This is a genomic window from Halomonas sp. A020, assembly GCF_027943625.1.
Classification (GTDB): Bacteria; Pseudomonadota; Gammaproteobacteria; order Pseudomonadales; family Halomonadaceae; genus Vreelandella; species Vreelandella piezotolerans.
Genome location: NZ_AP022850.1, coordinates 1,889,930 through 1,947,600, shown reverse-complemented (window position 1 = coordinate 1,947,600; position 57,671 = coordinate 1,889,930). Strand labels below are relative to the sequence as shown.

50 protein-coding genes, 1 tRNA gene and 1 pseudogene (2 of these 52 running past the window's edge) are annotated in these 57,671 nt (G+C 51.0%); 23 read left to right on the top strand and 29 right to left on the bottom strand.

All coding sequences use genetic code 11. From position 1 onward, the window contains the following. Positions 1-943 carry the 5' end (the start) of a diguanylate cyclase gene (locus tag FRH_RS09125; protein WP_281998128.1) on the bottom strand. 1,370 nt of this gene lie to the left of the window's left edge, so only the first 943 of its 2,313 coding nucleotides appear in the window; its start codon is at positions 941-943; its stop codon lies beyond the left edge, outside the window. A gap of 480 nt (positions 944-1,423) precedes the next feature. Between FRH_RS09125 and FRH_RS09120 the strand changes: the two genes are divergently transcribed. Continuing rightward, on the top strand, positions 1,424-2,011 hold the full coding sequence (locus FRH_RS09120; RefSeq protein WP_281998127.1) for a DUF6436 domain-containing protein: 588 nt from the start codon (positions 1,424-1,426) through the stop codon (positions 2,009-2,011). A gap of 47 nt (positions 2,012-2,058) precedes the next feature. Further along, positions 2,059-3,360 (top strand): methyl-accepting chemotaxis protein, encoded by a 1,302-nt coding sequence (locus FRH_RS09115; protein WP_281998126.1) that lies wholly within the window; start codon positions 2,059-2,061, stop codon positions 3,358-3,360. Positions 3,361-3,421: 61 nt separating this feature from the next. Here the strand turns inward: FRH_RS09115 and FRH_RS09110 are convergent, their stop codons facing one another. After that, positions 3,422-4,600, bottom strand: coding sequence for a globin domain-containing protein (locus FRH_RS09110; protein ID WP_281998156.1), 1,179 nt, complete (start codon positions 4,598-4,600; stop codon positions 3,422-3,424). A 723-nt stretch (positions 4,601-5,323) separates the two neighbouring features. Further along, the gene (locus FRH_RS09105) at positions 5,324-5,770 is read right to left on the bottom strand and encodes an Rrf2 family transcriptional regulator (RefSeq protein WP_281998125.1); all 447 of its coding nucleotides are present in this window, start codon (positions 5,768-5,770) and stop codon (positions 5,324-5,326) included. A gap of 443 nt (positions 5,771-6,213) precedes the next feature. On the opposite strand from FRH_RS09105, the gene nadS reads away from it, so the two are divergent. Continuing rightward, entirely contained in the window at positions 6,214-6,429 is a 216-nt protein-coding gene (nadS, locus tag FRH_RS09100; RefSeq protein WP_281998124.1) for a NadS family protein, read from the top strand. Positions 6,430-7,108: 679 nt separating this feature from the next. On the opposite strand, the gene FRH_RS09095 is transcribed toward nadS, so the two are convergent. From FRH_RS09095 to FRH_RS09085, 3 genes are all read right to left on the bottom strand, one after another. After that, the gene (locus tag FRH_RS09095) at positions 7,109-7,852 is read right to left on the bottom strand and encodes a ZIP family metal transporter (RefSeq protein ID WP_281998123.1); all 744 of its coding nucleotides are present in this window, start codon (positions 7,850-7,852) and stop codon (positions 7,109-7,111) included. A gap of 736 nt (positions 7,853-8,588) precedes the next feature. Then, positions 8,589-9,605 (bottom strand): sensor domain-containing diguanylate cyclase, encoded by a 1,017-nt coding sequence (locus tag FRH_RS09090; protein ID WP_281998122.1) that lies wholly within the window; start codon positions 9,603-9,605, stop codon positions 8,589-8,591. A gap of 60 nt (positions 9,606-9,665) precedes the next feature. After that, complete coding sequence (locus FRH_RS09085) at positions 9,666-12,470, bottom strand: EAL domain-containing protein (RefSeq protein WP_281998121.1); 2,805 nt, start codon at positions 12,468-12,470, stop codon at positions 9,666-9,668. A 285-nt stretch (positions 12,471-12,755) separates the two neighbouring features. On the opposite strand from FRH_RS09085, the gene FRH_RS09080 reads away from it, so the two are divergent. The 4 genes from FRH_RS09080 (at position 12,756) to FRH_RS09065 (ending at position 16,744) form a co-directional block, all read left to right on the top strand. Next, positions 12,756-13,556 carry an alpha/beta hydrolase gene (locus FRH_RS09080; RefSeq protein WP_281998120.1) on the top strand — a complete coding sequence of 267 codons (801 nt, stop codon included), beginning with the start codon at positions 12,756-12,758 and terminating at the stop codon, positions 13,554-13,556. A 15-nt stretch (positions 13,557-13,571) separates the two neighbouring features. After that, positions 13,572-14,564 (top strand): sensor domain-containing diguanylate cyclase, encoded by a 993-nt coding sequence (locus FRH_RS09075; protein WP_281998119.1) that lies wholly within the window; start codon positions 13,572-13,574, stop codon positions 14,562-14,564. A 540-nt stretch (positions 14,565-15,104) separates the two neighbouring features. After that, the gene (locus FRH_RS09070; protein WP_281998118.1) at positions 15,105-15,611 is read left to right on the top strand and encodes a hypothetical protein; all 507 of its coding nucleotides are present in this window, start codon (positions 15,105-15,107) and stop codon (positions 15,609-15,611) included. Then, the gene (locus FRH_RS09065; protein ID WP_281998117.1) at positions 15,611-16,744 is read left to right on the top strand and encodes a GGDEF domain-containing protein; all 1,134 of its coding nucleotides are present in this window, start codon (positions 15,611-15,613) and stop codon (positions 16,742-16,744) included. The genes FRH_RS09070 and FRH_RS09065 overlap by 1 nt, the downstream gene beginning before the upstream one ends. A 281-nt stretch (positions 16,745-17,025) precedes the next feature. Here the strand turns inward: FRH_RS09065 and FRH_RS09060 are convergent, their stop codons facing one another. The 12 genes from FRH_RS09060 to FRH_RS09005 form a co-directional block, all read right to left on the bottom strand. Then, entirely contained in the window at positions 17,026-18,222 is a 1,197-nt protein-coding gene (locus tag FRH_RS09060) for a GIY-YIG nuclease family protein (RefSeq protein WP_281998116.1), read from the bottom strand. Beyond that, entirely contained in the window at positions 18,215-20,278 is a 2,064-nt protein-coding gene (locus tag FRH_RS09055) for a DEAD/DEAH box helicase family protein (protein WP_348773460.1), read from the bottom strand. Before FRH_RS09055 ends, FRH_RS09060 begins: the two co-directional genes overlap by 8 nt. Before the next feature lie 13 nt (positions 20,279-20,291). Continuing rightward, on the bottom strand, positions 20,292-21,293 hold the full coding sequence (locus tag FRH_RS09050) for a virulence RhuM family protein (protein ID WP_281998114.1): 1,002 nt from the start codon (positions 21,291-21,293) through the stop codon (positions 20,292-20,294). After that, complete coding sequence (locus FRH_RS09045; RefSeq protein WP_281998113.1) at positions 21,290-24,085, bottom strand: DNA methyltransferase; 2,796 nt, start codon at positions 24,083-24,085, stop codon at positions 21,290-21,292. Before FRH_RS09045 ends, FRH_RS09050 begins: the two co-directional genes overlap by 4 nt. Before the next feature lie 611 nt (positions 24,086-24,696). Continuing rightward, positions 24,697-24,996 carry a hypothetical protein gene (locus FRH_RS09040; RefSeq protein ID WP_281998112.1) on the bottom strand — a complete coding sequence of 100 codons (300 nt, stop codon included), beginning with the start codon at positions 24,994-24,996 and terminating at the stop codon, positions 24,697-24,699. 25 nt (positions 24,997-25,021) lie between these two features. Then, positions 25,022-25,789 carry an ABC transporter ATP-binding protein gene (locus FRH_RS09035; protein WP_281998111.1) on the bottom strand — a complete coding sequence of 256 codons (768 nt, stop codon included), beginning with the start codon at positions 25,787-25,789 and terminating at the stop codon, positions 25,022-25,024. Then, positions 25,786-26,538 carry an ABC transporter permease gene (locus tag FRH_RS09030; protein ID WP_083025698.1) on the bottom strand — a complete coding sequence of 251 codons (753 nt, stop codon included), beginning with the start codon at positions 26,536-26,538 and terminating at the stop codon, positions 25,786-25,788. The genes FRH_RS09035 and FRH_RS09030 overlap by 4 nt, the downstream gene beginning before the upstream one ends. 8 nt (positions 26,539-26,546) lie before the next feature. Beyond that, the gene (locus FRH_RS09025; protein WP_281998110.1) at positions 26,547-27,578 is read right to left on the bottom strand and encodes an ABC transporter substrate-binding protein; all 1,032 of its coding nucleotides are present in this window, start codon (positions 27,576-27,578) and stop codon (positions 26,547-26,549) included. Between the two features lie 306 nt (positions 27,579-27,884). Next, complete coding sequence (locus tag FRH_RS09020) at positions 27,885-28,526, bottom strand: TetR/AcrR family transcriptional regulator (RefSeq protein ID WP_281998109.1); 642 nt, start codon at positions 28,524-28,526, stop codon at positions 27,885-27,887. Next, positions 28,495-29,637: an NADH:flavin oxidoreductase gene (locus FRH_RS09015; RefSeq protein WP_281998108.1), complete on the bottom strand. Its 1,143-nt coding sequence runs from the start codon at positions 29,635-29,637 to the stop codon at positions 28,495-28,497. Before FRH_RS09015 ends, FRH_RS09020 begins: the two co-directional genes overlap by 32 nt. Before the next feature lie 309 nt (positions 29,638-29,946). Beyond that, complete coding sequence (locus tag FRH_RS09010; RefSeq protein ID WP_281998107.1) at positions 29,947-31,347, bottom strand: ATP-binding protein; 1,401 nt, start codon at positions 31,345-31,347, stop codon at positions 29,947-29,949. Then, positions 31,344-32,006, bottom strand: a complete 663-nt coding sequence (locus tag FRH_RS09005; protein WP_058579755.1) for a response regulator transcription factor — start codon at positions 32,004-32,006, stop codon at positions 31,344-31,346. Before FRH_RS09005 ends, FRH_RS09010 begins: the two co-directional genes overlap by 4 nt. A gap of 292 nt (positions 32,007-32,298) precedes the next feature. On the opposite strand from FRH_RS09005, the gene FRH_RS09000 reads away from it, so the two are divergent. From FRH_RS09000 to FRH_RS08980, 5 genes are all read left to right on the top strand, one after another. Then, the gene (locus FRH_RS09000) at positions 32,299-33,438 is read left to right on the top strand and encodes a glycosyltransferase family 9 protein (protein WP_281998106.1); all 1,140 of its coding nucleotides are present in this window, start codon (positions 32,299-32,301) and stop codon (positions 33,436-33,438) included. A gap of 308 nt (positions 33,439-33,746) precedes the next feature. Beyond that, entirely contained in the window at positions 33,747-34,124 is a 378-nt protein-coding gene (locus FRH_RS08995) for a diacylglycerol kinase (RefSeq protein WP_281998105.1), read from the top strand. After that, complete coding sequence (locus tag FRH_RS08990; protein ID WP_281997897.1) at positions 34,106-34,792, top strand: phosphatase PAP2 family protein; 687 nt, start codon at positions 34,106-34,108, stop codon at positions 34,790-34,792. The genes FRH_RS08995 and FRH_RS08990 overlap by 19 nt, the downstream gene beginning before the upstream one ends. 22 nt (positions 34,793-34,814) lie before the next feature. Continuing rightward, complete coding sequence (locus tag FRH_RS08985) at positions 34,815-36,488, top strand: phosphoethanolamine--lipid A transferase (protein WP_281998104.1); 1,674 nt, start codon at positions 34,815-34,817, stop codon at positions 36,486-36,488. Between the two features lie 75 nt (positions 36,489-36,563). Continuing rightward, complete coding sequence (locus FRH_RS08980) at positions 36,564-36,932, top strand: hypothetical protein (RefSeq protein ID WP_239286532.1); 369 nt, start codon at positions 36,564-36,566, stop codon at positions 36,930-36,932. A gap of 174 nt (positions 36,933-37,106) precedes the next feature. Here the strand turns inward: FRH_RS08980 and radC are convergent, their stop codons facing one another. From radC to FRH_RS08950, 6 genes are all read right to left on the bottom strand, one after another. Next, positions 37,107-37,604 (bottom strand): DNA repair protein RadC, encoded by a 498-nt coding sequence (gene radC / locus FRH_RS08975; RefSeq protein WP_281998103.1) that lies wholly within the window; start codon positions 37,602-37,604, stop codon positions 37,107-37,109. A gap of 88 nt (positions 37,605-37,692) precedes the next feature. Continuing rightward, entirely contained in the window at positions 37,693-38,304 is a 612-nt protein-coding gene (locus tag FRH_RS08970) for a lambda exonuclease family protein (RefSeq protein WP_281998102.1), read from the bottom strand. A 39-nt stretch (positions 38,305-38,343) separates the two neighbouring features. Beyond that, positions 38,344-39,135 carry an ERF family protein gene (locus FRH_RS08965; protein WP_281998101.1) on the bottom strand — a complete coding sequence of 264 codons (792 nt, stop codon included), beginning with the start codon at positions 39,133-39,135 and terminating at the stop codon, positions 38,344-38,346. 62 nt (positions 39,136-39,197) lie between these two features. After that, complete coding sequence (locus FRH_RS08960) at positions 39,198-39,392, bottom strand: hypothetical protein (RefSeq protein WP_281998100.1); 195 nt, start codon at positions 39,390-39,392, stop codon at positions 39,198-39,200. Between the two features lie 124 nt (positions 39,393-39,516). Then, a complete protein-coding gene (locus tag FRH_RS08955; RefSeq protein WP_281998099.1) occupies positions 39,517-40,485 on the bottom strand; it encodes a DUF932 domain-containing protein in 969 nt (322 codons plus the stop codon). Between the two features lie 116 nt (positions 40,486-40,601). Continuing rightward, the gene (locus FRH_RS08950) at positions 40,602-40,958 is read right to left on the bottom strand and encodes a hypothetical protein (RefSeq protein WP_281998098.1); all 357 of its coding nucleotides are present in this window, start codon (positions 40,956-40,958) and stop codon (positions 40,602-40,604) included. A 618-nt stretch (positions 40,959-41,576) separates the two neighbouring features. On the opposite strand from FRH_RS08950, the gene FRH_RS08945 reads away from it, so the two are divergent. From FRH_RS08945 to FRH_RS08930, 4 genes and pseudogenes are all read left to right on the top strand, one after another. Then, positions 41,577-42,719 (top strand): inovirus-type Gp2 protein, encoded by a 1,143-nt coding sequence (locus FRH_RS08945; RefSeq protein WP_281998097.1) that lies wholly within the window; start codon positions 41,577-41,579, stop codon positions 42,717-42,719. 565 nt (positions 42,720-43,284) lie between these two features. Then, positions 43,285-43,425, top strand: a pseudogene (locus tag FRH_RS08940) (helix-turn-helix domain-containing protein); the annotation flags it as partial. 252 nt (positions 43,426-43,677) lie between these two features. Next, complete coding sequence (locus FRH_RS08935) at positions 43,678-45,534, top strand: YfjI family protein (protein WP_281998096.1); 1,857 nt, start codon at positions 43,678-43,680, stop codon at positions 45,532-45,534. A gap of 124 nt (positions 45,535-45,658) precedes the next feature. Next, positions 45,659-46,033, top strand: coding sequence for an H-NS family nucleoid-associated regulatory protein (locus FRH_RS08930; protein WP_281998095.1), 375 nt, complete (start codon positions 45,659-45,661; stop codon positions 46,031-46,033). Positions 46,034-46,132: 99 nt separating this feature from the next. Here the strand turns inward: FRH_RS08930 and FRH_RS08925 are convergent. The 3 genes from FRH_RS08925 to FRH_RS08915 form a co-directional block, all read right to left on the bottom strand. Beyond that, positions 46,133-46,977, bottom strand: a protein-coding gene (locus FRH_RS08925) for an IS5 family transposase (RefSeq protein WP_281998094.1) whose coding sequence is annotated in 2 segments (ribosomal slippage) — positions 46,133-46,644 and positions 46,644-46,977 — 846 coding nt in all. Because the reading frame shifts where the segments join, the coding sequence is not laid out codon by codon here. 91 nt (positions 46,978-47,068) lie between these two features. Then, positions 47,069-48,229, bottom strand: coding sequence for a hypothetical protein (locus tag FRH_RS08920; protein ID WP_281998093.1), 1,161 nt, complete (start codon positions 48,227-48,229; stop codon positions 47,069-47,071). Positions 48,230-48,311: 82 nt separating this feature from the next. Continuing rightward, on the bottom strand, positions 48,312-49,082 hold the full coding sequence (locus tag FRH_RS08915; RefSeq protein WP_281998092.1) for a hypothetical protein: 771 nt from the start codon (positions 49,080-49,082) through the stop codon (positions 48,312-48,314). Positions 49,083-49,615: 533 nt separating this feature from the next. Here FRH_RS08915 and FRH_RS08910 point away from each other — a divergent pair. Next, complete coding sequence (locus FRH_RS08910) at positions 49,616-50,632, top strand: tyrosine-type recombinase/integrase (protein ID WP_253502227.1); 1,017 nt, start codon at positions 49,616-49,618, stop codon at positions 50,630-50,632. Positions 50,633-50,696: 64 nt separating this feature from the next. Here the strand turns inward: FRH_RS08910 and FRH_RS08905 are convergent. Beyond that, positions 50,697-50,783, bottom strand: a tRNA-Leu gene (locus FRH_RS08905). A 113-nt stretch (positions 50,784-50,896) separates the two neighbouring features. Here FRH_RS08905 and queA point away from each other — a divergent pair. The 5 genes from queA (at position 50,897) to secF (ending at position 56,479) form a co-directional block, all read left to right on the top strand. Further along, positions 50,897-51,928, top strand: coding sequence for a tRNA preQ1(34) S-adenosylmethionine ribosyltransferase-isomerase QueA (gene queA, locus FRH_RS08900; RefSeq protein WP_281998091.1), 1,032 nt, complete (start codon positions 50,897-50,899; stop codon positions 51,926-51,928). 36 nt (positions 51,929-51,964) lie between these two features. Beyond that, on the top strand, positions 51,965-53,110 hold the full coding sequence (gene tgt, locus FRH_RS08895; RefSeq protein WP_044628914.1) for a tRNA guanosine(34) transglycosylase Tgt: 1,146 nt from the start codon (positions 51,965-51,967) through the stop codon (positions 53,108-53,110). Between the two features lie 78 nt (positions 53,111-53,188). Further along, a complete protein-coding gene (gene yajC / locus FRH_RS08890; RefSeq protein WP_044628915.1) occupies positions 53,189-53,515 on the top strand; it encodes a preprotein translocase subunit YajC in 327 nt (108 codons plus the stop codon). A 134-nt stretch (positions 53,516-53,649) separates the two neighbouring features. Further along, on the top strand, positions 53,650-55,503 hold the full coding sequence (secD, locus tag FRH_RS08885; RefSeq protein WP_281998090.1) for a protein translocase subunit SecD: 1,854 nt from the start codon (positions 53,650-53,652) through the stop codon (positions 55,501-55,503). A gap of 49 nt (positions 55,504-55,552) precedes the next feature. Next, on the top strand, positions 55,553-56,479 hold the full coding sequence (secF, locus tag FRH_RS08880) for a protein translocase subunit SecF (protein ID WP_139525062.1): 927 nt from the start codon (positions 55,553-55,555) through the stop codon (positions 56,477-56,479). A gap of 121 nt (positions 56,480-56,600) precedes the next feature. Here the strand turns inward: secF and FRH_RS08875 are convergent, their stop codons facing one another. Continuing rightward, a complete protein-coding gene (locus FRH_RS08875) occupies positions 56,601-57,395 on the bottom strand; it encodes an inositol monophosphatase family protein (RefSeq protein WP_139525061.1) in 795 nt (264 codons plus the stop codon). A gap of 140 nt (positions 57,396-57,535) precedes the next feature. On the opposite strand from FRH_RS08875, the gene FRH_RS08870 reads away from it, so the two are divergent. Then, positions 57,536-57,671 carry the start of an RNA methyltransferase gene (locus FRH_RS08870; protein ID WP_139525060.1) on the top strand. The gene runs 611 nt beyond the window's last position, so only the first 136 of its 747 coding nucleotides appear in the window; the start codon lies at positions 57,536-57,538; the stop codon falls past the right edge of the window.

Sequence of the window (57,671 nt, the reverse complement as noted above, 5' to 3'; positions counted from 1 at the left end):
CGCTGCTCGCCAGTAGGCCCATGGGAATGATGGTGGCACGGTAACGCTCCCAGACATCAGACCACGCAAAGGCCGGGGCCTCGTCGAAGGGTGGCATACGCAGGTTAACCATTAGCTCCTCGACGGGCGCGTAATCGGCAGGAATAGTGAAGCCGTGGATACCTGCAGCGCGAGCTGCCGGATGTTCAGAGGAAAGATCAAACAGTAATGCGGCGATACGCTTGCTAATATCGTGTGAAAGTGATCGACGGGCGACAAAGGCCCACTCTGGATAAAGAGAAGTGGTTACCGCAAACGAGAAGTCAGCCTGGGCCTTTGGGGAGACGACCTTTAGCTCATCGGGCATAAGCGTGCCATCACGCAGCTTGGCTTCCAGCACTCCCGTTCGAATGAAGCCAGCATCGGCTACCTCCGCCCGAACCGCATCGATCACGGCATCGTGATTATCACCAACTTCCAAGATATTCAGTTCATCTAGGCTGATACCCAGGCTCTGAAGTTCGCCAGCTTGAACGGCAAAGCCACCCAAAAACTGCCGACCAACCACGGCAATAGAGGTACCAGGGAGTTCTTCGAGGCTATTGGGGCCATCCGCATTTCCGCGTCTGATTACGACGCCCCCCAGCTCGGCGCTGGGCTGGCCGCTCTGTAGCGTCACTAGGGTTGCTAGAGCGCCGGTGAACTCGTTATGGGTGCGAAGATCAATATAGTGGGCGGGGTTGGTGAAGATCAGGTCCAACTCGCCAGCGGCAAGGGCAGCCTGCATCTCGGGCTGCGGCAGCACCCGCAGCGTGACGTCAAGTCCGTCCAAGTGCTCGCTTAAGTAATTGGCGAGAGGCTGCCATGCCGCCTCCATGACGGCATTAGGACGGTAAGCGAATACTCCCAGTGTCAACTGCTGGGACTGTGCAGCTCCATAAGCATTGCGAATAGGGCTAAACATAAACAGCGCCACTATAAGTAAACCAAGCAACTGGTTAACAGCGCGATGTTTGAACCTAGGACGGTTTGCTGAATAGCCTTCCATGCTTTGCACCCCGGACCACAGTAGAAAAAAATAAATGTATCAGCTTTTGCAGCTCGGTAGCATTTGTAACCTTGTTATCAGAACCACACAAAATCATGAGAAATAAAGGCGCAATCAAGTCTTTCGACAAAGGTCACTAGGCCGGATTCTTTGTGACTTTTGTGTACCACATTGTCCTCCCAATGACGATATGGCGCAGCTTTTCCACTTCAGCGGGGCGTTTTTCAATCTCCACTCGGTGTGAAATCTTACCCAGCATGTTGGCCAACTGACCCTGTTAGCGCCGTTGGTGTTCAAGAGCATTGCCTCTATTACTGCGCACGCGGCATAGCGCTTCCCAGTAATTTTTTTTAGTTTTATATTTAGCATAATTTGAGATATGAAACGGAGACTTTAATGCGGCCTCAAACAGTAGGCAAGAGTTTAGTGGTGTGCTGGGGCGTATTGATCGCAATCGCTTTCTGGCTATTTGCCTATCAAGACCTCCGTATATTTGCCGATGATGAGGTGTTGGCTCGCTTTCCAGAAGAAGTGGCCAGCGCTGGGATCAGCATATCTCCCCTGCCGAAAAATGCCACAGGGCGGCTTGTGAACTTCTGGAATCCTGACTGTCGCTGCAGTCGCTTTAGCCAAGCGCACATTGAAGACATCATGCAGGCTTACGCAGGGCAAGGTATTGAGTTTGTCGTAGCAGTGCCCAAGAAAAGCTTAGTTAATCAAGCGTTAGCCACGTTTCCTGAGGCATCAAGTGCCGTGGTGGTTGAGCAGCTAGAAGGACTAAGCACGCCGTCGGCGGCTGTCTTTGACGCTCGAAGCACGCTGGTTTACTTCGGGCCATATAGCGATGGTGCATTTTGTGCCAGCGGTGACAGCACACCTGTTGAGCTTATTCTTAATGACGTAGTCGCGCCTGGCGAAGTAGCGCCGTGGCTGAATTTGTCTGCCTTTGGCTGCTACTGTGACTGGCCGGCACCACGCTCCTAATGACCGCACCGATAACAACGCTATCTTTCGATAGAAATGAGGAAGCAATGCAGCTGAACACGCTTGAGCAAGACATTTTTCACGACCAGTGGGACGATGCCAGCCGGTTGATGTTTAAGATACTCATCACCCAGGGCCTGCTCGCGTTTGCGCTTGCAGGCTGGTATGGCACATGGCTCGAAGCCGCCATCATCAGCCTGCCCACGGTACTGTTGGGCGGTTACTTGACCTATACCCAGGGAGCAGCGCTGCTCACGCGATTGTATATGGGTGCTGCCTTTATGGTGATGACGGGGCTGCATATTCATCAGACTCATGGCCTCGTTGAAGCGCACTTTGGCCTGTTTGTACTGCTTGCCATCCTGCTCTACTACAGAGATTGGCGCGTTATCGTGGTGGCCGCAGCAATTGCAGTAGTGCACCACCTTGGGTTTCACGTGCTCCAGACCATGAATACAGGCGTTTACTTAATGCCTGAAGCCAGCCTCACTATGGTGCTCGTGCACGGCGGATACCTGGCCTTTGAAGCGGCTGTGCTTGTTGTGTTGGCCAACCTAATGGCTGGCGAGTATATCCGCTCGCAGGAGGCCTTAGCACAGAGCGACCAAATGGCGTTCGAATTAAAGCATCAGCGCGCAGCGCTGTTGGGCGAAGTGGAACACGCTATCGAGAGTATTGCGGGCCTATCAGGCCGGGTGTCGTCAGCTTCGGAAAAACTGTCTTCCTCTACAGCGCAACAAGCCACAAACATTGAGCAAACCACGTCTTCGCTTGAAGAACTAAGCACGACAGTATCTCAAAATGCAGAGAATGCACGTGAAACAGAGCGCGTTGCTAATCAGGCAGTGGAGGGAGCCAACCAAGGCAGCGCGGCCGTCACGCAAACGTTACAGGCAATGCGAGATATCGCGGATAAAGTCAAAATCATTGATAACATCGCCTTTCAAACTAATCTACTGGCGCTTAACGCTTCTGTAGAAGCGGCCAGAGCCGGTGAGCATGGCCGCGGCTTTGCGGTGGTCGCTGCAGAGGTTCGTAAATTAGCTGAAGGCAGCCGTCTAGCTGCTCAAGAGATTGGCGATACATCGTCCCAATCTCTCACAACGGCTGAACAGGCTGGCGAGCGTATTCAAGAGCTAGTTCCCGCGATTGAGCGCACGGCTCAGCTGGTGCGAAATATTGCTGCCAGCAGCCAAGAGCAATCACAGGGTATTGAGCAAATCAATAAAGCAACTTACGAATTACACCAGGGCGCTCAAGACATCAACCTGCTGGCAGAGCAGCTTGCTGGCACATCGTCTGAAATGGAAGAAACAGCCGTTGCCCTACAAAGAGAAACCGCCATGTAGGTGTTCATCAAATCCTAAACAGGTATAAATCTCACCGCCTTGAGGCGGCACTTTGACACCGCTACGGCTGAGCGACACCCAGCGGGCGAGAAGGACCGAAATGTTCAAAATGTCGGCGATCTGACTCTACACCTAGTTCAGCCAAAGCGATATCGAGTGACGTCATAAACCCTTGCGGTCCGACGAAATAACAGCGTGGACTACGTTTCGGCAAATAGTGGGCCAGCAATGCTCGATCAATACGGCCAATATGATCAGCTGCATTTCCACGTTCATGAATTCGAATAGCTTTAAACCGCTGTGGGTATTTTGCTTTCAGGATCTCTATTTCGTTCTTAAAAGCTTCGTGATCTGCATCCAGAGCCGCGTGCAGATAGATGACTTCGCGTCCCAGTGCCAATGCATGGCTTGCCATCGGCAGCAGAGGTGTTTGGCCGACGCCACCACTGGCAAACAGTAGAGGCTCTTCACCTTCAACCAGGGTGAGATCCCCTGCCGGAGGTAACAACTCGACGATGTCGCCTTGTTGCATGACATCATGGAAATGACGGCTGACGTGCCCCTGCTCTTCGCGCTTAATCGAAATTCTATAGCTGCAGTTATTAGGAAGATCAGAAAGGCTGTAATGTCGGTAAACGCTTTCCCCGTTGATGGTTAGGTGCACACCGATGTACTGGCCGGGTTCATAGTCGGCAACAGGCTGACCATCTTCAGGTGCTAGTACAAAAGAACGGATAAGAGCACTTTCTTGTTTGACACTTGCAATCTTGAAGCGACGAGTCCCACTCCATCCACCTGGACGCTGCTGAAATTCAAGATAACGCTTGTGCTCAAGGTTAATCAAAAGAGCCGCTAATTCGTTATAAAGCGCCTTCCATGCATCGGCGACGGCGGGCGTGACCGCGTCACCTAACACCTCACCAATGGCTGCCATTAAACACTCGCCAACAATGGGGTACTGATCTGGCTGGATTCCTAACGAAACATGTTTACTTACAACAACGCCAAGTGTCGCGCGAGCTTTGGCTGGCTCATGACGCAACTGAACATACGCCAGCACTGCGCTGGCTAACGCACGAGGTTGTCCGCCACTTTGTTGGTGTACCTCGTTGAAAAGCGGTTTGACTTCCGGATAGCGGGAGAACATCAGCGGATAAAAACGCTGAGTGATAGCATCTAGATGTTGAGCGACAACGGGAGCGGTTGCCTCAATCATTTGTTCTTGCGCATAAGTTAGCACGGATAAAACCTCATTTTTAGGACGCCCTTTAAGATTCATTTAAAATGCATCTTAATACCCAGCCATGGAAAAACCAACCCTTCATCGCGATTGATCCTCTGCTCAAGCACCATGAGCGAATTCCATCGCCGACGCCGTCAGCAGAGACCAGCCAGCCAACGCCAGCCTTGACTGATAACAAAATCAGGCTCATAACGCCAACATCGTGGGTCATGATCAACCCAATAAGTGAAGCCGCTCAGTTAGCTCAAAAGCGTAGATGATGAAGTGCTAAGCATAGCTGGAAAGCTCTGTTTCTAGGCTTTCGCCCACCAACGTGACCACCGTATGAAGGAGCTGATTCGAGTTGGCAAGGCCACCTGGGGGTGCCCTACTTAAGCTAAACCACATTTGATTGAGATGGTCTCGGGTACGGTCATCGCGTCGTGTTCTGTTTCGTGCAGTAGATGCTACGACATGCCGAGCAAATCTATAGAACACCTAATGAATGAGCGCTGCTTGAGTGCCATCCCGTTGGCAAGCCAGTGATTCAACGCCCTGTAATAGCCTGGTGTTAGAGGTGGGATATGCCGAAATCGTCAGTTAAGACCGAATTGGAAGACCAGAAGCTCGCCTTTGCGGTACCGGCGTACAAAAAAGACATAGAAGCACCCACTCATGGTGGCATGCACCGACGGTAGGAATAAGTGAGACGCATTAAAAACGCTACTACTGGAGGTAGCGTTAAGCGCTAATCGCAGGAATACGCATTAATTTTGCTAATTGGGGGTGCCGGTCGCCGAGTAAATCCGCCAATGTGTAGCAATTAAGAACATCAAAAAAAGCGGACAACGCTTCGTTTAAAATCGGTTTCAGTCGGCAGGCAGGCGTGATGATACAGCCGTTTTCTTCCTGAAAGCACTCGACTAAGGCTGTGTCGTGCTCCATCTCGCGCACTAGCTCACCTAGCTTAATAGTGGCAGGGTCACGGGTTAGTATAATGCCGCCATGCTTGCCTCGAATAGCAGTCACATAGTGCTTTTGGCTAAGTTCCTGTACAACTTTCATCAAGTGATTGCGTGAAATGTTGAAGGTATCAGAGATTTCATGGATGGTAGAGCGTTCCTCACCTTTCGCGGCAAGATAAAGCAACACACGTATAGAGTAGTCTGTAAACCGGGTGAGACGCATGGCGCTTGCCCTGAATGTTGAGTTTAAATGGCAACCCATATTCAACGAGCGGTTGCTAAGATGCAACAGAGGCACGCGCTACAGCCATCAAGAAGGCACGTGCCGCTTACTCTGTCGTTGGTGAGCCAGATCGAATTCCAGCCGCAGGCTCAGCCTTCAGTATCATTGCTAAATACAACAGCTTACACACGCTACAATGCTCAGTTGTTGCCTAGCCTCTATTGAGGTGAGTCGATTCAGAGCATTGGAGGGCTTCGTCAAATACACATGGCGCTGGGCAACCAAGGTAAGAACGGCGGTGCTAGGGTTATCAACTTTTTGGCAACAGCAGAGAGAATCTACCTGATACTGGCCTACCCCAAGAGCGTGAGGGACAGCTTAACGCCCGCTGAAAAGGCCGCACTGAAAACACTGACCTAGCAATTGAAAGGGGAGGTTTCCAAATGAGCATTTTTGACGAGCTGCAATCGTCTCTGCAGGAAGCCGTTGAGATTAAACAAGGTAAAGCGCAGGCCAGCCGCATAACACGTCATGACGTGGCCGATGTGAAGGCCATCCGCACCAAGCTAAACGTCTATTTGCCGAAGCGATGGGAACCAGTGTGGACACCATCAAAAGCTGGGAAACCAAGCGACGTAATCAACTGGACTAGCAGCTAAGGTACTGGCGACGATTCAAGACAACCCAGACTTTTTCAACGAACTTGCTTCGCATTAGGACTTTTTACAGGACGAATGTAGCGTCAATATCTATTTGATATTTATGAAAAATATTGCTCGATACTCAGCTTGCCATAGGCAATCTGTCGATTAAATGGACCTTAAACTTTAACCATCACCCGCGCCGGAATTTGTGTGCGGCCAGACTGATATGCTTTTTCTGCACTGGCTGACCCCCATTGCACTCCCAATCGACTCAATGCCTCTTTAGCGACTTAGTCAGGGCACAGCAATCATTGGCTTGCCCGTAAGCAAGCATAATCAATAATAAGGGCCGTTTTCATTCCCGACTGCGTGCGTTATCTTTTTCTCGGCGGCGATCAAAACTCATACGGTTAACCAAATTGCAAGGATCTCTGTGTTGGCAACTAATTTGAGTTCCTGCTTCTGCTGAGCGCAACGAGTAATGTCCCTACCCCGCTGCAACATACCGGACGATATGGCCCTGACCACCCCTAACCAGCACGAAGGTTTGCACAATATAAAAGCTCTTACCATCATAGTACTGTTCAATCAATGTATCTCAAAATGTCTCGCCACAAATCAAAGTGTTCTATTTGTACTCAAGTACGCTTACCGGCAAGCAGACCGCTAACCACGGAAAACCAACAATAGCCTTTTAATGTATAGTGTACTGGAAGGCATACATGCAAAAAAAAGCAAGCACAACGGTGGTAGCAACGGCTTCAGGCGAGGCATCTTTAAGTGCATCGGGGAGCAATTCAGCAAACACCATCCACATCATAGCACCAGCGGCAATACCCAGGCCTACAGGCAAAAAAGGCGCAAACCAAGTAACAAACAAAAACGAGGGAACTGCCATCAGCGGCTGTGGAAGGCTAGTGAAAATACTCCAACCTCCTGCTTTTAAAACCGACATGCCGCGTGGAATTAAAACAAGGCTGATGGCTAACCCCTCCGGGATATTGTGAATGGCAATCGCGGCGCTAATGAACATACCGAGCGATTCCCCGCCGCCGTAAGAGACCCCCACGCCAATCCCTTCGGCGAAAGAATGAATAGTCATAATCCCAAGAATGAGAAGAGCTTTGCGTGCATTCACACCGCTCAATTCGCTGACATCAGGCGCGCCTCGGCGGGAAATAACTTTATCCGAGACCACAACGAGCAATAGCCCTAGCGCCATGCCCAGTAAAGTTAACCAAGGGGCATCTCCGCTACCCTCACTGACGAGGCTGTGACTGGCAGCCAGCATTAGCCCGGCGGCAAGCGCGTTAAAAAGGCTAAGCCAGCGAGGACTGAACTGCCTCACAAAAAGAAACGGCAGTGCACCTAAGCCGGTTGCAAGAGCAGTAATCATCGCGGCAATAAACACGATCCAAATAGTCACCTCAACAGACATAATCCACCTCAATCCTATAAAAGAATTACGTTATTCAATTTAGCATCCTATCAAAAAAGGCGATATATTTAGAATAAAATGGAATATGTGTTTCGGCACTTTCACACCTTAGCTGGAGGATCGCTATATGAAAGAAGTGCGTAAAACTACGCTGCCCATTGTGAAGATAGCCAAGGAAAACTAAGAGTTTAGTCACGTTATCTGGACTGGCGACAACACCCAGCTAGCATTGATGGCAATTCCCGTCAACGGTGAAATCGGTGGGGAAGTTCACCAAGGCCATGGTCAACTGCTTTATTTTGGCGAAGGTGAAGGTAATGCAACAATCGGTGAGACCACGGTGCCTGTGCATGCCGGGAAGTCAGTATCGTGCCTTCGGGTGTGTTTCATAACTTCCGCAATTCTGGCAATCTTAAACTCAAACTCTGCACAACATATTGTCCTCCAGAGCACGCGCCCGGCACTGAACACTAAACGAAAGATCAGGCTGACGCCGACAAATGCCCCTGCATCGCAGTGGGTGTCTTAATATGATGACTGCTTGTGGAAAAAATCGACTTCGACTGCCCTGTCCATCGGGTTCAAGCTCGTGCTCAATCTAGCTTTTGACGTCGCTGCGGTAACACCTCCTACTAGCTGCTTGTGGATGTTTTATGGGGTAGAGATGTGTGCGGGGATATACCGTTTCAAAAAGAAAAAACGGAGCAACGCCTAATTACAGCAAGCCATAATAAAACTAAATTTTTTGCTTCTTTCTCACATACATATCCGCATCAGCCAAATGAAGCACTTCATCAACATTCAACTGCCCAGGCTCGGTTGTAATCATACCAACACTCGCACCAGCATATTCAATAAAACAACCGCATATTTCGTATTTTCCACTTATTAAATTTTCTAACTCTCTTCGAAACGCTTCAGCAGAAATAGACAGTGAACTACTACTAGCAGCACGCAAAACAACAAACTCATCCCCACCATAACGAGCAATGACATCAGTAGGTAAACAGAAATTTACGAGTTTGCTTGCCACCTGTATAAGAAAACGATCACCAGCATCATGCCCATACTTATCGTTAATTTCCTTAAAGCCATCCAAATCAATAAATGCCACATGCAACCCGAGACAAGTAGCATTTACCCTGTAGAGATTTTCATCCAATGCTTTGATAAGTGCTCTACGATTTAGAATTCCAGTCAATGGATCTGTATAAGCATGTTGCTTAAGTAATTTATTTTCATTCACTAGAATATCTAGTAGCATTTCGCTTTCAATATAACGAGCTATCAAAGACGAGAAAAGAGACAAATATCGCTGAACATGGGGAGGCACTTCGATTTTACTGTTACTCGCAGCGCACAAGGTTCCATATAAAGTATTATTGACAAGCCTTATAGGCTCACTTAAATAAGTACATATGCCAAGCTCTTGAGCAGCGAGCGAGTCTCCCCACACTTCAGAAACATTTTGTGTATAGTTGCATCCATCACGTAAAGCTCTCTGACAAAGAGTGTCTCCCCAAGGAACGACTAACCCTTCTGGTATGTCAAGCTCACGAGTATTTTTAGCGTAAAGAACTGTCTGCACCCCCTTCACTTCATCAATAACCGTAAAATAAGTTGATTCAAGGCCTGTAACTTCTTCCATTAAATCTAAAAGGGGGCGCGCCACTTCTTCTAGTCGATTCGTATCTGAAAATGCTTCGGACAATTTAGCAAGAACCGAAGCAGGAATATTTGAAATACGAGTCATATTAAGCCCCTCCATTATCAACCACTCAAATTGAGTAATGATGCGTTTTAAAAGACACTATTAAGCTGATAAAGACATATCCCTTCCCCACATTTCAAGAAAATTGCTGGCTGGTAATGGTGGACTATAAAAATAACCTTGACCCTGTCGACACCCCATACTTGCTAACAGTTCAGCTTGATCTTTCGTCTCAACGCCCTCAGCGATAGTCGACATACCAAGCGAGTCAGCCATAGCAATAATAGTCTGAACAATCACCCTGTCATGGTGATTCGACAGTATTTCCTTAACAAACGAAATATCAATTTTTAATGTATCAGCAGAAAAGCGTCTTAAGTAAGATAGTGACGAATAACCTGTACCAAAGTCATCAATAGAGCACGAATAGCCCATTGCACGAAGTGCTTGTGTCATCAATACCGTTTGCTCTGGATCGCGCATAAAGTCGCTTTCAGTAAGCTCCAAACCAATAGCCTCAGGACGCACGCCCTGAAGAAGATGCTTTATGTGATTAAGCAGCTCAGTATCTGTAAATTGTTGCGCCGAGATATTGATTGACAGACGACCTGGCAACGCATAGCCACTATTTAACCATTCCGTTAATTGATGACCTGCCTCCTTCAATACCCAAGCACCAAGGTGAAGAATTAAGCCTCTTTTCTCTGCAAGAGGTATAAACTCTGAAGGGCTAACCCACCCCCACTCTTGATCAAACCAACGACACAGTGCTTCTGCGCCTGTCAAACGGCCCGTTTTTAAATCAACTTGTGGCTGATAATATAATTCAAGATTATTATTTTCAATGGCTTCATTAAGACGCTCAATCATTTCTTGCTGACGCTTTAGCACTAATGTCATCACTGGGTCATAAATAGAAACAGTTTTTTCTTGCTGTTTCGCATGATAAAGAGCAATACTAGCATCTTGAAACAACTCACCAGAATCGACAGCATCATGAGGATAGCAGGCGGTTCCAACACTAACATTTAATGTAAAACTGCGATGCTCAATGTGTATCGGAGCAGAAATAGCATCACAGAAACGTTCAATAGCAAGTGTGATAACTTGAGCTTCAGTGAAAGGAAGCAGAACAGCAAACTCGTCTCCAGAGAGCCTTGCGACGACTTCTCCTTGTTCAACAACATAACGTAATCGGTTGGCAACTGATTGCAAAATCTGGTCACCTATGAAATGACCGTGATTATCATTAATTTCTTTAAACCTGCGGATATCAAGCAAAATCAACGCTAACATCGCTTCTTTTTCCGCTGCCTCTGAAAGCAAAAGAGAAAGCTTTTCTATAAAGTGTACGCGATTAGGCAGGCCTGTTACTGTATCCTCATACGCTAATTGGTGAATATACTTATGATTACGGCGACGCAACAATTCAGCAGCTGCACCAGAAGAAAGAATTCTTAAAACGGATGTTGCCAATGAATTAGTTTCTAACGGCTGATAGTAAAGTAATACTATTATGCCAATAGGTTGTCCCTCCGCGTTATCCAATCTTCTGCCGATCCATGCATCCACTTTTCTATCTATTCCTAAAAACTTTACATTAGCTCCAGCATTAACAACTCCTTCCCTGGCATGTAATATTTTTTCAAAAAAACTTCCTTCTATAACAGCACTCCGACTTAAAAGAGGTTCCCCTTCCGCCACTACACTTATAGTGTTCATTACTCTAGCATTTGACTCAAACAACTCATCACCAACACCTATCAGACCATCAGCATCTTCAAACTCGCCAATAAACCCTACATCAGCATCTAACAGCTGTGTTAAGTTTTTTAATAATTGATGAAAATATCCATCTCCTTGACGAGTGGTCACGGTTGAGGCAATTTTAAAAACTACATCTTTGACTCGCTGAGCCTCATGCTGCTCAGTGATGTCCGTAATAAAGCCTTCTAAAAAAATGCCGTTCTGGTCATTATCACATACGACTTGCCCTGCATCTTGGACCCAACGTATTTTATTCTTTTCCGTTACAATTCTGTAGACAAGCGTGTATGAATTGTTTTGAAAAATGGACTTTTGAATTTCATTTAATACGTATAAACGGTCACTCTCATGAATAATGTGACGAAGAAAAAAAGAAGGTTGATCAATTAACTTATCAGGTGTGTAACCAGTTAATGCTAACGCACCGTTACTCGCCACTTTCATAGACCAGTGAGTATTGTTTAAACGCTGATATGCCATACCAGGCAAATGATCAAGCAGTGTAAGCAGCCGCTTCTCGCTAGCTTTAGCTGCTTGTTCAGCATCAATTCGTGCAATTTCTGATTCGATTTGAAGAGCAGCAATGCGCAGAACTTCCTCTTCAAATTTTTCGAACTGCATAGGTATGTCTTTCATAACGGCTAATAAGCCTAGTGAACGTCCCGTAGCGTCTTGCAAGGGAAGTCCTAAGTAGCTATCTACGCCCATCTTTTGCAAAAGCAAATCTTTGGGAAACAGTTCCTGAACATTGGAAGGATAAATGCAGGCTTTGTAGCCAATGACCGTTTCACAGGGAGTACCCAACAGCGGGTACTGAATATTGCCCACCAACTGACCTTCCGACCAAACCGCCAAGGTCTCTGCCTGCCCTGGCTCTTTCACTCTAGCGATGAGCACGTGATCTACTTCCAAGATCGTCGCTAAGCGCTCTACGAAGCGGGGGAAAAAATCAGTTGCTCGACTTTGCACCAGGCCCTCCGCCAGCTTCTGGAAGGCGAATTCAGCTCTATTGACTCTCATACTGCCCCCGTTATTTTGTTGATGTTTGACCATAGAACGAGGATCACATACGTACCAAAATTGCATGAGATGCTTATTAGGTAAACCTTCTGAGATCACGCCATCAGCTATTGCATTCAACTATCACAGGCCTTGAACTTTCACGATCAAAGCAACACTTTGATCAGCTAGATGCTGATATTAAAAAACGCCCCGCATGCCTCGCAAGCTATTGAAATAAGACAATTTTTATTTCCATGAACCATCTGCCGAACCAAGACTAAGAGACTGCATACGTATCGATTTGCTCCTAACGATCATTGTTCATGGGTAACTTTCTCCACCTATGCAACCAGAGGTGCCAAAAATTGACCATGCATGCTACCGTTATAGCACTAGAAAAAATAATACACATGGGCCTTTTTTATGATGTCACGTCGCTGCTTACACAATGTCAATGAACTCGGACATGGCACCACCCCCTTACTACTTATTCATGGTTTTGGGTGCGACCAAACGGTCTGGCATCGTCTTATACCTTCACTTGAAAATGATTATCGATTAGTTTTTGTCGACCTGGCCGGCTTTGGTGGTGCCGACCCTGAGCTTTACGATGATCAACGACATACCACGCCCGCAGGTCATGCTGAAGATATCGCCGCCCTATGTGATGAATTGCAGCTGGAAAACGCCATGATGCTGGGGCACTCCATTGGCGGTACTATTGGACTCCTCGCATCTATTTTACGCCCTCAGGCTTTCAGCCGACTGGGGCTGATTTGCAGTTCGGCGCGCTACTTGGATGATCCACCTGACTATCGCGGTGGTTATACCTACGATCAGCTTGATAGCTTAATGCAACTAATGGAGCAGAATTACCTTGACTGGGCAGGGACCATTTCCAAAGTCGCGCTAGGTGATGCGATTACAGATGATAACCAACGTAACTTACAGCAACGCTTTCTTGATGTGTCACCCGACGTATTGCGTCCGCTCGCAAGAAGTATTTTTCTGGGCGATAATCGTCACCACCTACCTCAAGTCACGGTACCGAGTCTCATCATACAAACGGCGCGTGATGCCATCGTTCCTGTTGAAGCCGCGCAGTATCTACAAAAACACCTGCCCGAAAGCGAGTTAATCATCCTTGATGCAGGCGGTCACTACCCCCAGATGACAGCACCAGACACCCTAGCTCGCGTACTTCAGTCACGTTTTGCAGCTTAAGGGAAATAACAATAGATGACGATCAAGACCATGGATTTTGAACGCTGGTGGCAACTCGCCCCTTCAGGTCTAGTCGTGTTAGATGAGCGTGGGACTATATTACAAATAAACCAAACGCTAGTAGATTGGCTTGGCTGCTCGCGAAAAAGGCTGATCCATCAATCGGCTAGTGCTCTGTTTACTACTGAGTCGCACTTACTATACCAAGGGGTACTTGCCTTTCGCCTAAGCGCAATAGGTGTAGTCGATGAAGTACACCTTCACCTACAAGGTACGAATGGCAATGCGTTCCCTGTGCTTTGTAGTGCGCGCCGTCTAGATGCACCAGACCCACCCTTAACATTACTCGCCATGGTGCCCATTGTCCGTAAAGACCAGCTAGAACAGGAACTGTTAGAGGCTCGGCAAGCGGCACAGAATGCCTTAAAAGAAAACAAGCTCGTCATTAACGAGTTAGAGGCAATGCGTGTCAAACTAGAATCTCATAACCAAGAGCTTCAACGACTCACGATGCAGCTAAGTCAAGAAGCCAGAAGTGACCCACTAACAGACTTGCCCAACCGTCGCCACTTTGAGCTTGCTCTGGAAGAACGCTTTGCACGTGCATCCATTAACCGCCATTCCGATGTATTTAGTGTCGCCATCTTAGACATTGACCACTTCAAGCCTATCAACGATACCTATGGGCATGCCGTAGGAGATGAAGTATTACAACAGCTTGCCTTGCTGCTCTCCTCTCAGATGCGTGGGAGTGATCTTGCCGCCCGCATAGGCGGCGAAGAGTTTGCCTTGCTCATGCCAGAAACATCACTTGAAGAGGCTTCCCATGCGCTAGAGCGCTTGCGGCTTGCTATTGAAGCGCACTCTTGGCAACCAGTACCTATCACGGCCAGCATAGGGGTTGCAGGCTACCAAGCAGGAGATACGAAAGAAAATCTGATGGCCCGAGCAGACCGTGCCCTTTACAAAGCCAAACACCTCGGACGAAATCATGTCGCGAAGAGCTAATTGGAATTTTTATGCACCGACAGAGATCGAGTGTAGACGCTCATAACCGTGCTAAAACGCCTTATCGCGTGCGGGATATTGCCATAGACGTTGGCCTAATGATGACGGCTTTCACGTTTATCCTTTTGGGCGGCACAGGGCTCGTTGGACGTTTGGCAGGCATTAATTATCCGCTTAGTGGCCTGATGGTCACCGATGCTGCCTTGACAGGTTTACTGGCAGGTTGCTGCTTGCTGGGATGGTTAACTTATACTCGTCCGCTCAGCATTGCGGCGGCTTTACCGTTAGCAGCAATTACGCTGTATACCTTATTGCACAACAGCTGGGGTGGTAGGCCTTGGGCATCTAGTTCTTGGGTATCGGGCGGACTACGAATCCTTTCAGTAGCCGCTCTACTTTTGTTTTTGGTTTGCTTTTTGCACCTTACTAAAAAATTGACTTAGCACACACCTCTGACGCATGATGCTTTCAGTAAAATATCACTTGCAGCAGTCCATAGCACGCTAACCCTTTCAAATAGGTATCAGTATGCTAGTCTTCATGCGCCATGCAATTAAGGCAATGATATTTGCAGTTTATACTTTTGTAGGAATATCACAAGCCGCTGACATAACCTTGAGCACGTTGACACCGTCAACAGATGCATCTCATATATTGACTCTGCATGGTCCAGAGGGCAGAAACTCTATTAGTCGCTTAGATATTGAGCAGTCTCGACTTTATGAACTGTCACTACAACATTTCGAAGGTTTACAAGGGAGGTTCGCAGGTGTATGGCTGGAAGACTTCCTAAATGCTCAAGGTATAGGACAAGTCGAAACGCTGCGATTTATTGCGCACGATGACTATACTATTTTTCTGACTTCAGAAGATCGCTTAAGAAAACGCTATTTCTTGGCGACTAGATTTGATGATAAGCCCCTGACTCGTAAAGAATTTGGCCCTACAATGTTGCTTATTCCTGAAGACTCTGAAGCCGTTAGAGCAGGCACGGAAAGCATGACCACATGGATATGGTCTATTAAAGACATCTACCTTCAACCATAATGAAAAATTATAACCAAAAATTGCAGCGGCGTTTATGGCTAGGCCTTACACTATTGGCTGGTTTTTTTGCTATTACTGCTGGCCTTTATCTTTATCACGCACGCCAACATTTAGGATCTAATTACACGGCACTGGTGGCAGATGTCATACGTCCACAACTACATACTGCTATTATGCACACTACCTTAAATGATTTATCAGAACGCCCACAAGACGCTCAACTAATCGATCGCCTTGATAATCTTTTCTGGCGCATTCCACAACATATACATGGCGTTGAGTTTGGCTTAAGAAAGGCTAAATTCCTACCCACTGATTACCATGTCCCTTTAGATCAGTTGCTTCGCATAGAAGAAGAGCTGCCTATATTACGTCAATCTCTTGAAGACATTTTAGCAGGCGCATCTCCTAATAATTTCATCCAACAAGCACTTGCCGTTGAAAATGACTTAGCACAAGCATACAGCAGTTTAAGTGAACTACTTCATTCAGAAGCCGCCAAACAACGTCTTGTATTAGACCGTCTTGCTGCAGGCACTGCAATTTTAGTCCTTTTTACTCTTTTACTTTCAGGAGGTCTAATATTTTCTTTAATACGTCTCAACCATCAACACAATCGTGTTATCAAGCTAAGTTTGACAGATGAATTAACAGGTCTCTACAACCGTCGGTATATGCTAAATACTACTGAGAATTTATTTAAAGAAAATAACCATTGCAAATCATTATTAAGCATGGCGTTGCTAGACCTCGATTACTTCAAGCGAATCAATGACCAGTTTGGACATCCAATCGGAGACAGAGTACTCAAGGGATGTGCTGACATTCTTCGGAGGGAAGTACGTGGATCTGATATCGTGGCGCGCTTAGGTGGAGAAGAGTTCTGCATTCTCATGCCTAATACGGATACACATAGCGCATTAGAAGTAACAGAGCGAGTACGCTCACGAATTGCATCTATGACCCAGCATGAACTCGGCGTACCAATATCCATAACGGTTAGCCTAGGCTTGGCAACGGCTCTTTATCATCAAACTTCTTTTGACGAACTTTACTCTCTAGCCGACAAGGCTCTTTATCAAGCCAAATCTCATGGCAGAAACTGTATAAAGCTCGCCAATAAAAGCTTTTAATTGTCATAAGGCAACACACTACTTCTCAAGACCTATACATAACAATTCACTCATCCATTAGTTAATAAAAACACCGCTTTTCCTTATTCTTGATCCTTAATAAATCTTAATCTTCTTTCCCCTAAACTATCCAAACCCCTAAAATAAAATCCACGAACATTCTTTCTTACACGAAACCCAAGCATACAACATGTTTACAATCTGCCCCAGTCCTAGTGTAGCAGATCAACTTTCTAAATCGGCTGGGGATGGTACAAATCATTTCTTACACAGTGAGCCTTCTATAAAAGCTTGGCTGAAGATGGCTCATAAACCCTCCCCATAATCGACCCATCCCGAATCCGCTCCACCGCTTCATCAATCACATGCAATGGCACCAAAAACCACTCGCGTGGTTTGACCGGGTGGCCAAAGCGATCTTGAATAGTCAGCTCAAGCTGTGCGGGGGCGAAGATGCGGTGAAAAAGTGCTTCCAGTTTGCGGCGGTTGATACCGGCCAGCTTGTAGGTGGCGACCACCTCAACATCCGCTAATAAGTAGGTGGCATCATGAGCGGCATTGGCGATGCGCGCTTCGACCTTGCCACCGGTTACGCCGATTTTGTGGATCAGCTCCCGGTGCTCAGCCACAAACGGATGTTCTGACAGGCTACGCAGCACGTAGATAGTGCCGCTTTCTATGTCATCGTCTTCCCAGGTTTCGCTGAAACGGTTTTCAGTGGGCGGTTGCTCAGCAAACAAAGGTCCGGCATCGGGTTCGGTAATACGGCGGCTGGCCTCGTCTTTGTAGAGCGCTCTTACCAACGATAAGCGCAGTAGATTGCTTTCCGTGCCGTTGGAGAAAATCACTCGCAGGCGGGCATCTTTCTTGCCTTGGGGTGAATCAAACTCTTCCCCCTCCTCGGCCACATAAGCTGTTTGCCCATCCACGATGAACCACTGCCCCACCTCGATAGTAGCGTTCTTACCGAAGCGACGCGTGGTTCTTAGCCCACTTTTTAGCTCGCTTTCTATTTGCTCAAACAGCGGCTGGTAGGTCGCAAAGTCGTCGCACTTCTCTCTGTTGGCAACCTCTTCAGCGGCACGTTTCTCGGCGCTTGAACGCACATGCTTTAGCTCAGTCAGCTCAGACGCCCCAGAAATACCTGAAAGCTCAGTCAGCAAGGCGTCATCGTCCAGCGTATCTGTTGCGTCTAAATCGCTGGTACTGTTGCCATCTAACAAGCCTTGATGGTCAAGGGGCTCCACTAAGGTTCGGCACTCTTCAAGCGAACGAATGCGATCAAGGCGAACGGCATAGAGCCGTTCAAAAATATCGTTGTCTTCACCGTGCTGCGGGGCACGGCCATGCTGCTCAACAAAGCGCTGAATCTCTTCAAAACCAGCAATGATGCGCTCTTCACGTGCCGAAAGGCCTTTCTTTTTCTCGGGTTGAGCTAACTCATCTAGCTCGGCGCGCAAGTCGTCCAGATCAGTCATAACGCCCCTCATCTTTAAAGCGTACAAATGCAGAAGCGCCTTCGGCCATGCGTTTCTCCCAGGCATCTTGGGAACTGATAGAAGGCAAACGCCCACGCTCTTTCTTGAATTTGACCGCTCTCATCGCCAGCTCTTTGGCTTCATCAGGCGTCAGATTGGTACGTTTGCCAGAGATAACGGCAGCCACTTGCTTCAAGCTGTCTTCGCTCATGCTCTTGGCCAGAATCGCGTACGCCTCGCTGAAAGGGTTGATGCGATCAATCAAATCAATATCGAGCTCCCGCACGTCCATGGCAAACTTGCGCACCCCTGCTATTAACGCGGTGTTCGGCTTTGGCTCATTGCTACCAATGTCGACAGCCTCACTACCCGCTAGCAGCTGCTTGGCCTGCTGGGTGAGATTTAGCGCAGCGATGGCATGCTGGCGAACGGCTTCTTGGTCTTGCTCATCCAGATTGGGGTAGCGCTCTTTGATGATCTTGCCCATGCGTACCTGGGTGAGCTCTTCAGGCACCAGTTCTTCATCAAACAAACCACGCTCAATGGTGGTCTTGTCCTGCACAAAGCCGGTAATCACTTCATTCAGGTCTTCTTGGCAAATTCGAGTCGCTTCTTCACTTTTGGGTTCTGCCAGCCCCTTGATTTCGATGTGATATTTACCGGTTTCTTCGTTAATGCCTACGTTGCATTTGCCGGGGTTGTAGCCTTCATCACCGTAGTCGAACCCTTCTTGCGGGCCGCTGGTGGGGTGCTTTGGCTTGAACTCAAAGCGTGGTGCTAGCACTTGCTCCATCAATAAGCTGGCAGCGATGGCTTTTAGAGTATCGTTAATGGCTTCGGTGACGGCCTGTTCAGCCGCATCCGGCTCAGCGATCAAATTCGTGAAGCGTGCCCGTGTCTTGCCTGGTGCATCGCGCGTGGCGCGACCAATGATTTGCACAATCTCCGTTAGGCTGGAACGGTAGCCCACCGTCAACGCATGCTCACACCAAATCCAGTCAAAGCCCTCTTTCGCCATACCCAGGGCAATGATGATGTCGACATGATCACGGTTATTTTTCTGCGCAGGGTCTTTCAATGCGCTCGATACACGCTCACGCTTGGTTGAATCATCATCTACCAAATCGGCAATTTTAAGCAGCCGCCCTTCTGGCGTTTTCACCAGTTGAAAACCGGTGGTCGGGTCAGCACCCTGCCACTCCCCCAACGCTTCGATGATATGTTCAACCTCACGCACCTTATCTTTAGAGCTCTCGCGAGAGTTGACGTTGGGAATATGGAGTATGGTCTTCTCAGCAGGATCAAGCACCTTGAGGATGTCATCAGCGTACGAGCCAGAATAAAAGTAGTAGCCGATATCGAGCTGCTTGAGGTACTCGTAACCGTTAAGCTGCTCGTAATAGGTGTACGTCACCGTATCAAAGCGCGACTCATCCTGCGGAGCCAACACCGCTTCGGTGTCGCCTCGGAAGTAGGAGCCGGTCATCGCGACGATGTGGACCTTATCGCGGTGGATAAAGCCGCCCAAATGAGCACCAAGTTTGTTATCCGGGTTGGCTGAAACGTGGTGGAACTCATCTACGGCGATTAATCGGTCATCAAAGGCCGCTAACCCAAACTGATCAATCGCAAAGCGGAACGTGGCGTGGGTACACACCAGCACTTTGTCGCTGCTTTCGAGGAAAGCACCTAACGATTTGACCTTGCCGCCATTGTCCGTGCCCGGCGCGTTGCACAGGTTCCATTTAGGTTCTACATGCCAATCAGCCCAGAAGCCGTAATGACTGAGCGGCTCGTCGTTAAAGCTAGAGCCGATAGATTTTTCCGGCACCACGATAATGGCCTGTTTCAGCCCCTGGTTGTGCAGCTTATCCAGCGCAATAAACATCAGCGCGCGGCTTTTGCCGGATGCAGGGGGAGATTTGATCAGCAGGTATTGCTCGCCTCGGCGTTCGTAGGCACGCTCTTGCATGGGCCGCATGCCCAGTTCATTGGACGTAGTAGAGCTGCCATTGCTAGCGTACGAAACGGAAACTGAAGGTACTCTCTTCGTCATAATGCAATCCCTGTCAGGGCTTCTTGCCCTTGTATTTGAGGTCTTGTTCCAGCTGTTCGATTTCTTTTAGGTCAGCGGCATCGGCTGCTTTTGCTTCCGCCGTACGCCGTTGCTGGTCGAACACCTCATAACGCTCACGGGCAATCTTTTCCATGTTTTCACGGCTAACCGAGCCTGCGCCTTCGAGGATGGGCTGGTCATTAAACGCCAGCATCTTATCGACGTTGTTACGCCAGAAATCCAGTGTAAGTTCTTTCTGGTTCTTGACCCTGAGCTCTGCCTGTTCGAGGAAGATCACCACCAAACGGTTCAGCGTGTCGATTTCGTCAGCCGTTAGGTAGTTTTTGGCCACGATGACATCCTGCTTGCGAACCCGTGAGCCACTCCAGTTAGTCAACGCCATATTGGGCATAGCTGGGTCTGAGCGTTTTAAGATCAGCTCAGCAGCAGTGTGGCTTGTGGCCGCATACAGTAGCTTGTTTTGCACTTCGGCAAAAAACTGTGCCGTCTCGCGCTCGCGAGCCTGATAATCGGAGCTAAGCGCAAAGAGATCGCGGACTTTCTGGTAGAAGCGCTTTTCCGAGGCGCGTATGTCACGGATGCGCTCCAAAAGCTCATCGAAGAAATCCCATCCACCTGGATTTTTAAGGCGCTCGTCGTCCATCACGAAGCCCTTAAGCAGAAACTCTTTCAGGTGGGTGCTGGCCCACTGGCGGAACTGCACGCCACGAAACGAACGGACGCGATAGCCGATGGCCAGGATCAAGTCGAGGTTGTAAAGCTTAGTACGGTAGTTCTTGCCGTCTGCGGCAGTTGTCAAGGATTCCTTGACAACTGAATCCTGCCGTAACTCGCCATCTTCAAAGATATTTTTGGCGTGCAGGGAGACGTTCTGCTTGGTAGTTTGGAACAGCTCGGCAATTTCCAGCTGGCTTAGCCAGATACTGTCGCCTTCTACACGCAGGTGCAGTTGGGTGCGCCCATCGTCCGTAGTGTAGAGAATGAGATCACTCATGCCTTCCTCCGCGCTGTCTTATTGGTAGACGCTTGACTAGGATCCTCTGCGATCATCTTGGTATACAACTCAAACAGCTTTTCCAGGCGCTCCGTATCGTTCTTGAAGCGCCGCCCGATGTAGATCCGCTCCAACACTTCATCATTGCGCTCATGGGCTTCACGCAGATTGTCGGGCATTTTTTCAGGGTCGTAGAGTTCAGCAATGGTGGCCGGAAAGTGCGTTTCACGAGCCAACAGGATATTTTCGGCACAGCGGGTCAGGTCGATTTTGTTTTTTTCGGTCAGGGTTGGGACTGGGAAGGTGTTCCAGCCGAGCTCGTTTGAGTAGCGAAAATCAGTTTTTAGCTGCCCACAGACTGTTGCAATCCAAGATAAGTGCAGCTTTGATACCAAAATAGCAAGTTGCCAAAGTGGAGAATCAAAGATAGCGAATGCCTCACTGGAAACTGTGCTATCTGATCCAATCAATCCAGCGGGCAAGTAATGGCGCGATTCTGACGATGTTCTTGGCATAACTACTGTGTGAACGCGGGCACTACGCATTTCTCTCAGTTGATGTGCCCGCGTTGCCATTGTTCTTCCTCCGGCATCGGTACTGCTCAAACGCATTTTCTTAACAGCATCCACACGGCGTTTAATGCCAGGTACTAGCAACGCCTCTGTTAAATTTTTGTCTTCAATCCAAAGGCAGTATCTACTTAACCCATTTGTAAACTCCCTCGACCCATAAACTCTCCGCACCAATTCATGGCGGCGAGCTTCATTCAGATTTAGATCAGAGAGCTCATCGCGAGAAAGCAAAAGATTGCCGCCGTCATAAGGCATGTTTCCCAAATCCATGCATGATAAGCCGTTTCTGGGTTTCGAACTCTTTTTAACGAGCACATTGTCGCCGCCAACTAGATAGGGGTTTATGAGCGGAACAACTTTGACAAGTAGCTCATTATCGTCTGTTGACGAATAGATTTTTCGAGCAGTCTTCGCCTCTCTCGAAAGTCCTATGATCGCAACTATCACACCTGCATTGTGAGCAGCCAAGTTTTTCCATTTGAAAGAGGTATGAGCAAAAGCTATCTCATACTGATTTGATAAGATCAGCGGCCACAACAATGGAACCTGATGCCCGCGGCATATTGAATTTGTCGAAACAAATGCGCAAGCTGCGTTAGTGTGCTTGCCATAGTCAACCGCTTTAACAAACCAGCATCCAACATAATCAATATATCCATGCTTGACTCCGCGCGGGCCAAAAATATTCTCCATATCGAAAATCTGTTGCGCCGACTTTTTACCTTTTCCTGCATATGGCGGGTTTCCACAAATATATGTTTCGCCGCCCTCATTCTCAAAGTCGATCTGCGCCTGATCCAATGGTGACTCAAACAGATCATCTGCATGGTGTTTTACCGCCGTGCCTGTGGGAGGACAAATGCTCAACCAATCTAGGCGCAGGGCATTACCGCAGGTAATCCAATTATCGGAGCTGAGAGGTAAAAACTCGGCCAGTGCCAGCTTCTTGCCGCGGTAATGCAAGTCACACTGGTACTCGGCAATAATCAACGCTAGACGAGCAACCTCAGCTGAGAAATCTCGCAGTTCAATGCCTCGGAAATTGGTCAGCGGTATATCGGTTGGCCGGTTTGGCTCTTTACGACGCTGGTTTATTTCAGCTTCAATTTCACGCATCTGCTTGTAGGCGATGACCAAGAAATTACCCGAGCCGCAGGCGGGATCAAATACGCGAATTTTGGCCATGCGGTTGCGCAGATTTAGCAGCTTGCGGGCGTTGTCGCCTGCTTCCTCTAGCTTTTCGCGCAAGTCATCCAGAAACAGTGGATTCAGTACTTTCAAAATGTTCGGCACGCTGGTGTAGTGCATGCCCAATGCACCGCGCTCTTCATCGTCGGCCACCGCCTGAATCATCGAGCCGAAAATATCAGGGTTGATCTGTGTCCAGTCCAGGCTGCCGATGTGGAGTAGATAAGAGCGTGCAATTTTGCTGAAACGCGGTACGTCGACACTGCCGGAAAACAGACCGCCGTTTACATAGGGAAACTTCCCCGCCCAGCGGGGGATATTTGCCGCAGCATGCGCTTCTTGCCGCGTGTTCATGGCGCGGAAGATTTCGCTAATCACTTCATGGGTATTGGCAGAGTCTCTGGCGCTCATGTCTGACACGGTATCGGTAAACAGCCCGCTACCGGCGAAGATGTCCGTATCTTCGGCAAAAAAACAAAAGATCAGCCTAGCCATGAAGTGGTTCATTTCATGGCGCTGCTCTTCTGTGCCCCAGCTTGGGTTATCTTTCAGTAGCTCCACATACAGCCGGTTCAGGCGGCTGGTGGCACGAATATCAAACGAGCTTTCACGCACCTGTTTAACAGTGGTGATACCCGCCAGGGGCAAAAAGAAACCGAAGTGATCCGGAAATTCTTCATATTTGCAGGCAACCGTCTCGCCGCTTTCCAGCTCCTCGGCCTCTAGCATCTCACCATCGGTGGCAAGCACGAACTTCGCCTTGGCACGCGTAGTCGCGGGGCTAGCCTTCAACGCAGCTAGGGTTTCGTTAACGGCACCAGCCTCCGCCACCGCAATATGGATATTGTTGGTCTGTAATACACCGCCCCAGGCACCAGAAAAGTCCGACTTATTAGACGTACCCGAACGCAACCGCTTGATGGTGGTCGCCTTGTTGCCAAAAGCTTCTAGAAAGGCATAAGGGAACTCAGCCGGATCAAAGGGCTGTTGTGCCAAGTCAGAAATGGCGGATTCAATTTCAACTGCGTTCATGGAGTGCCGTTTTTCCTATTCAACTGCTGGCAGGTGCTACTTGCTCGACAAGCGGTGGGGTAACATCGGTCAAATCGCAGGATAATTAACGCTTTACCGGCTAGCTAGAGCGGAAAACACTACCCACTGCCCGCGTCATTGATTGACCAACGCCACGCAAACCCGGCGTTATCATGACGGAGTAGCAGAAGGTTTCCAAGGACTGGGTATTCATTTCATGAAAGCTATCATCTACGCCTGATTCTACCTATTGAGCAGGTACAGCGGAGCAACACAGATGCAAACGCCTTATAGCTCAATCGCTTTACGTCATGGCCTATTCACTTGGCAAAACATCTATGTTGCATAGGTGGCAGCAACGCTGTCCAGTCTCGAAAACACAGTAAACATTGATGCCGTTCCCAGGCATTGTTCAAGGCATTCATGCGATATCGATACTTAAAGCCATCGGTACCTACTACCACGTGGTTTGTGGGTACCGATAGTATTGGCAATGCGGCCTAAGCGGTCAATTTACAGACGAGGCGCCCCACTTCAGGGAATATCACAGCCGTTGCTCAGCACATGGGGACGCTTTATTTGGCTCTTCACTCATTTAAAGCGCTAAGGTTTTATGCGCGGATATAGGCCCAGCCTTTTGCTTGGAGTTCAGCAAGTGTAACTACTGCCGCATCTACCTCAGTGAGGGCACGGGTATTGTCGAGCCCTTGGGCCACAAGGGAATTACGGCATAACCGCAGCATTGAGTCGGTTTCGTCAGGAGTGGTTAGGGCGGCGGCCACGGCGCTGGCATTAGCGACTATCAGTACCTCGGCATCTGGCCGGGCCTTTTGCAAGTTGGCGGCATTACGGCGGGCACGAATCAAAGCCTCAGCCGTGGGCGCGTGAAGCAGCACGTGAAGGGGCGGCATGGTTATCTCCGAGAAAGTTGCTTGATCAGTGGTTGCCGATGATTTTCTCGACACGCTGCACAAGAGGTGCGAATTCGGGTTGGTCACGGCGATCATCAAGAGGCATGTCGACTTCAAGAGTCTCAACCACCCGTGCTGGCTGATCCATCTCGCCATTACCTAGTACCATCACCCGGTCGGCAAGCAGGACGGCTTCCTCTATATCGTGAGTGATAAAGACAATGGCGGCTTCGGTACGTCGACGTAGCTCAACCAACTCCTGTTGAAGTCGGCGCCGAGTGATGGCGTCAAGCGCAGAGAAGGGCTCGTCCATGAACAGCACCCTGGGCTGAACAGCAAGCGCCCGGGCAATGCCGACCCGCTGTTGCTGGCCACCCGAGAGCGTATGGGGCCAGCGTTCAGCGAATTCATCAAGCCCCACTAGCGCCAGAGGCTCCAAAGCGCGGCGGCGGCGCTCGGCTTTAGAAAGCGAAAGGCCCTCCAAGCCTAATTCCACGTTACCCCGTACTCTGCGCCAAGGAAAAAGCCTTGGTGCCTGAAAAACCATTGACCAGGCGCGAGTGTCTGGTGTGATGGCGGCGGGTATCTCTACTCGTCCCGATTGTAGGGCAAGCAAGCCAGCCAATGCTCGTAGTAGGGTCGACTTTCCAACCCCTGAAGCACCCACAACGGCCACGAACTCCTGAGGGTGAAGTGTCAGATCAACACCGGCCAAGATGGTGGTGCCGTCAAAACCTAGGCTGACGTTCCGCGCGCTGAGCACCGGGTGCATCGTCATGCTAGTGTCGGTCATGATTGCCACCTTAGTAATCTGCGCTGCACTACCATGAACAGGAAGTCGAAGGTTGCGTAGAGGGCGGCGATGGTCAGCATGTAAACCACCACGATATCAGTCGCCAGCAGGCTAGAAGCCTCCATCATACGCTGGCCAATACCAGGGATGCCGAACAGCTCAGCGGCTACCACGGTCATCCAGCCCTGACCGAGTCCGGCACGCAGACCGCTGAGAATACCTGGGGCCGCCGCAGGCAAGCTGACCTTGGTCAGCCGAGCCAGAAAACGCTGCTGACCAAAGGCGCGTGCCACTTCGTCATAGCCAGGATCAATCGAGTGCACAGCGCTGTAGCTGGCGAAGTAATTGATCCAGAAAACGCCAATGCTGATGATGAAGGCGGCTGCAGAAGGATTTATGCCGAACCAAATGATGGCGAAAGGAATCCATGCCAGCGGCGGAATGGGTCGTAGCAATCTAGCAAGCCAGGCATGCGCAGCATTAAACCTGGGCAGCAGCGCAGCCGATATGCCCACGGCAATGCCTAAAGTCGAACCAAGTAGCACGCCCACACTGTAGTGGCTAAGGCTTGAGCGCACTACGTCAAACCAGATGCCATCGAGCAGTTCAAGCCACAGTACGCCGGGAATGGATGACGGCAAGGGCACCAAGCTGCCGGGCAACAGCCCACTGCGCAGCGAAAGTTCCCAGAAAAGCAGAAATCCGATGAGCCCCAGTACACTATAGAGAGTGCGTTGGGCGCGAGTCATAACTACCATCATTTGCTGTCACGTTCCGCGATGACGGCGTCATACAAGGACGTATCAAACAGGGCGTCGAGGTCCACAGACTCATTTAAAGAGCCTTGTTCGATCTGAAAGTCATGCATCCGCCGAGTGCCCTCGCGAATGGCGTGAGGATCACTACCGTAATTAGATGAGGGAGAGGCGAGCGCCATTTCTACAGTTTCCAGAGGAATCAATCGCTTGCCGACGAATTCGCGGACATGGGGTGCTGCACTGTTGGGATTTTCAACGAGCATCTCGGTGGCTCGTACATGCAGTGCCATTAACGCCTGCATAGCCTCAGGATGGTCCGCCAGCGCGGCTTCACGAGCAGCCAATACCGCCCCCGGCTGGCCTGGAAGCATGGCATCGGCGCGGGCCACCACGCGGGCCTGATTGTCACGCTGCTGCACGGTGGTGAGAATTGGCTCCAAAATAGAGGCGGCATCTACGGCACCCGCGAGCAGTGCCTGTTGGACACGATCGGCACCCATGGCGACGATCTCAACGGCTTCCAAACCCACACCTAACTGTTCGATCAACCAATAGCGCAGCACGGTATCCGGCACCGAGCCTTGAGGGAACGTGGCGATCTTGGGCTTGCGGCCCTCTGCGGCGGTGAAGCTGGCAATAGCCTGCGCACCATCATCGCCAGCGCGTTCGAAATGGCCCGCCAGTTCGCCACGCGCCACCAGACCGACCTGCTCCTGAATGCTAGAGGCGAGAACCTTGATGGGTACGCCGTTAGCCCGGGCTACCATCGCCGGGCCGATACCGAAATACATAACGTCAAGCTCGCCAGAGGCTAACGCTTGTACCATGGCTGGGCCGCTCGAAAAGCGGGTTAGCTCCAATTCCAGGCCCGCTTCCTCGGTCCAACCCTCTCCTTCCATCACAAACAATTGGGCGACCGGTAATATCGGCATGTAGCCAACTTCCAGGGTAATGAGGTGATCATCAGCCTGGCTGGTGGTGCCAACAAATATCGCCGTTAGCATTGCCAAAGGGCGAAGGAAACGGGGCATGGCGATCTCTCCATTGGAAAATGAGTGACCATGTATCCTATACGATTGCTGCATATAACCAAAACGGTTGTATACGACAAATTCATATACTCATATATTCTTTAAATCCAAGTACGGGATGGTGTCTGTAAGACAATGAATCTGCGGCTTCTCAGAACATTCCTGCTCGTGCTCATGTTCCAGCGAGGTCATGGAGCGATGCCGACGTGGATTTAAACGTACAAGGTATCAGCCGGATAGTGGGCTCTTAGATAACGTCGTTGCTGACAGTGATGGCGTTCGTTTAGCAGTGGCACTAGCTGACTGCTATTGGCCGTTTACCGAATAAGAGCGCACATATTGCATTGTTTGGACGATCACCAGCCGGCCAAAGCTGCTGTCACCATAGGCCTTGGTGAGCGTGGCAGCACCTTGCTGACTGGCCAGAATGAAATGGGAAATTGCTTCAAGGTCAGCCTCCTCGCTAAGCTCACCCCGTTGCTGACTCTGATGCAGGGCATCACGTAAACGAGAGTCAAGTGCCCGGAAACACTGGCTAACGGCAGCACGGGTGGTTTCATCATTGTCATGTAGGCCAGCCGCCAAAGTGCCTATCGGACAGCCACGATAACACTGCTCGACTTCCAACTGATCAATGGCGGACAGAAGCCACCGCTCCAGCGTATCGAGGCTATCTAGTTCGTGATCTTCCATAGACGCAAAGAGGCGGTGCTCCCACCAAACGACGACCTCGCAAACGAGTGCATCTTTATTGCGGAAATGCTGGTAAAACTGGCTCTTGCCTGCACCGGCCTGACGCAGTATCTGCTCCAGACCGGTACCATCGACGCCCTGAGCGTGGAAGAGCTCAGCTGCCGACTCGACGATGCGTCGTCGAGTGGCTTCGCCCTTAGCCTTGCGGCCGTGGCCTTGCTGATTATCGACCGACATCAAGAGTTGCCGAGACATTATGTTGCTCCCGCCAAGCGCCCTCATTAGACAAGTTCGCACGTGGCATCAACATAGCGAAGTCCAATGCCGTCAGCGAACGGTTGTTGCGTACCCTGTGTGGCCAGTCGTGATTAGCCAAGGCCGCCTTGCCGATAGCCACAAAGTCGGCCCCTCCCTGAGCGATAATTGCCTCGGCTGCCTGAGGAGCCCCCAATTCACCATTGGCAATCACTGGGATATCAATCAGTTCGCTGGCCAGTGCCGCCAAGCTCTTGTCTGTCCCTTCAAAGGCCGGTGTGAGGGCGTCAAGCTCGGAGAAATGCAAGTAATCGAGCCCTTCGGCTTCTAGGGTGGTCATGATGATGGCGGCCTCCTCACGGCCCGCCCAACGATAGTTCGAGTCGGTCACCTTGATTTGCGACAGACGCATACCCACTAGAAAATCACTGCCCACTGCTTTACGCACAGCCCGTATCACCGCGATAGGAAAGGCCAGCCGCCTTTCGAGGCTGCCACCCCAAGCGTCATCACGGTGATTGAAATACTCAGAGATGAACTGATCGATCAGGTAACCGTTGGCTCCGTGGAGCTCGACGCCGTCGAATCCAGCCGCTTGGGCCCGCTGTGCAGCCGCCGCAAAACCGGCGATGGCCTCCTGAATGTCCGCCTCACTCATTGGGCGGGGTGTTGGGTAGGGGCCTTCCCCTCCGTAAAATCCAAGCATTTCACCCTTTGGTGCTACTGCAGAGGGAGCTGCCGTGTCCTCGACGAATCGGTTGCCTTGGGTTTGGGCACCACCGTGCATTAGCTGTGCCACGAACTTTGCCCCTTCCGTCTTAACAGACTCGACAATCGGCTGCCAAGCCTCCTGCTGGGCTAGATTGGCTAAACCAGGCTGGTAGTCATACCCCTGACTAAAGCGCTCATCAGTATAGATTCCCTCGCTGATCAGCAGGCTAAAACCGCCGCGGGCAAAATCACGATAGTAATCCCGCATACGCTCAGTGGGACGACCATCAGCTTCAGCGCTTGTGCGGGTCATGGGGGCCAGGATGAGACGGTTGGTCAGATTGAGACCCGATAGCGCGCCGGATTTAAACAGGTTTGGATATTGTGAAACGTTAGCCATGTATTAATCTCTCAAAAAAAGTACCAATCGGTACAATTTAAGAGTTTTTTAAGGTAAGGGACAATCGAAAACACCTATCGACCTGATAAGCTGACGACAAAAAAAGGTGATGCAGCGCTGTCGTCTTATCTTTTGCACCACTCATAGATGCTCCCACTTCCACTTGGCAGGCAGCCAGAAAATTGACTGCTACTTAACATTGGAGAGGCGCCAACCTTTCAGCAAGAACGATTCAGCGGCATTGTAGTGATCCAATAAATTGAACCCTCATGCAGATGTATATTGAAAAAATACGATTTTTACACCAATTCACGTGAGTAGTGTCCATCTCACGCTTACCTCTAGCCCACTAAACTCACGGTTGGCCAGAGTAAGAATGGCTCGTTGGCGTTGGACTAATTCCGAAACAATCGATAACCCCAATCCGCTGCCAGTGATGCCTTGGCCAGAAGCGCGCCTAAAGCGTTCAGTGACTTTATCTAACATATATTCGGGCAGCCCAGGGCCAGTGTCTCTCACGATCAGTTGAGGCGCTCCTTCCCAAAGTGCCAGCTCCACTTCTACATGCCCCCCTTGCGGCGTGTAGCGCAAGGCGTTATCCAGTAGGTTACGAAAGAGAATACCTACTTCGACTTCATCGGCGCTAACCTTAAGCCGGGTTAACCCTTTTAGCTTCAAGTGCTGACCTCTTTCTTCAGCGATTGGCCACATCTCGGCGACTAATTCAGCAATAATTGGATAAAGATCAATAGTCGTTGGCGGTGTTGCGGCAACCTGATCCAAGCGAGCCAAAATAAGCAATTGTTCCACCACCCGCTGCAGCCGCTCCACCCCAACATAAGCCTTTTGTAGTGATTGCTGTTCGCCTGCCTGCGCGTTGTCAAGATGAATTCTCAGGGCTGCCAGAGGCGTGCGTAGCTCATGAGCCGCATCGGCTGTAAAGCGTCGCTCTCGTTCTAACGTTTCTTTTAGTCGGGCAATAAAGTCGTTGAGAGATTGACGTAAACCATTAAGCTCTTGAGGAACAGGGTTGTCGATTTTGCTTAGGTCGCGAGCGGAGCGGCCTTGTACCTGACTGGAAAGCGCTTGGATGGGCGCAACCCCTTTCCGGATAATACGGTTCATCAGCCAAAGAAGGAGTGGAAGCAAAACAAGCATCGGCAATAAATTGTTCCAGGTGATACGTTCCACTACTTCATCATGAAAAGAACCTCTCAGCCCCATGCTAATCCAGGTATCGCTGGCAACATCGAACATACTGAAAACCCGCCAACGATGACCATTGTAGCTTTCCCAGCGAAACCCCTCTTCCAAAGGCTTGGGAAAGGGCCCAGCATCATTCCATTTGCTTCCTAATAACTTAGGTGAGCCATCAGCATTCCAAAAGCCCAGTACTAATTTAAGTTCTTCTTCGTGGTAAAGCTTGGAACCTGAGTCAGAGCTGTTCACGGGCACAGCACTACCGTCGCGATACAGCTGTGCCGGATGCTGAGGCAGCCCCATGCGCGAAGCAAGGCGAGCATAGTCGTCAACCGTTGCACTTGGATCGAGTTGGCCAGCCACAATCCGGCTATGCAGACTTAACTGAGTATCGAGAATCTCTTCTAGCTCGTGATTTGTAATTAAGTAAGCTGCGGTCACCGCCATGCCGCTTGTAACAGTTAGGGCAATTGCTAGCGTGCGCAGTAGATAACGCCGTATTGATGTCATTGCACCGTGCTGTCCAATCGGTAGCCAATCCCGCGTACGTTAACGATCAAGTGCTTAGCAAGTTTTTTACGAAGATGATGGATATGAACCTCCAACGCATTTGAGTCTACTTCGCCATCCCAACCATATAGTAAATTTTCTAAACGGGGACGAGATAGCACCCGGTCGGGGTGTCTAGCTAGCTCTAAAAGTAGGGCATACTCGCGTCGACCCAATTTAACGTCTTTGCCTCGCCAGCTCACGGCATGAAGTACCTCATCAATAGTCAGCGCCCCCAGTGCCAATATCTGCGAGGTACGCCCCTCAGAACGTCTCATTACGACACGCAAGCGGGCAAGTAGCTCCTGTAAATTGAAAGGCTTGAGCACATAGTCATCCGCCCCCGCATCTAAACCACCAATACGGTCTTCGACCGCATCGCGGGCCGTCAATATCAGAATAGGCAAAGTGGATTGCCGGCGAAGTAACTTCAGTACCTGCATGCCGTCCATATCGGGCAGCCCGAGATCCAAGATAAGCACACTGAAGGTCTCGTTGCCGATAGCGCTGATTGCCTCGCGGCCCAGCATGAACCAATCGACTGTGTACCCCTCGCGCTCTAGAGCCGTTTTAATGCCATCCCCAAGCAAGGGATCATCTTCTACTAGTAGTGCTCGCATGCTGCTCCCTCAATCGACAAGCACTCATTTTAGCCATCAAAAAATTAAGGTTTTCTTAAAAATATCGATGTAATGACCACACAGAACGTGGATATGAATCCAGGCCGTCAGATAGCCATTCTGTTTTTTTGCAATTTTACTGAGCGATTTAATTCTTCTTTAAGTTTTTCAGGTTCAAGCTACACCCCCTGACCTTGTGCGAGGCCAAAGCATCGCTTTGAGTGGCTGACGGCTTGAGTCTGAACTGACGTTGCCGAGGGTACATCATCGGCTATTAACTGAAGAGCGCCAAATGATGAATTTGCTAACACGCATTAGAACAAATTTTTATTTGAAAATAATGGCTCGATTTTTAGAAAAAAGAGCAAAGAAATATTTGCTAGGAGGGATACGGTATCTTCTCAAAGCACCTGTCCCAGAAACTATTGACAGCGTTGTAGGCATAGAAAAAATTCTCATCATTCGTCCTAATTTTCGTCTAGGCAACGCGCTCATTAGCACCCCTGTTATTGATGCTTTACGCGAACGTTTTCCTTCCGCAACGATAGACTATTTAGCAACTGATAAAACACTACCTCTATTACAGCAACGCCCTGTAGATAATTTTTATCTATTATCGAGAACTGCCATTCTTCGTCCCTGGCAGTGTGTAACATTATGTCGACGCCTAAGAGCTCAACGCTACGACCTAGCGGTACAAGTCAGCGGGGGATCAACGAGCGGCTTTATTGTGACTCGGTTAATAGGGGCACGTTACAGCATGGGGTCTCGTAGAGATGATCAACGCTTGTACAACATTGAAGTTGATGCGAAGTCGTCCCACGCTTACGACTTCATCGTTAGTATGACTCGCCCACTCGGTGTTGTCTGCCGGAATCGGCCATTGCTACAGCTAACTGTGCAGGAGCGCTATCAGGCAATGGAAAAGATTCAACAGTTAATTGGCCTTCATAGCAATCATCTATCCGATTCTGGCTTTATCGCGATCTTTGTGGGTGGACATCAAAAAAAGCGTTGGCCACTGGCCTTTTGGCTAACTCTCATCGATAACCTTGAGGCCCACAGAATACGCTATATCGTTTTTCTTGGGCCTGAAGAGTTTCGGCTTCTAGCACCCATTGAACAGCATTTGATGTCATCGATGTATGGCTACTTATGCCCACCGCTTCCAATCCGACATTTTGCCGCCGTGTTAGAGCGAGCTCGACTACTTGTAACACCCGACTCAGGCCCTATGCACTTAGCGGCAGCACTCGATGTCGCCACCATTTCACTCATACGCCAGAAAAAATCACTCGCCTTTGTACCACGAGAAGCCTATGACACCACACTGTGGCGTCCAGAGGTCAGCACGGTGGTTGAAGCGATACTCGCTAATGTTGATAGACAGAACACAACAGTGCTTGAGCAAACGGCGGCGGTAATAGGCTAGCCTACACCGAGAGGGGGTTAAAACTTGATGTCAAAATGTATGTATCCGGGCACGCAACCCTGAAACAAAGAGTGTATTAGGCGTTGCAATAAGCCTGTTCTAACCAGTGTCATGGAGAATGAGAGGGACAAGCCTAAGCGAGGCAGCTTGTGGGCTCAGGTGTTCTCAGGTTGTACAAAGAGCATAACAGCAATGGCTTGTTTGATTGTTCCAGCTCGAATATTTAGCTACTGAATAAAATTGCATAATTTTTCGTTAAGTTTTGGTCTTTATAGTAGCTTTACTATCCTATCAAAGAGAGCTCCGACTTGCCTACGTCAACTGCATCAAAACCTAATGGAAAGGGTGTGATACGAATTTTTCGTGCTTCTATTAATGCCTTTTCTGGAGTAAAGGCTTGTTGGATAAACGAATCTGCTTTTAGACAGGAAGTGATACTTTGTCTAGTTTTATATCCTGTTATATTTTTTATTGATGCCACTCACTCTGAAAAGGCGTTACTATTTTTGTCACTGACGCTTGTCGCGATAGTGGAACTTATAAATTCCGCCATCGAGTGTGCTGTTGACCGTATCGGAACAGAGCATCACGAGCTTAGTGGGCGTGCAAAAGACATGGGCGCGGCAGCTGTTATGTTGACCATTCTTATGACAGTGAGCGTATGGCTATGCGTGATATTCAACTAAGATTCTTCATGTCCTTGGTATCCGCCTGGCTTTTATTTCTACTTACCATGTCAGTTTTTAGTGTTTTAAATGTAGATTTCACGCTAGCAGATTTTTTCTATCGTCTTCAAGGTAGTACCTGGGCATGGAAAGATACCTTCTTGGCTCAGGGTGTGATTCACAAAGGCGGTAAATGGCTAAGCCTGTTGATGGGTATAGCTACACTGATACTGTTGATACTAAGCTTTAGTTTTGATTGTCTTAAAGAGTACCGCATACCGCTTTTATATCTTTTTTCCTCAACGCTTATTTCGACGTTACTCGTTGCGACAATTAAGCACTTGGTGAGTATGGAGTGCCCTTGGGATTTAATTCGCTATGGAGGAGTTCGAGGATTTATTGGCCTGCTCGACATACGCCCACCCTCATTGCCAGCATCCGCCTGCTTTCCCGCTGGGCATGCCAGTGCAGGATATGCATGGATAGCACTTTACTTCTTTTGCGCCTCTGTACGACCCCGCTGGCGATGGGCAGGACTTGCGGTGGGGTTAGGGCTTGGCCTTGCATTTGGGTTTGCTCAACAGCTACGCGGAGCGCATTTTCTGTCTCACGATCTCTGGACGCTGATGCTTAGCTGGACAGTAAGCTTTTCACTGTCAAAAGTCTTATTAGTCAACCGTGTTTGTTAGCTTTTTTATAGAGAGCTTTTCGATGCCCCCAGAAAATATTGCTTATTCTAAAATGGTGAAAGCAGCTAACAAACTTTCCCATTATCGCCCTGTGTTAAACACAGAGCAGCTTGTCTTATGGATAGTAGTCATCTTGAGCGTTTTCTATAACATCCCTTTTTGGCAGCAAGCCTTAGAGGGGTATGACCTATTTGTCATTCATACATGGCTAACCTTTGCCAATATGCTCTTGGTAATGATCTGTCTTAATTTTTTAGTCTTTGCTAGCTTTTCTTTTCGCATAACAGCCAAGCCTTTGTTAACGCTACTCCTTCTAATTGCAGCCTTCGTTAGTTATTTCAATACTTACTATGGTACCTATTTTGACACTTCCATGTTGGATAATGTGCTTCAAACAGACACTAACGAAGCGAAAGAACTTCTCACTACCGGTTTGTTAATTCATTTGGTCTTCTTTTTTTTATCGCCGACCCTTGTGGTTTGGCGAGTCAGACTAATAACTTTGACATGGAAGAAGGCTATATTGCTTCGCTCGTCTTACTTAATTGCCAGCTTTGCCATATTATTGCTGGCCGTATTTTTATCTTACCAAGACATATCGTCGCTCATGCGAAACAATAAGCAGCTTCGATATTTGGTAACTCCAGGTAATTATATTGTTTCTATGGTGCAGGCTCTTTCTAGCCAGCATATTAACGCAAATATGGTGCGCTCCCCAGTAGGAGAGGACGCCTACATCCCTTCATCAGAGGGTGACAAACCTATACTCCTCGTCATCGTGGTGGGTGAAACGGTACGAGCGGCGAATTGGGGCTTAAATGGTTATGAGCGCCAAACCACCCCCAAACTTGCCCAACGGCCTGACGTTATCAATTTTGCAGACGTTTCCTCATGCGGTACGAGCACGGCGGTCTCGTTACCCTGCATGTTTTCATTACCGGGCCGTGCTGAGTACTCTAAATCCTATGCTCAGCAGCATGAGTCCTTGCTAAACGTATTAGCGCACGCGGGGTTAGAGGTTACTTGGCTGGATAACCAATCAGGATGTAAAGGCGTCTGTGAGGGGGTGACGACAAAATCGGTTTCACCAGAGGTGTATGCATCTTTATGTCAAGATGGGCGATGTCTGGACGAGGCATTGGTTCAAGCCTTATCAACGCAACTCAGTAGTACGCCTGCTGACCAGGTGGTTGTGCTACATCAGTTAGGCAACCATGGGCCCAGTTATTATCAACGTTATCCTCCAGCCTACGAGCGTTTTGTTCCTGCCTGTGAAAATGCTGATTTGGCGAAATGCACAAGAGAGGCCATCACCAATAGCTACGATAATGCCATTCTATATACCGATAACGTTTTGGATCAGGTGATTGACACGCTAGAGCGTGAGCATGATTACGCAACTGCCATGGTCTATCTCTCGGATCATGGCGAATCACTCGGTGAGAAGGGGCTCTATCTGCATGGCATTCCCTACGCTATTGCCCCCAACGAGCAAACGCATGTGCCTATGATTTGGTGGCTGTCCACCTCATTTTCACAGCAACAAGGGCTTGATACTGAGTGCTTACGTCATCGTGCGAACCAGGCCGCCTCGCACGACAACTTATTTCACAGCGTGCTAGGTTTGCTGGGCGTAGTGACAGACGTTTATCAGCAGGAAGCAGATATTAGTCAAGCGTGCCGATTCGACAACTGATGAATGCTTAATTTTTTGTTAAGTATTCCATGACATACTTTTCCTAATTTTTACCAACTATTTATGGTGCATGAAATGAATGTGTCGCCATTCTTGACTTCCCGTCAAAAAGGTTGGAAAGAGATTATACCTAAAAGCATGGCAATCCTGAAGGATTCGATAATGATTATTAATATACCTATTGGTTATGCCAAGTGCCTTTCCTTTAAAGTCAGCATCGTTTTGATTTCTTTACTGTCCATTCTGCTGTGGGTGGTTGGAGAACAATATATAGAAGTCACCATTGCTATATTAAGTGTTATGGCTAATGGCATGTCACAGTTTCTTAGATGCTGCTTTTCTGCTAGTGCATTGAAAGTTTTTGAAAATGATTTGATAGATATGATTGATGCATTAGGAGCAGCCGGAGTTGGCACATTAATAGTTTTATATTTATTAGTTTAAAATCCTTAGCCCTAAGGTTTTTATCGCAATGATTGATTTTTAGCGGTCAAATAAAATTTAATTTTATTATTATTTTCGCAAAATTACCTAATGGATGGCAAGTAGACAAAAAAATTGGGCATTTGAAACTGGTACTGCCCCAAGGGCAGTACCGGTGCTACGGAGTACGAATTTTTACATATACCCTTTTTCTGCGAATGACGTGCATCCATCACTCCCCACCACCACATGATCAATCACCCGAATATCCATCAGACCAAGCGCTTCCTTCAGTCGCTCGGTAATACGCCGATCCGCATCACTAGGCTCAGGATCGCCACTAGGGTGGTTATGAACGAGGATCACAGCGGCGGCATTATAGGCCAATGCTGCTTTCAGTACTTCTCGTGGGTACACGCTGGCTGAATCAATGGTGCCGCGAAACAGCTCTTCAAAGCGGATAACACGGTGTTGGCTGTCGAGAAATAGCACACTGAACACCTCGTGCTCATAGTCCTGAAGCAGGAACTGCAGGTGATCAAATGCTTGCGAGGGCTGGGATATCTTGCGACCTTTGGCGAGCTTGCGGCGTGCGAAACGCTTGGCCATCGTAATGATGTCTGTTTCCGTGACCGGCGAAGTGACTAAGTAGGTGCCCGCCACCTCACCGGCTTTGAGTTTGCTATGGGGCATGATGACCTCCAAAAATAAAGATGCCGGGGTGGTGGCCCCGGCATCTATGTCGTTAATAGTGGATGTGTATTGTGGTTCAGTGGGCAAGTCACGCCGCCATCACTTGGCTAATGCGTCGATCCATCTCTTCATGAAAGGCATCAACCCGCTCGGCAATCGTGCGGATCAGCGCCTCGTCTCGGTAAGCACGCTTTACAAACAGCGGCATACCCGGCCAATAGCTCACAAAGTCGATCCATTCCCGTTCACTGACCCAAAGCCCACCCTGGCATTGGGGCACGTGCTCGTCGGGGATTTCCCCGCTGAGCAGCACCTCAATTTGGAACTTAGGCAGCTTGGTTTTGATCTCCAGCAGGCCGTTTCTGCCGATCAAACTATCCGGTGAGTAGCCTACGTTGTGGTTGAGGATCAGGCCCACTTCTTTAGGCTTCGGTGCGCCGGTCATATCGCGATACAGCGAGCGGGCGACGCTTTCTAGCTCCTGACCCCGTTTGGTGTGGGCGTTGCCTTGAAACGGCTCGGCCAGCTCACCGGTCATGCGCTCGCCGATCAACTGGTGCATATAGGTGATGGCTCCGGTACCCAACCCGCCGGGACCTTTGCCATTCACCAGCAATGCCTTGAGTTCCGACATGGTGACGCGCCCAAGACGCGCCGCCAGCCACTTCGGCGAGCCTTGTGGCATGGTGAGTATCTGCATACACGCCTCCTTTAGGCGATGAGAGGTCGTGCTGAGCCGCTATTTCACGGCTCGCTTGGTGAGGGATGCGCGGAGTTTGTCGAAATCTGCCTGAGGCACCTGAACCGCAGCGCCGTATTTGCCGCTGAACCACTCTTGCGTGGTGGCTGGGCACTGGCTGATCAAACGCTGAATCTGCCCCGCTTGAAAAGCTGTAACCCTCTTCACGGCTGCACGTGTACAGGTCTGACCGTTATCGTCTTGCCCGCGTGTGGTGATGTTGAGCAAGGCGCACAGTACATAGCGCTTGCCGTAGCTGGTGGACGAACCAAACGCCTGGACGGCGTTTTTGTTACCGCTCATGTCCGCAGGCAATAGCATGCTGGTCTCTTCCCGGTGACCATCCTTATGCATTAGCACGCCCGTTACTTGGATACCGCGTTCCTGGGTCTGAATACGGAAGCTCACTGCGAAGCCGTATTTTTGCAGGATGGGGCGAACGGTATCGACGATATCCTCCAGCGTGGCATAGCAACCGTTGTTGGTTTGGCCACGCTCTTCAATGCTGGGCAGCTCGGTCTGCATCGCTGCCATAGCAGCGCTGTACGCCATCATGGCCTGGCGGTCCATCACGCGCTCCTGCATTTGCAGCAGGCGCTCCATCTTGTCGATATCGACGTCAGGGTTGAGGGCAGCTCGCTCAATCACCTGAATAATGGCGGTGCTATCAGCTGTAGGATGCGCTTCTAGCGCCGCTGAGTTTGGGGAATGCTGAGCGTTGGCGTCTGCTGGAATGGAAGGTACTGGGCCTTTTTGGGGAGACGCATTTACTACATGAGTACGCTGTGCCATGGGGCACCTCCTTTTACGTGAAGAGGGAAATGCGGGCTAACCAGCCCTGTTCATGGGGTGTGTCATTTAACGAGCGCCGGAACGTCGGGTAAGTGACGCGCAATGTCTGCGGGGTCGATACGCTCCAGGCGTATCTCCGCGCGATAAAACTCGCCCTGGGCACACACCAGCGACGTTGCTTTGTGGGCGTCGTGCTCTAGCAGTTGTTTGGTCAGTCGAGTGAGCGCCATCTCAATGGCGTCGGAAATAAAGCTCATGCAGTTACCTCTCGGCATAAGCCCCACAGCAAAACGCCCAGCCTTTTCAGGGGCTGGGCGTCTATGCCGTGAGGGTTAGAGTGATCATAAGGTGAATCGCTTGTGGGAATGGGTGTATGGATGGTTACGACACCAGCTGCAGGGCGGCATCCAAGGCCTCTTGTTTGAGCTGTGCCCCCTGACCAAACCAGGCTGAGTCCATACGGGTATCGTTACTGCGTGCCCGCTTGTCGTGATCGACGTACTCAGTCACGGCATTGAGCAAGCCCCAGGCCGTATCTTTGGCCGTCACCAAGTGAGAACCCCGACCTTCGCCGTGGTAGAGCTTCTGCACCTTATTCAGCGCCCGGTAGTTGGGCAGTTTAGAGGGATCGTCCAGCGGCTTCTCGGCCCCACAAATCACCGACTGAAGATACTGCTGCGCTTCCTGCCGAGTGATTTTACGCTCCGCTAGTGTTTTCATCCGATACATGAAGTCATTCCATTGCGACACCGAAATGCCTAACTGACGCTTCACGGCACGCGGATCAAACTCTGAACGATGGGGTACCTTCACCGCTTGCGACGTGCCATCGACGGCAATTTGCAGCGTGTTGTTGCACACCACCCGCACCGTGGTGGGTGTGGCCATGGTGGCAAGGGTGCCATCGCAGGAAGTGGCCAACAGCAGGTAGTCATTGACCTCATCCTGACCTTTGAGCGACGTGCTTAAGCCGCTACGGGCTAACGCCCAGAACTTACGTCCGCCTTTCAGCACGCCAGCGGTTTCTAGCTCATACCCGGCGTATTCCGTCAGGTCGCGATAGAACTCCAGGATCTCTTCGGGCTGCACCACCTTGTAGCGCTGAGACACCACCGATAGCGGTGCTTTGGTATCTGAGCGGTAGAGCACCTTTTGTTCAGGGAACGAGTGAATGCTGCCCAGGTGGCTAGCCCCTTCGGCAATAAAGCGCACCGGCGCTTCTTCGATATGCCAGTTCATACCAGCCTGATGCTGCCAGACTTCCAACGGTTGATGACGAGACAGTTGCTGCCCCAGGCCATGCCAAGGGGTATCGCCAACGTAAGCCATGTGTTCAACGAGATGTGCCATGATAATTTCCTCATAGAGTTTTAATCAGTATCAATACAAACCACTCGTCGCCCGCCCTAACAGGAAGCGGGCTAGGCCGTGGTAACGCATACGAGATAGGAATCAGTGAACTGCGATTAGCGAGAGGGATAGCTAGGGTATTCTGCGAGCGGTAGTCGAAAGGTGTGGCCACACGCGCGGCACTCGATGTTGTCGAGCACCTTGGTATCTAGCTCCTCCCCCAACCGGGCACCGGCAACACCGCCTGCGGTACCTCCCACCAACGCGCCGAACAGCGCACCGGCAAAGGTGCCTATCGACACGCCGACCGGACCTGCGACAGCACCAACCACGGCACCGGCTTTGGCACCGCTCAGCGCTCCCATGGCACCGGTAGTACCACCGGACACAACACCGGTGGTTGCCCCCACATGGCGGCCTAATTGACGTGGCATCAGCTGCGTTGATGTACAGCGTGGACAGTGGGCGGACATACGCCACCTCCTTGAGTGAAGTGAATTGAAAGCGCCCAAGTGATAGGGCTTCACTCAAGTAATACGGGGCTGAGTTTTCGTTATTTGAAGTAGCCTGCCAACGCTGTTTTGAGTTTAAGAAAAGCACCACTACCAGGATGTGCCGGTGATACTTTTCTTCTCGAGCAGTGTGTCTGACACACAGGAATAACGGGGAGGTCCACCTCGAAAAGAGCGTGACTGAACCGGTTACTCATAGGCCATGCCGTTTTATGCTTTTGGGGTCCTTTATTATTACGGTTTGCTTACGTGCGTTAGCCTGTGTCTACGACACACCTATAAAACCTATTCATGACAGTATCATAGCGCTATACCGATATAGCCTACATTGCACAGTAGAGGGTATCCACAAGAAACCCGACTAGACGATGCAGACACGTTAAAACTGACATACTAAAGAAGTAGCGATAGCCATTAACGCACGCATGAAAGCGTGCGACTGTTCGAACTCGGCAGCTCTCTTCGCTGTTCTAATACCCCATAGCATCCATGTGGCTGCGTGGTAATTTTGTAAGCCTGAGCGGTATCTGGTGAGCGTGGCGCGCAACGCGCTGCACCATAACCGCCTAGGAGTTGATCATGCAGACGTTAACGGCTCATTCAGATGACCTGCCCTCCCACGACGATGTGCGGGCTATTTTGGATGATTGGGAATATGACAGCGACGAGAGAGCGACAGATGCGTATGGAATGGTAAGGGAACAAAAAGAGACGCTGCCTTGGCTAGCGGATCTGGTTGGAGCAGAGAAAGATCTTGAGTGGCTGGTACAGCCATCTTGTTCGATAGACGCCTTGGTGCCTTGCCCCGTGATAGGGCAGCCAGGCTTTGTCACCTTTTATCATTCACCATTACTCACAACGCTCCACGCGATTTATACGGTGCTGGTGGGATGGTTTGAAGCACGGGCCTTGATACGCCACTTTTGTCCAAGTGCCTATGCGGAGTGTTTCTTATGGGCTTTTAAAGACTGTGACTATCTTCATGAAGCGATGACAGCGGGATGGCGACCACTCACGATGATAGAGCTGCCTTCCTTGCTTGGGGATCTGAAGCAGCGGCTAGCGGCGTTTCATCAAGCGACACAGTCTGGCGGTTGCTGGGAGAGGCGGCGTTACCTGGCACGTAAGCGCGACCATAATCGGTGGGCAGCCACGCAGCTACTGGAAGGGCTCTTTGACCGCCACGCCAAATTGCTTGTCGTACGGGTAGATGTAGGCTACACCGAGTATGCCGCACCCTATATGGATGCCAGCATGGTGCATCAGCATCGCCAACGCTTATGTAAAGCCTTCCATCAGCATAGCCTGTTCACACACCTGCTGGGCTACATCTGGAAACTGGAGTATGGCGAATATAAGGGGTTTCACTACCACATGTTATTTTTCTTCGACGGGTCAAAAGTGAGACAAGACGTTCGCTATGCCCAGCGTATTGGGGAGTACTGGAATACCACCATCACCCAGGGCCATGGAGTGTATTTCAACTGTAATTACCGCGCCGAGGAGCGCTACCACGCTAACGCGATGGGGCTAGTGACCTATCACGATGCCGAGAAGCGCCAAGGGCTGATACACATCATCCGTTACTTAACGAAAATTGATGAGTACGCAACGCTCACGGTTCATGGTGATACCTTTGGCCACAGCCAGTCTCCTACACCACATCGTGGCTTTGACGCTAAGCCCCTTGGACGGCCTCGGCGTCATGCGTCACTGACTTAGCATCGTCCAGTCCTAAGGCACGGCATTGCCGTAGCGAGTAGCGAATAATTCACCGTAAAACCCCTTATTTCCGTCTCCGAAGACGCCTGCCGTAGTGACTACGGCACGTGCATCCTATGGACACATTCAGCCGCCGCAAGGGCGGGCGTCTTTATTGATAGGAGCTTACCCAATGGACGAGGCACTCTTTTTCTCACTGCAACTAGAGAAGTTTCCTGGCCACGAAGAAACCATGCGGCAGTTTGCTGAAGCCAACGGCATTCCCTTCGACCTAGCACTCATTTACCAACTCATTGAGGACCGGCAACGTGAACGAAATGAACAGTGCGATACACGTCACATTGAGCCATGTGATGCACACCTCAGAACGCAAGAAAACGGTTTGCACGATTCAGTAGAAGACTCAGCTTTATCCGCTAATGATCATATTGCTCGATGGTATCAGGCGATCATAGCCAAACGTTTTCACTCTCCCGATGCACATCAATGTGGCATGTCTCATCATTCAAAACATGACAGCACGAAGCCTTCTCTTCATGACGCTACATTGATGTCAGCCATCATAGCGCGTCGACGCCACCTGGGACTCACTCAGCTGGAATTTGCGCGCCGATTAGGCGTGAGCGTGCGAACGTATCAGGACTGGGAGCAAGGCAGGCGAAAGCCATCCGCCATAGCAGAAAGGATTCTTGGCAACCACTGTTAACATCAAAAAAGATGTGACTTACCTTCTTCCTTTTGCATGGAATACGTCACGTAAGGTACTTAACAACGATCTAAAGCACGGTACCTTATTGGTTCTCCCAGTAGTAAGTAAGCGTTCATCATGCTGTCACCACCCCTGCGCACACGGTGCTAGGCGAAAATTCATACGGCAAAAATTGTATTTTTTGTACTATTTTGACTCAATATCTGCTATTTCTGCTTTTTTCTAGCAGCTTTAGCAGGTATTTTTCTTATGCAACCCCATAATTTTGAATCAAAGAGCACGCCCTCAGACGCCTCCCTCTCAACCAAGAAAAACATCGCAGAGGTTGTTCAACAACGTAAACGACAGATACACCAACATGCTGGACGGTGGCCTCAATACCACGAACATAGCCTTTTCTACGCAGCTTCTTTAGAAGTCAGCCGTGAGTTTCAGGTACCGATTGAAATGGCGATGATGACCGCCTTAGGCGCTATCTCTTGTGTATGCCAAGATATGGTGAGCGTCAGCTTACCTACGGGCAACACAACGGTTCCTTCACTCATGTTGCTGACGATTGCAAAGTCCGGTGAACGAAAAACAACCGTACAGAAACAGTTTTTCAAGGCGATTATGGCTCACAACCGTGAGGCAATTCTTCGGCATGACACCGAAATGGATGCTTACAAGGAGGACCTTTATCTTTGGGAGATCAAGCGAAAAGAAACAGAGCGTGTATGGAAGAAGGCGTTACGCGATGGTAAAGAAGAAGATACTGAACGATTGAAAAATGAGCTTTTGCAACATCAACATGAAAAGCCTGTTAAGCCTCGTAGCCAACGCGTTTTGTATGCTGACACAACACCCCAGGCATTGGTTGAGTCTATGCAGAATAACACGCCTTCTGCTTGCCTATTGACCAGTGAAGCCAACAGCATGTTCAGTGGTCATGCGTTAAAAGACCTCGATAAGATTAACACCCTGTGGGACGGTGAAGACGTCATTGTTGATCGTGCTACAAAAGCAAGTTTCATCTTATCGGATAGTCGATTGACACTGTCACTGATGGCACAGCCGGTGGTCATAGAGCGTTTTATCACAAAGCGTGGAGAAGAAGCACGCGGCATTGGTTTTTTAGCGCGTTTCATCACAGTGATGGCAGAAGAGAAAGCAGGCACACGTGAGACACGTCCTATTGGCAGTCTTGATAACGTCAAGAGGTTTAATCAGCGTATTGAATCCCTGATCGATAAGTATTTTGAGCAGCACAATAATGCCACACGGGAGGAAGACGCCGAGGATAACTTTTCAAGTGACATAGCATGGCCTTCTACAAGAAGAGAAAAAGCGCGTAAGGTGCTTCGCTTTACGTCCAGTGCTACGACAAAGTGGTTTGAATATCATCGTGAGATAGAAGTCTTACAAGCACCTAACAAAGCACTGCATTACTATAAGGATCATGCGTCAAAGCTCATGGAAAATGTCGTCCGTATGGCCGCTCTATTGCATGTGTTTGAGGACGTCACAGGTGAGCATGATCAGATTAATGCTGACACCCTAGACTTTTCCTACGACTTTTGCAGAATGGCGTCTCAACACTTTCAGAAGCATCTAGCAGGAATACCTACGGTAGTCAAAGACGCAAGTAGCTTGGTCGATCACTTGTTTTTAAAATATGAGAAAGAACAGGACAAGATAGCTCAGGAAGAAGAAAAGAAGGGTGTTACTAACCCTACCCCTAAAAAATCTCCCTTCAATGAAAGACAACCTTATACAACTTTTAATAACCATCTACCTCGCATTGGCGTTGTAGGTCGAGAATTTCAATTTAAGCTCTCTGACATTAAACAGCTTGGACCTTATGCGCTTCGAGGACGCAGTGGCCACCATCGTCTGATGGAAGCGCTTGATTTTCTGCAGCGTATGGGACACGTCAAAATTGATAGGTTTAATAATTGGATCATTTGCGAATCCCTCTTATGCGACTCTGACGGTCCAGAGATTCGTAACGGTGTTGACTTTACCATCGACAGCTTACCACTTTTTGCAGAACAACAATTTTGGAAAGCTTTTGATGACAGTCATACGCAGTACGATCATTGGCAAATCGTCACGCCTAATGAGTGAGCGTTCACTGCGACGCTCTTTACGGGGTAAGACATCGCATTACAGGCACGCTCGATGTTCAGGTACCTCTTTAATTACCACTTTGCTACACTGACTTTTTAAGACGCTGAACAGAGAGCACACTATGAGTAGTCTTATCGCTGACCACGAAAAGCTTAAACAAGAACAAGATCGCATTAACCAACAGTTAGCGGAGCTGGAGGAAGATGACAACTTTCGGCGTGACAAAGCGTGTAAAGAGGCCATACAAAAAGTGCTGGAGGAGCATGAGAAGACTCCCCAGGAGTTATTGAGCCTCTTCCCAGAGATTGTCGCTGTAGCCACCCAAAAGAAGGCGTCATCCCATAAACAGCCAGCGACTCAACGCCCATTGATCCGCTATACACATCCAGAGACGAGCGAGATTGTCGAAAGCAGGGGGTTAAATAAAAAGGTGCTGCAAGACTGGATCAAAAAGCATGACACAAAGACTGTCAAAAGTTGGGGGGTTGAGGTCTAGGAAGCCCCCAACACTATTTTCAAAAAAATCGTTCATCAGGCCGCCAAATGGGGGCCTGTATTGCTGAGCAGCTGAGCATGTAAAAATCGGCGTAGACGACTAGGTTCTGTCTGAAAAGTTGGCTCTCATGCATTGCTCAATGCAAGCCAGTGTCACTATGGCCTTGAAACTACTGGCCAGCTTGTCGTAACGCGTATTAAGCCGACGCTTTTCCTTCAACCAGCCAAACAAACGCTCCACCACGTTACGCTGACGATATTTCGGCCGGTCAAATTGATGCGGAAGGCCAGGCTTCGGGCGTCGATGCATACGGCGCTGCGGAATGATGGGCCGCATGCCGTAACGCGTGCAATAGTGCCGTAGCGCATCACTGTCGTACCCCTTGTCCGCCACGATATACCGGCTGCGTTTTCTTGGTCGCCCCGACCGTCCAGGCAACCGAACCTTCTCTAGAAGCCCCGTCAGGAAGGTCGAATCGGCACGCTGGCCTGCTGATAGTGAAAACGAAATGGGAAAGCCTCGACTATCGCATAGTAGGTGTATCTTCGTGGATAACCCGCCGCGACTGCGGCCGAGCGCATGGTCTACCGGTTCTATAGATCCCCCTTTTTACCAGCACCACTGGCTGACCGAGTTGCTCTAATGGACGTTGAATCCACCATCCATGTATCGAGGTCCATGTAACCATCTTCACGCAGACGTAGATGCAAGCGCGTCAACATCTGATCGAAGGTGCCATCATCGCGCCACTGTCGGAAGCGCTGATAGACGGTCTTCCAGGGGCCATAACGTTCCGGCAGATCGCGCCCTGAGCAAAGAATCCACAGAATACCGTTTAGCATCTGGCGGTCGTCCCGGCGAGGGCGTCCCATGGTCTGCGGCGGAGAAACGATGTCCTCGATCATCTGCCAACGCTGATCAGAAAGCTCGTAACGGCCTGTCATATCGCCCTCCTGCTCAATGAACGGAGATAGCGTAACATTTATGACTTTTCAGACAGAACCTAGAACGTCAGCTACAGAATCATAGCTCCTATCATTTTTGAGGCTCGGTTAGCTCAGCCTTATCAAAAACGTCTTTCAGGCTCAATGCTTCCCGGAGTGTCGAGAAGTAGACAGCGATGTCCTCCAACGAACTGAGCTGATCTAACTGCCTTTCCAGCGCCACAGGTAGCTCACCAAAACGGTCTTCTAACAAGAAAATCAAAATATCCTTAGCCAGCCTCTCCTCTGCGTGCTGAATACGGCCCAAGGTTTCAACAGAGAAGCCCTGCCACTCTGGAATTTGTGTACTAGGCGCAGTACTCCACCGACCCCCAAAATGAAGCGCGTGGCGCATCCGGCCAACACGACCGCCAGAGCCGACCCTGTCATCAATCACTTTGAGCTTTTTTAGCTTCTCGTAAAAAACGGTTTCAACGGCATCGCGAATGCGCTGATCGTTGGGATAGCACGTGAAAATCTTGAGCGAATGGTTTAACCAGCAAATGTTATCCGCTATGTGCTGTCCATACTTCTTATAGGCCGTTGGCCAGTGGATCTTCTCTCCAAAGGAAAAATTGAACAGCATTGCCTTGATAAGCGAAACCATCACGACCTCTTGATCCTTCTGCGACGGCGGATTGTTCTTTGCGTGCCCTCCCTTCGTAGCGCGCTGTATCTCAAAATCGTGAGGCTCCGGCATCATCATCGAAAGTGCCGCTAAGTGCCGTTCAGCCTCAATCAGAGAAGATGACATGTGGGTGAACAGTAGCGGCGCATCGCCGCCTAACTGAGCCCCTGAGACCACCGCTTCCAATAGCGCATGTTGGCGACTCACATAGGACGCATGGCTGAGCACTTGGTCGGCATGGCGCTTGTTCAGGGCAACTTCTGACGTTGCGTTTACCGGTGGCATATCCATAGGAATCGGCAAAAAGAGAGGTGGCTCTGTTTCACTCTGTTTGCCCGTCGCTTCTTTGATTCTTTCCAGCCTGCTTTTTTTGTCGTCTACCCCTTCTAGCATCATGACGCGCTCTATAGCCTTTTCGGCACGCCTAACCAGGTCGTCTGCTGGACCCATGAGCGCAGAATAGGACTTGGAGGGGTGTGCTAGCGGAGAAACAAAACAATAGCCTTTTGCCCACATCGACATCTCTGAAGCGGGATGAGACTTTTTAGCAGCAACTGGCTTGCTAGGCTGAAGCTTATCGGACACGACCTTCCCTTAAATCGTCCGCTCCTGATTTGGCGGAGGGGTTTCTCACCGGCGATGTGACATCAAAAAATGAATGCGGCGGTCACTTCGCAGATTGTGCATTAGAAGCGTCTGAGCGTTTCAGCAGATACGAGTGAATATCTGCCTGAATCTGCTCGCGTGTCATATCGAGAATTTGATATTCACGATTGAGCTTAAATAGTTTTTTGGCCCACTCTGCAGCTACAGCCTCAATACCACCCCTGTGGCGACTGATCACCTCGGGGTCGTTGTACAGCATATTTTTAACCATGGCCGCTAACAAGACGTGATGCTCCTGCTCTGAGGCAGGCCTGATACGTTGATTAGCGCCTTTGCTTGCCCGCTGGAAGTAATGCTTACCTTCTAGGTTGCTCAAGATATCAAGCGCTGTGAGATGCCGTTGAGCCTCTAACAGGCGCGACTGCATGAGCTGGAAGGAGCGCTGCAAGTCACTGTTAAATCCGCCTACCCCTGCCGCAGTCATCGGTGACAATCCTCTTCGGTATTCGTGCTGGACAGAGACTGCCTGACGAAGCGCCTGATCGGCATGATGGGCACGCTGCTGCTGAAGAGCCACTTTTCCCTGCCGCAAAGCGATAGGCTCCTTCGCTTCGTCGGGCCGATAGTGACCAAGCTCCATATCAGAGTACAGCTCGTTGAGGCGAGCATCACGCTCCTGAGCATCTGACACACCAAGATGCTCGAACGCCTGCTCGACAATTTGCCAAGCATGCCCAGTTAACTCTCGGCCTGCCCAGCCCATGGCAACTGATGGCTGTGAATGCTCCCGCCGCTTCTGCTCATGGGATGGCTGTTCGTGTGAATGGCTCAAACCTATTCCTCGCGCTCTCAATTAGCTGAATGACTATAGCAAGGCCTTGATAGCTCAGTCAGCTCTTCTTAAACAGCACAAGCTAGCCATTGCTAACTCTCCCTCCATCATCACTCCTAGTCGACCTCTCTAGAAGTCCTCATTAGCTATTAACGTTCATGTCTGGTTCTGCCATGCACAGGCGCCACTTGCATCAACTCACCCGGCAAAAAACCTCATTCATAAAAAAAATAAAAAATCAAACAGGCTGCTTCAACAAGGCGCGCTTCTAAGCAACGCCATAGAGCAAATCATCTCAAAAAAGGGACTATTTGATCATTGAGCTAGCAACAAAAAAGGAAGCATCAAATGGCCTCTTCGTTACTGAAGCCCGAGCAAGTCGCAGAGCGACTGGGCATGAGCCTGAGCTGGGTCTACGGCAACAAGCATCAAATAGGTTACGTCCAAATGGGTAGTGCTGTCCGCTTTGAAGAGTGCGCTGTACAGGGATATGCTGAGAGCTGCAAGCGCGGCCCTCACAACGAGGAACGCAAATGGGAATCACAACCAGATACAGAAAAAACCGCGACAAATGGATTGTTACGGAAACGCACAACGGTCAGCGACATCAACGAACGTTTGCAGGCAACAAGGAGGGTGAAAAGCAAGCACGTGAGTACGCAACGGCGAGAGAAGCAGCGATAAACGACGCAAAGTTCAACGGCGAAATCATGGGGCGTCAGCCACGTCGAACTTTTTTGGAAGGCGTCGAGCGCTGGATAGATGAGTATGACGTAATAAGCCAGGTAAAGGCGATTCGGCCAGTGGTGGCTTACATGGGGCCGGACGTGATGCTAGGTATTGAAGCGGTAGATAAGGCCCGGCACATGGCGCGGGACCTGCGCAAGCAGGGTCGTAGCCAGAGCACGATCAATAACCACGTTCAGGTGGTTAAGCGCGTACTGAACCTTGCTTACCGAGAGTGGGAGTGGATAAACCAGCCGCTGGGAGACAAGCTCAAAAAGCCAAACCCGAAGAACGAGCGGCATGTTTATCTGACAGAGGGAGATCTACGCAGACTGATACAAGCGATACCCGACAGCCGTGGCGATGACAAGAAAGTTATCGCCCTGGCAGCCGTGACAGGGCTGCGACAGGGCGAGCTGTTATCGCTAGAACCATCGAACGTGCATAGGGGTCGTATCGTGCTGCGACCAGATCAAACGAAAAACGGAAAGGTACGTGTCGTACCAGTACCCGCTGACGCACAATCGTGGCTGCATAACCTACCGTTTGCAAGCAAAAAGCACACGATCAGGTTCACGTTTGAAGCGGCTAGAAAAGCAATTCAACGGGACGACCTGCGGTTTCACGACCTGCGTCACAGCTACGCCAGCTTGCTAGCCCAAGCGGGCGAAAGCATGACCAGGGTGAGGGATCTGCTGGGGCATTCCAGCCTGCTGGTTACGAGTCGATACAGCCATATGTTCGATTCTGGACTGGATGATATTGGGAAACGCCTGCCGCAGCTCAGCGACGCCTTCTGCGACCAAAATGCGACCATGCACTGATCAAAGGCCGTTAAGAGCCAAATTTCAGGCAAAAAAAAGGGGCCTAAGCCCCTGATTCTAAAGATGGTGCCGGTGGCCAGACTCGAACTGGCACACCCGTAAAGGCGGCGGATTTTGAATCCGCTGCGTCTACCAATTCCGCCACACCGGCAATGGAGGCGAATTATACGCAGATCGCCCGTCAAGTCAATCACATCGCTGACTTTATCGACCTAAAGCGCTATCCTAGGCGGCCTGTTCGACCACTGAAAGAGCTTTTTTCACATGCAGCGCGCGGATTTCCATTTCGAGCTACCCGATGAGTTGATTGCCCGCTATCCGTCCGAACGGCGCAGCGATTGCCGATTACTGTGTGTGGATGGCCAAAACGGCGCGCTGGACCACCGCCGTTTTCCCGATTTGTTGGACCTGCTGGAACCCGGCGATCTGTTGGTCTTCAACGACACCCGAGTGATTCCCGCCCGCCTACACGGCCACAAGGCCAGCGGGGGTAAGGTGGAAATGCTGCTGGAGCGCCCGCTGGATAGCCACCGGGGGCTGGCGCACCTTCGTTCTAGCAAGTCGCCCAAGCCGGGCACTGAGCTGATTTTCGAAGGCGACATCCACGCCGTGGTCGAAGGCCGCCGCGACGCCCTATTCGAGCTGCGCTTTTTAGGCGACACGCCGATGATCGCGCTGCTGGAAAAGCACGGCCATATGCCGCTGCCCCCCTACATTACCCGGGAAGACGAGCTAAGCGACCGGAGGCGCTACCAAACCGTCTACGCTCGCCGAGACGGGGCCGTCGCAGCACCGACTGCTGGGCTCCACTTCGACCAGCCGCTGCTGGACGCCCTGGCCGAAAAAGGCATCAACAGTGCTTTCGTGACGCTGCACGTTGGCGCGGGCACCTTCCAGCCGGTGCGGGTGGATAACATCCTCGAACACCATATGCACAGCGAATGGATCGAGGTCACCGAGGCCACCTGCCAACAGATTCGCGAGACGCAAGCCGCCGGTAAACGCGTGATCGCCGTGGGAACGACGAGCGTTCGCTGCCTGGAGAGCGCTTGCATGAAAAGTAGCGATGGCCAGATAGCGCCGTTCAGTGGCGATACCGACATCTTCATTTACCCCGGCTACGAGTGGCGCTGCGTGGATGCTCTGATTACCAATTTCCATCTACCCGAATCCACCCTATTGATGCTGGTATCGGCGTTCGCGGGCTATGAGCACATCATGCAGGCCTACCGCACGGCAGTTGAAGAGCGCTACGCCTTCTTCAGCTACGGCGATGCGATGCTGCTGACCCGCTAACCGACGCGCTTACCGATTGAACAACGAGTTATTGTGATGCGAAACGAATGCTTCATGCGCTTCGAGCGCTTAGCCGAGGATGGCCGCGCGCGTCGTGGCCGTTTGCACTTCCCCCGTGGCACGGTGGAAACCCCTGCGTTCATGCCGGTCGGCACCTACGGCACGGTCAAGGGCATGACGCCCGAGTCGGTCAAAGAGATCGGCGCAGAGATCATCCTGGGCAATACCTTCCATCTCTGGCTACGCCCCGGCACCGACGTGATCGAAGCTCACGGCGACCTGCACGACTTCGCCCAGTGGGATAAGCCGATCCTGACCGACTCCGGCGGCTTCCAGGTGTTCTCGCTGGGCGAGATGCGCAAGATCACCGAGCAGGGCGTGCATTTCCGCTCGCCGGTGGACGGCAGCAAAGTGTTCATGGGTCCGGAAGAGTCCATGGCGGTGCAGCGCTCGCTGGGCTCTGATGTCGTCATGATCTTCGACGAGTGCACGCCCTATCCGGCCACGTTCGAAGAGGCCGAAAAATCCATGGAACTATCGCTGCGGTGGGCCAAACGCTCCCGGGATGCCCACGGCGACTCGCCCTCTGCCCTGTTCGGCATCATCCAGGGCGGCATGCACCCAGAGCTGCGTGAGCGCTCGCTCAAGGGGCTGTTGGAGATCGGCTTCGATGGCTTGGCCATTGGCGGCCTCTCGGTGGGCGAGCCCAAAGAGGAGATGATCAAGGTCCTCGACTACCTGCCCACTTGGATGCCCGACGACACGCCCCGTTACTTGATGGGCGTGGGCAAGCCAGAAGACCTCGTCGAAGGCGTACGTCGCGGGGTGGATATGTTCGACTGTGTGATGCCCACGCGTAACGCGCGTAACGGCCACCTGTTCACCTCCGAAGGCACCGTCAAGATCCGCAACGCCAAGCACCGTTTCGATACCCGTCCGCTGGATGAAGAGTGCGATTGCCACACCTGTCAGAACTTTTCCCGTGGCTATCTGCATCACCTGGATCGCTGCAATGAAATGCTCGGTTCCATGCTCAATACGATCCATAACTTACGCTACTACCAGCGGGTGATGGCTGATTTGCGCGCGGCAATCGAAGCGGGTACATTGACGACCTTTGTGGAAAGCTTCTATGCAAGGCGCGGCCTCCCGGTGCCACCCCTTGCGGGCGCTGAGTCCTAATCCTTTTATGGCCGCCCGCCGTTGCGGGTGGCATGACCCACTCACCCATTGAGTGTTCTAACCCAGGAGTTCCCTGCAATGCTGGATTTCTTCATCTCACCAGCCCATGCCCAAGAAGCCGCCGCTGGCGGTGGCATCGCGCAAATCGTCATGCTGGTCGGCTTCGTGCTGATCTTTTACTTCCTGCTGTGGCGTCCGCAAGCCAAACGTGCCAAGCAGCACAAGCAGTTGGTATCGGGCCTTGCCAAGGGCGATGAAGTCGTGATTGGCGGCGGTTTGGTTGGCCGCGTGACCAAAGTCAGCGACGAGTTCCTGACCCTGGAAGTCTCTGAAGGTACCGAAGTCAACGTGCAGAAAAACGCCGTGGCCGCCGTACTGCCTAAAGGCACCATTAAGTCCATCTAACGCTTGCACTCCCCCCTGCCGACCCAGTGCCAGCCACCCCGGCAGGGGTGACATGGTAGCGTCGATGGTGAACGTTGCTGTGCGCAGCCTGTCTGTGCACAGCGATTCCGTTTGTAATTGAAGGCAGGGCTTGCATGCTCAACCGTTACCCCCTGTGGAAGTATCTGCTGATACTGGTCGTCCTGGTGGTTGGCCTTATCTACTCGCTTCCCAATCTATTCCCCGCAGATCCCGCCATTCAGGTGAGCGACGCCCAAGGCAACGCACTGGATGAACGGCAAATCGACCGCGTCGAGGAAGCGCTCAGCGAGCGCGATATTGCTGTCAAAGCCGTCGAAGAGACCAACGGTCAGTGGCTGATTCGTTTACAGAGCGATGACGACCAGCTCGACGCCCGTGACATCGCCGCCGACGTGCTGGGCCCCAACGCCACCGTTGCCCTCAACTTGGCCGATGCCACCCCTGAGTGGCTGCAAGCGTTTGCGGCCTCCCCCATGACGCTGGGCCTCGATTTACGCGGCGGTGTTCACTTCCTGTTGGAAGTGGATATGGAGGCGGCGCTGACCCAACGCCTCGAAGTGAACGCCAGCGCCATGCGCGAGTTACTGCGCAGCGAGCGTATTCGCTACCGCAACACCACCATCGACGACCGCTCGCTGTCGATCGACTTCGCCAGCAGCGAAGACCGCGACGCCGCCCGTCGTTTGATCAGCCGCGACTTCCCCAACTTCGAGTACACCAACGAAGGAGATGGCCGCGCTTCGAGCCTGGTCATGACGCTAAGCGACATGACGGTCAACGAAATCCAGGACTATGCGATCAACCAGAACTTGACCACGCTGCGTAACCGCGTGAACGAGCTGGGCGTCGCCGAACCCATGGTGCAGCGCCAAGGCCCGAGCCAAATCGTGGTCGAACTGCCGGGCGTGCAGGACACCGTGGCCGCCAAGCGGATCGTCGGTGCGACGGCCAACCTCGAATTTCGTCTCGAGGCGCGCAACGATACACCGGATGCCGAAACCGAACGCTTCGAGTTTCGCAACGATCCCTCTCGTTCGGCAGAGCTGATGCGCGATGTGATCATCACCGGTGACAGCGTTTCCAGCGCCAGTAATAGCTTCGACGAGAACGGCCGCCCTCAGGTCAACATCAACCTGGACGGCACCGGCGGTACGCTGATGAACCGCGCCACGCGCACCAACATCGGGCGCAACATGGCGGTGCTGTTCATCGAGCATAAAAGCGAAGACCGCATCGAAGTCGACCCGGAAACCGGCGAAGAGACCATCGTTCGTGAGCCCTACACCGAGCGTGGCCTGATCAGCTTGGCGACCATTCAAAGTGCACTGGGCAACAGCTTCCGCATCACTGGTCTCGACTCCCCTACCGAAGCCGCCGAACTCGCTCTGCTGCTGCGTTCCGGCTCGCTCGCAGCGCCAATCTACTTCGTGCAAGAGCGCACCATCGGGCCCAGCCTGGGCGCAGAAAACATCGATCGCGGCCTGCTCTCGGTGCAGATCGGCTTACTGTTGGTCGTGCTGTTCATGCTGGTGCGTTACAAAGTATTTGGCGTGTTTGCCAACGTGGCGCTGGCGCTCAACTTGACGCTGCTGGTCGCGGTGATGTCGATGCTAGGCGCCACACTCACGCTGCCAGGCATTGCCGGTATCGTGCTGACGCTCGGGATGGCGGTGGATGCCAACGTGCTGATCTTCGAGCGGATACGCGAAGAGCTGCGTAACGGCATGTCGATTCAGCAGGCCATTTATGCGGGCTACGAGCGTGCCTTTACCTCGATCGTGGATGCCAACATTACCACCTTGCTAGTGGCAGTGATTCTGTTCTCGATTGGCACCGGCCCGGTAAAAGGCTTTGCCGTTACGCTCTCTATCGGCATTTTGACGTCGATGTTCACTGCGCTGCTGGTCACGCGTGCCATGGTCAATCTGACCTACGGTGGCAAGCCCGTCAAAAAGCTGTGGATCTGATATCGATGAGATCACAACACGCGCTCAGCAAAGAATTTAAGAGGTGGTCATGAAACCCCTAACCCAACTGCGCATCGACTTCATGGGACGGCGCAACCTGGCGTTCATCGTCTCGGCGGTGATGCTGATCGTCTCGATCGGTGCCATCGTCTTCCAGCAGCTCAACCTGGGGCTGGACTTCACGGGCGGCACCCTGGTGGAGGTTCGCTACGGCACCGCTCCCTCCCTGGATGCCATTCGGCAACTGCTAGAGAGTAGCGGCTTCCAAGATGTGTCGGTGCAGACCTTTGGCGCGTCGACGGAAGTCCTGATTCGCTTACAGCAAGCCTTCGATGGTGATGTGGGTAACGATGTCGTCAACCTGCTGCGGGCCAACGGCGATAGCGTCAATCTGGTGCGCGCCGAGTTCGTCGGCGCCCAAGTCGGCGATCAGCTTCGCGACCAGAGCGGTCTGGGGCTGCTCGTGGCACTGGGCGTGGTCATGCTCTACGTAGCCTTTCGCTTCCAGTACAAGTTCGCACTCGGTGCCCTGTTGGCCTTGCTGCATGACGTCATCATTGTCGTGGGGGTGTTTGCTCTGTTCCAGCTCGACTTCGATCTGACGGTGCTGGCGGCGATTCTCGCGGTCATCGGCTACTCGCTGAACGACACCATCGTCGTGTATGACCGCATCCGCGAGACGATTCGCACCTCGCGTATCGACGACATGCCGCAGATTTTCAACGAAGCTTTGAACGCCACGCTGTCACGCACGCTGGCGACATCGGGCACGACCGTTCTGGTCTTGCTGGCGCTACTAATGCTTGGTGGCGACATGATCGAGAACTTCGCCATCGCTCTATTAGTGGGTATCGTGGTGGGCACGTTCTCGTCTATCTATATCTCCGGCGCCCTGCTGATTCCGCTGAAGCTCTCTCGGGAAGACCTCATTCCTACCAAGAAAGAAGTGGATGAAGAGGAAGAAGAGCTGCCCTAACCATGGGATAGCCGCCAACGAAAAGGCCCTGCCGGACACCCGGCAGGGCCTTTTTACTATCATTGACGACGTACCATCCACCACTCACCCATCACACACAACGCCATCGCGCCGCCAATGACTAGAAGTGCGGCGCCAACTGCTTGATGAGCGCCTTGTAAAGGCGCGGGCCTGCCGCCATGAGCTGACCTTCGACATCCACGGATGGCTTGCCGTCCGGGGTGCCCATGAGGGCGCCCGCTTCTTTCAGCAGCAGTGTGCCGACCTGCATGTCCTGCTCTTCCAGGCCCAGCACGAAGACGCTATCGACGCGGCCAGCGGCCAGCTCGCACATGTCCAGCAGGCCGCTACCCGTGGCCAGCAGCGACTCCACCTGCGGGGCGAGCTGCTGGGTAATGGTCAAGTAAGCGGGTAAGTGGCTCGGGCGCAGCCAGGCTTCCGGCAGGCTCATCGCCATGCGCGTTGCAGGGATCGAGGTCGGTTTGCTCACACGCATCCGTTTGTCGTTGTGTTGAGCACCGCGGCCACGGCTGGCGATGTATTCATCGTCGCCAAAAGGAGAGATCACCACCGCGTGTTCGGGGCGACCTTTGACAAGACACACCACTGAGAGTGCAAAGCCCTTACCGGCCACGGCTAGGTTAGAGTAGCCGTGCAGCGGTTCGATTTTCCAAACGATCTCTTCACCTTCGCCTTCCCCCGCTTTATGGGGGGTGTAGCGGCCGGAGAAGCCATGCTGCGGATAACCGCGCTGCAGCTGTTGAACGATGGTCGCCTCGGCCTTGCGCGCCGTATCTTCTAACAATCTGTCGAGATTGAATTCTTCATGGGCGTTTTCGATGCGTTCGCGGACGCGTAAAAAGTGCTCAACGGCGCTACGCGCAGCGCGCAGCGTAAATTGGACCATCGGATTCATGATCGGGCCTTGTCACAGTGATGTTAAAGAACGGGGCAGGCGCCATGCGCCTTATGGCGGGCAATTCTAACAGAGCCCCCTCGGGCATGCCATCGACTCGTGCTAGACTGCGCGTTTTAGCCATTTTAACCGGGCCTACTATGCTTGAGCGCATCCGAATCGTTCTAATTGGTACCAGCCACCCTGGCAATATTGGCGGCGTCGCACGCGCTATGCATAACATGGGGCTGGCGGATCTCGCCCTGGTCGCGCCGCGCTGTGATGTGATCACCCAAG

Coding starts and splice junctions, on each gene's coding strand:
- FRH_RS09060 (WP_281998116.1), bottom strand. CDS start 18,222: ATGACTGATCTGGACGACTTGCGCGCCGAGCTAGATGAGTTAGCTCAA.
- FRH_RS09050 (WP_281998114.1), bottom strand. CDS start 21,293: ATGAGTGATCTCATTCTCTACACTACGGACGATGGGCGCACCCAACTG.
- FRH_RS09020 (WP_281998109.1), bottom strand. CDS start 28,526: ATGTCTCGGCAACTCTTGATGTCGGTCGATAATCAGCAAGGCCACGGC.
- radC (WP_281998103.1), bottom strand. CDS start 37,604: ATGCCCCATAGCAAACTCAAAGCCGGTGAGGTGGCGGGCACCTACTTA.
- FRH_RS08980 (WP_239286532.1), top strand. CDS start 36,564: ATGAATGTGTCGCCATTCTTGACTTCCCGTCAAAAAGGTTGGAAAGAG.
- secD (WP_281998090.1), top strand. CDS start 53,650: ATGCTCAACCGTTACCCCCTGTGGAAGTATCTGCTGATACTGGTCGTC.
- FRH_RS09010 (WP_281998107.1), bottom strand. CDS start 31,347: ATGACATCAATACGGCGTTATCTACTGCGCACGCTAGCAATTGCCCTA.
- FRH_RS08930 (WP_281998095.1), top strand. CDS start 45,659: ATGAGTAGTCTTATCGCTGACCACGAAAAGCTTAAACAAGAACAAGAT.
- FRH_RS09115 (WP_281998126.1), top strand. CDS start 2,059: ATGCAGCTGAACACGCTTGAGCAAGACATTTTTCACGACCAGTGGGAC.
- FRH_RS08910 (WP_253502227.1), top strand. CDS start 49,616: ATGGGAATCACAACCAGATACAGAAAAAACCGCGACAAATGGATTGTT.
- FRH_RS08985 (WP_281998104.1), top strand. CDS start 34,815: ATGCCCCCAGAAAATATTGCTTATTCTAAAATGGTGAAAGCAGCTAAC.
- yajC (WP_044628915.1), top strand. CDS start 53,189: ATGCTGGATTTCTTCATCTCACCAGCCCATGCCCAAGAAGCCGCCGCT.
- tgt (WP_044628914.1), top strand. CDS start 51,965: ATGCGAAACGAATGCTTCATGCGCTTCGAGCGCTTAGCCGAGGATGGC.
- FRH_RS09055 (WP_348773460.1), bottom strand. CDS start 20,278: ATGACGAAGAGAGTACCTTCAGTTTCCGTTTCGTACGCTAGCAATGGC.
- FRH_RS09120 (WP_281998127.1), top strand. CDS start 1,424: ATGCGGCCTCAAACAGTAGGCAAGAGTTTAGTGGTGTGCTGGGGCGTA.
- FRH_RS08970 (WP_281998102.1), bottom strand. CDS start 38,304: ATGCAGATACTCACCATGCCACAAGGCTCGCCGAAGTGGCTGGCGGCG.
- FRH_RS09030 (WP_083025698.1), bottom strand. CDS start 26,538: ATGACTCGCGCCCAACGCACTCTCTATAGTGTACTGGGGCTCATCGGA.
- FRH_RS08990 (WP_281997897.1), top strand. CDS start 34,106: ATGCGTGATATTCAACTAAGATTCTTCATGTCCTTGGTATCCGCCTGG.
- FRH_RS08875 (WP_139525061.1), bottom strand. CDS start 57,395: ATGAATCCGATGGTCCAATTTACGCTGCGCGCTGCGCGTAGCGCCGTT.
- FRH_RS09105 (WP_281998125.1), bottom strand. CDS start 5,770: ATGCGTCTCACCCGGTTTACAGACTACTCTATACGTGTGTTGCTTTAT.
- FRH_RS08950 (WP_281998098.1), bottom strand. CDS start 40,958: ATGTCCGCCCACTGTCCACGCTGTACATCAACGCAGCTGATGCCACGT.
- FRH_RS09035 (WP_281998111.1), bottom strand. CDS start 25,789: ATGACCGACACTAGCATGACGATGCACCCGGTGCTCAGCGCGCGGAAC.
- FRH_RS09005 (WP_058579755.1), bottom strand. CDS start 32,006: ATGCGAGCACTACTAGTAGAAGATGATCCCTTGCTTGGGGATGGCATT.
- FRH_RS09025 (WP_281998110.1), bottom strand. CDS start 27,578: ATGCCCCGTTTCCTTCGCCCTTTGGCAATGCTAACGGCGATATTTGTT.
- FRH_RS09015 (WP_281998108.1), bottom strand. CDS start 29,637: ATGGCTAACGTTTCACAATATCCAAACCTGTTTAAATCCGGCGCGCTA.
- FRH_RS09075 (WP_281998119.1), top strand. CDS start 13,572: ATGACGATCAAGACCATGGATTTTGAACGCTGGTGGCAACTCGCCCCT.
- secF (WP_139525062.1), top strand. CDS start 55,553: ATGAAACCCCTAACCCAACTGCGCATCGACTTCATGGGACGGCGCAAC.
- FRH_RS09000 (WP_281998106.1), top strand. CDS start 32,299: ATGATGAATTTGCTAACACGCATTAGAACAAATTTTTATTTGAAAATA.
- nadS (WP_281998124.1), top strand. CDS start 6,214: ATGAGCATTTTTGACGAGCTGCAATCGTCTCTGCAGGAAGCCGTTGAG.
- FRH_RS09090 (WP_281998122.1), bottom strand. CDS start 9,605: ATGACTCGTATTTCAAATATTCCTGCTTCGGTTCTTGCTAAATTGTCC.
- FRH_RS09095 (WP_281998123.1), bottom strand. CDS start 7,852: ATGTCTGTTGAGGTGACTATTTGGATCGTGTTTATTGCCGCGATGATT.
- FRH_RS08965 (WP_281998101.1), bottom strand. CDS start 39,135: ATGGCACAGCGTACTCATGTAGTAAATGCGTCTCCCCAAAAAGGCCCA.
- queA (WP_281998091.1), top strand. CDS start 50,897: ATGCAGCGCGCGGATTTCCATTTCGAGCTACCCGATGAGTTGATTGCC.
- FRH_RS09040 (WP_281998112.1), bottom strand. CDS start 24,996: ATGCCGCCCCTTCACGTGCTGCTTCACGCGCCCACGGCTGAGGCTTTG.
- FRH_RS08945 (WP_281998097.1), top strand. CDS start 41,577: ATGCAGACGTTAACGGCTCATTCAGATGACCTGCCCTCCCACGACGAT.
- FRH_RS09070 (WP_281998118.1), top strand. CDS start 15,105: ATGCGCCATGCAATTAAGGCAATGATATTTGCAGTTTATACTTTTGTA.
- FRH_RS09080 (WP_281998120.1), top strand. CDS start 12,756: ATGATGTCACGTCGCTGCTTACACAATGTCAATGAACTCGGACATGGC.
- FRH_RS09045 (WP_281998113.1), bottom strand. CDS start 24,085: ATGAACGCAGTTGAAATTGAATCCGCCATTTCTGACTTGGCACAACAG.
- FRH_RS08960 (WP_281998100.1), bottom strand. CDS start 39,392: ATGAGCTTTATTTCCGACGCCATTGAGATGGCGCTCACTCGACTGACC.
- FRH_RS09065 (WP_281998117.1), top strand. CDS start 15,611: ATGAAAAATTATAACCAAAAATTGCAGCGGCGTTTATGGCTAGGCCTT.
- FRH_RS08935 (WP_281998096.1), top strand. CDS start 43,678: ATGCAACCCCATAATTTTGAATCAAAGAGCACGCCCTCAGACGCCTCC.
- FRH_RS08955 (WP_281998099.1), bottom strand. CDS start 40,485: ATGGCACATCTCGTTGAACACATGGCTTACGTTGGCGATACCCCTTGG.